Annotated in this window: 44 protein-coding genes; 30 read left to right on the plus strand and 14 right to left on the minus strand. The window is 74.4% G+C overall.

Translation table 11 applies throughout. The features are described 5' to 3' along the window. Positions 1 to 1,103 (plus strand): helix-turn-helix domain-containing protein (locus ACZDWJ_RS16165; protein ID WP_463522529.1); only part of this gene is annotated, 1,103 nt, incomplete at its 5' end. 10 nt (positions 1,104 to 1,113) lie between these two features. Here the strand turns inward: ACZDWJ_RS16165 and ACZDWJ_RS16170 are convergent. Both ACZDWJ_RS16170 and ACZDWJ_RS16175 read right to left on the minus strand, forming a co-directional pair. Then, positions 1,114 to 1,890, minus strand: a complete 777-nt coding sequence (locus ACZDWJ_RS16170; RefSeq protein WP_463522531.1) for a response regulator — start codon at positions 1,888 to 1,890, stop codon at positions 1,114 to 1,116. Then, entirely contained in the window at positions 1,887 to 3,563 is a 1,677-nt protein-coding gene (locus tag ACZDWJ_RS16175) for a sensor histidine kinase (protein ID WP_463522533.1), read from the minus strand. The genes ACZDWJ_RS16170 and ACZDWJ_RS16175 overlap by 4 nt, the downstream gene beginning before the upstream one ends. 152 nt (positions 3,564 to 3,715) lie before the next feature. Between ACZDWJ_RS16175 and ACZDWJ_RS16180 the strand changes: the two genes are divergently transcribed. The 7 genes from ACZDWJ_RS16180 to ACZDWJ_RS16210 all read left to right on the plus strand — a co-directional run bounded on the left by ACZDWJ_RS16180 (position 3,716) and on the right by ACZDWJ_RS16210 (position 15,121). Continuing rightward, positions 3,716 to 4,741, plus strand: coding sequence for a Bug family tripartite tricarboxylate transporter substrate binding protein (locus ACZDWJ_RS16180; protein WP_463522535.1), 1,026 nt, complete (start codon positions 3,716 to 3,718; stop codon positions 4,739 to 4,741). Then, positions 4,738 to 5,268 carry a tripartite tricarboxylate transporter TctB family protein gene (locus ACZDWJ_RS16185; RefSeq protein WP_463522537.1) on the plus strand — a complete coding sequence of 177 codons (531 nt, stop codon included), beginning with the start codon at positions 4,738 to 4,740 and terminating at the stop codon, positions 5,266 to 5,268. The genes ACZDWJ_RS16180 and ACZDWJ_RS16185 overlap by 4 nt, the downstream gene beginning before the upstream one ends. Further along, on the plus strand, positions 5,268 to 6,848 hold the full coding sequence (locus ACZDWJ_RS16190; RefSeq protein WP_463522539.1) for a tripartite tricarboxylate transporter permease: 1,581 nt from the start codon (positions 5,268 to 5,270) through the stop codon (positions 6,846 to 6,848). Before ACZDWJ_RS16185 ends, ACZDWJ_RS16190 begins: the two co-directional genes overlap by 1 nt. After that, a complete protein-coding gene (locus tag ACZDWJ_RS16195; RefSeq protein ID WP_463522541.1) occupies positions 6,845 to 7,261 on the plus strand; it encodes a universal stress protein in 417 nt (138 codons plus the stop codon). Before ACZDWJ_RS16190 ends, ACZDWJ_RS16195 begins: the two co-directional genes overlap by 4 nt. A gap of 123 nt (positions 7,262 to 7,384) precedes the next feature. Further along, positions 7,385 to 8,806: a 30S ribosomal protein S12 methylthiotransferase RimO gene (gene rimO, locus ACZDWJ_RS16200; protein WP_463522615.1), complete on the plus strand. Its 1,422-nt coding sequence runs from the start codon at positions 7,385 to 7,387 to the stop codon at positions 8,804 to 8,806. Further along, positions 8,803 to 9,417, plus strand: a complete 615-nt coding sequence (pgsA, locus tag ACZDWJ_RS16205) for a CDP-diacylglycerol--glycerol-3-phosphate 3-phosphatidyltransferase (protein WP_463522543.1) — start codon at positions 8,803 to 8,805, stop codon at positions 9,415 to 9,417. The genes rimO and pgsA overlap by 4 nt, the downstream gene beginning before the upstream one ends. 421 nt (positions 9,418 to 9,838) lie before the next feature. After that, positions 9,839 to 15,121: an ExeM/NucH family extracellular endonuclease gene (locus tag ACZDWJ_RS16210; protein ID WP_463522545.1), complete on the plus strand. Its 5,283-nt coding sequence runs from the start codon at positions 9,839 to 9,841 to the stop codon at positions 15,119 to 15,121. Between the two features lie 86 nt (positions 15,122 to 15,207). On the opposite strand, the gene ACZDWJ_RS16215 is transcribed toward ACZDWJ_RS16210, so the two are convergent. Then, positions 15,208 to 16,983: a glycoside hydrolase family 15 protein gene (locus ACZDWJ_RS16215; RefSeq protein ID WP_463522547.1), complete on the minus strand. Its 1,776-nt coding sequence runs from the start codon at positions 16,981 to 16,983 to the stop codon at positions 15,208 to 15,210. 209 nt (positions 16,984 to 17,192) lie between these two features. On the opposite strand from ACZDWJ_RS16215, the gene ACZDWJ_RS16220 reads away from it, so the two are divergent. Next, positions 17,193 to 17,492, plus strand: coding sequence for a helix-turn-helix domain-containing protein (locus ACZDWJ_RS16220; RefSeq protein WP_463522549.1), 300 nt, complete (start codon positions 17,193 to 17,195; stop codon positions 17,490 to 17,492). 31 nt (positions 17,493 to 17,523) lie between these two features. Here ACZDWJ_RS16220 and ACZDWJ_RS16225 read toward each other — a convergent pair whose 3' ends face one another. Both ACZDWJ_RS16225 and ACZDWJ_RS16230 read right to left on the minus strand, forming a co-directional pair. Then, positions 17,524 to 18,321, minus strand: coding sequence for a DNA-formamidopyrimidine glycosylase family protein (locus ACZDWJ_RS16225; RefSeq protein WP_463522551.1), 798 nt, complete (start codon positions 18,319 to 18,321; stop codon positions 17,524 to 17,526). Continuing rightward, entirely contained in the window at positions 18,314 to 23,041 is a 4,728-nt protein-coding gene (locus ACZDWJ_RS16230) for an Lhr family helicase (RefSeq protein ID WP_463522553.1), read from the minus strand. Before ACZDWJ_RS16230 ends, ACZDWJ_RS16225 begins: the two co-directional genes overlap by 8 nt. A 138-nt stretch (positions 23,042 to 23,179) precedes the next feature. On the opposite strand from ACZDWJ_RS16230, the gene ACZDWJ_RS16235 reads away from it, so the two are divergent. The 4 genes from ACZDWJ_RS16235 (at position 23,180) to ACZDWJ_RS16250 (ending at position 25,928) form a co-directional block, all read left to right on the plus strand. Beyond that, entirely contained in the window at positions 23,180 to 23,749 is a 570-nt protein-coding gene (locus ACZDWJ_RS16235; protein ID WP_463522555.1) for a DinB family protein, read from the plus strand. A 44-nt stretch (positions 23,750 to 23,793) separates the two neighbouring features. Continuing rightward, positions 23,794 to 23,988 carry a DUF3046 domain-containing protein gene (locus ACZDWJ_RS16240; RefSeq protein ID WP_463522557.1) on the plus strand — a complete coding sequence of 65 codons (195 nt, stop codon included), beginning with the start codon at positions 23,794 to 23,796 and terminating at the stop codon, positions 23,986 to 23,988. A gap of 82 nt (positions 23,989 to 24,070) precedes the next feature. Continuing rightward, entirely contained in the window at positions 24,071 to 24,883 is an 813-nt protein-coding gene (locus ACZDWJ_RS16245) for an S-methyl-5'-thioadenosine phosphorylase (protein ID WP_463522559.1), read from the plus strand. 1 nt (position 24,884) lies between these two features. After that, a complete protein-coding gene (locus ACZDWJ_RS16250; RefSeq protein ID WP_463522561.1) occupies positions 24,885 to 25,928 on the plus strand; it encodes an NAD-dependent epimerase/dehydratase family protein in 1,044 nt (347 codons plus the stop codon). A gap of 18 nt (positions 25,929 to 25,946) precedes the next feature. Here the strand turns inward: ACZDWJ_RS16250 and ACZDWJ_RS16255 are convergent, their stop codons facing one another. Then, positions 25,947 to 27,278, minus strand: a complete 1,332-nt coding sequence (locus tag ACZDWJ_RS16255; RefSeq protein ID WP_463522563.1) for a hypothetical protein — start codon at positions 27,276 to 27,278, stop codon at positions 25,947 to 25,949. 114 nt (positions 27,279 to 27,392) lie between these two features. Between ACZDWJ_RS16255 and ACZDWJ_RS16260 the strand changes: the two genes are divergently transcribed. From ACZDWJ_RS16260 to ACZDWJ_RS16320, 13 genes are all read left to right on the plus strand, one after another. After that, the gene (locus tag ACZDWJ_RS16260) at positions 27,393 to 28,070 is read left to right on the plus strand and encodes a glycosyltransferase family 2 protein (protein WP_463522565.1); all 678 of its coding nucleotides are present in this window, start codon (positions 27,393 to 27,395) and stop codon (positions 28,068 to 28,070) included. Further along, complete coding sequence (locus ACZDWJ_RS16265; protein WP_463522567.1) at positions 28,067 to 28,753, plus strand: TIGR04282 family arsenosugar biosynthesis glycosyltransferase; 687 nt, start codon at positions 28,067 to 28,069, stop codon at positions 28,751 to 28,753. The genes ACZDWJ_RS16260 and ACZDWJ_RS16265 overlap by 4 nt, the downstream gene beginning before the upstream one ends. Beyond that, positions 28,750 to 29,391: a class I SAM-dependent methyltransferase gene (locus tag ACZDWJ_RS16270; RefSeq protein WP_463522569.1), complete on the plus strand. Its 642-nt coding sequence runs from the start codon at positions 28,750 to 28,752 to the stop codon at positions 29,389 to 29,391. The genes ACZDWJ_RS16265 and ACZDWJ_RS16270 overlap by 4 nt, the downstream gene beginning before the upstream one ends. After that, a complete protein-coding gene (locus ACZDWJ_RS16275; protein ID WP_463522571.1) occupies positions 29,388 to 30,548 on the plus strand; it encodes a molybdopterin-dependent oxidoreductase in 1,161 nt (386 codons plus the stop codon). Before ACZDWJ_RS16270 ends, ACZDWJ_RS16275 begins: the two co-directional genes overlap by 4 nt. Beyond that, positions 30,545 to 31,006, plus strand: coding sequence for a hypothetical protein (locus ACZDWJ_RS16280; RefSeq protein WP_463522573.1), 462 nt, complete (start codon positions 30,545 to 30,547; stop codon positions 31,004 to 31,006). The genes ACZDWJ_RS16275 and ACZDWJ_RS16280 overlap by 4 nt, the downstream gene beginning before the upstream one ends. After that, on the plus strand, positions 31,003 to 31,719 hold the full coding sequence (locus ACZDWJ_RS16285; protein WP_463522575.1) for a response regulator transcription factor: 717 nt from the start codon (positions 31,003 to 31,005) through the stop codon (positions 31,717 to 31,719). Before ACZDWJ_RS16280 ends, ACZDWJ_RS16285 begins: the two co-directional genes overlap by 4 nt. Continuing rightward, a complete protein-coding gene (locus ACZDWJ_RS16290; protein ID WP_463522577.1) occupies positions 31,716 to 32,849 on the plus strand; it encodes a sensor histidine kinase in 1,134 nt (377 codons plus the stop codon). Before ACZDWJ_RS16285 ends, ACZDWJ_RS16290 begins: the two co-directional genes overlap by 4 nt. Positions 32,850 to 32,871: 22 nt before the next feature. After that, positions 32,872 to 33,282, plus strand: coding sequence for a VOC family protein (locus ACZDWJ_RS16295; RefSeq protein ID WP_463522579.1), 411 nt, complete (start codon positions 32,872 to 32,874; stop codon positions 33,280 to 33,282). Positions 33,283 to 33,486: 204 nt separating this feature from the next. Beyond that, positions 33,487 to 34,542: a recombinase RecA gene (gene recA, locus ACZDWJ_RS16300; RefSeq protein ID WP_463522581.1), complete on the plus strand. Its 1,056-nt coding sequence runs from the start codon at positions 33,487 to 33,489 to the stop codon at positions 34,540 to 34,542. Between the two features lie 293 nt (positions 34,543 to 34,835). Then, on the plus strand, positions 34,836 to 35,315 hold the full coding sequence (locus tag ACZDWJ_RS16305; RefSeq protein WP_463522583.1) for a regulatory protein RecX: 480 nt from the start codon (positions 34,836 to 34,838) through the stop codon (positions 35,313 to 35,315). Between the two features lie 69 nt (positions 35,316 to 35,384). After that, complete coding sequence (locus ACZDWJ_RS16310; RefSeq protein WP_463522585.1) at positions 35,385 to 35,879, plus strand: phosphoribosyltransferase; 495 nt, start codon at positions 35,385 to 35,387, stop codon at positions 35,877 to 35,879. Continuing rightward, entirely contained in the window at positions 35,872 to 36,666 is a 795-nt protein-coding gene (locus ACZDWJ_RS16315; RefSeq protein ID WP_463522587.1) for a HipA family kinase, read from the plus strand. Before ACZDWJ_RS16310 ends, ACZDWJ_RS16315 begins: the two co-directional genes overlap by 8 nt. Beyond that, positions 36,663 to 37,043, plus strand: coding sequence for a DUF3037 domain-containing protein (locus tag ACZDWJ_RS16320; RefSeq protein WP_463522589.1), 381 nt, complete (start codon positions 36,663 to 36,665; stop codon positions 37,041 to 37,043). Before ACZDWJ_RS16315 ends, ACZDWJ_RS16320 begins: the two co-directional genes overlap by 4 nt. Positions 37,044 to 37,130: 87 nt before the next feature. On the opposite strand, the gene ACZDWJ_RS16325 is transcribed toward ACZDWJ_RS16320, so the two are convergent. The 4 genes from ACZDWJ_RS16325 to ACZDWJ_RS16340 are packed head-to-tail and all read right to left on the minus strand — an operon-like array spanning position 37,131 to position 40,583. Beyond that, on the minus strand, positions 37,131 to 37,874 hold the full coding sequence (locus ACZDWJ_RS16325) for a sirohydrochlorin chelatase (protein WP_463522591.1): 744 nt from the start codon (positions 37,872 to 37,874) through the stop codon (positions 37,131 to 37,133). Positions 37,875 to 37,921: 47 nt separating this feature from the next. Then, positions 37,922 to 38,665 carry a phosphoadenylyl-sulfate reductase gene (locus ACZDWJ_RS16330; RefSeq protein WP_463522593.1) on the minus strand — a complete coding sequence of 248 codons (744 nt, stop codon included), beginning with the start codon at positions 38,663 to 38,665 and terminating at the stop codon, positions 37,922 to 37,924. After that, complete coding sequence (locus tag ACZDWJ_RS16335) at positions 38,662 to 38,865, minus strand: hypothetical protein (RefSeq protein WP_463522595.1); 204 nt, start codon at positions 38,863 to 38,865, stop codon at positions 38,662 to 38,664. The genes ACZDWJ_RS16330 and ACZDWJ_RS16335 overlap by 4 nt, the downstream gene beginning before the upstream one ends. After that, positions 38,862 to 40,583 carry a nitrite/sulfite reductase gene (locus ACZDWJ_RS16340; protein WP_463522597.1) on the minus strand — a complete coding sequence of 574 codons (1,722 nt, stop codon included), beginning with the start codon at positions 40,581 to 40,583 and terminating at the stop codon, positions 38,862 to 38,864. Before ACZDWJ_RS16340 ends, ACZDWJ_RS16335 begins: the two co-directional genes overlap by 4 nt. A 398-nt stretch (positions 40,584 to 40,981) precedes the next feature. On the opposite strand from ACZDWJ_RS16340, the gene ACZDWJ_RS16345 reads away from it, so the two are divergent. After that, the gene (locus ACZDWJ_RS16345) at positions 40,982 to 42,424 is read left to right on the plus strand and encodes a glycine hydroxymethyltransferase (RefSeq protein ID WP_463522599.1); all 1,443 of its coding nucleotides are present in this window, start codon (positions 40,982 to 40,984) and stop codon (positions 42,422 to 42,424) included. An 88-nt stretch (positions 42,425 to 42,512) separates the two neighbouring features. Here ACZDWJ_RS16345 and ACZDWJ_RS16350 read toward each other — a convergent pair whose 3' ends face one another. Both ACZDWJ_RS16350 and ACZDWJ_RS16355 read right to left on the minus strand, forming a co-directional pair. Next, the gene (locus ACZDWJ_RS16350; RefSeq protein WP_463522601.1) at positions 42,513 to 43,226 is read right to left on the minus strand and encodes a response regulator; all 714 of its coding nucleotides are present in this window, start codon (positions 43,224 to 43,226) and stop codon (positions 42,513 to 42,515) included. Then, positions 43,223 to 44,890, minus strand: a complete 1,668-nt coding sequence (locus ACZDWJ_RS16355; protein WP_463522603.1) for a sensor histidine kinase — start codon at positions 44,888 to 44,890, stop codon at positions 43,223 to 43,225. The genes ACZDWJ_RS16350 and ACZDWJ_RS16355 overlap by 4 nt, the downstream gene beginning before the upstream one ends. A gap of 84 nt (positions 44,891 to 44,974) precedes the next feature. Here ACZDWJ_RS16355 and ACZDWJ_RS16360 point away from each other — a divergent pair, with 84 nt between their 5' ends. Continuing rightward, complete coding sequence (locus ACZDWJ_RS16360) at positions 44,975 to 46,333, plus strand: cation:dicarboxylate symporter family transporter (protein ID WP_463522605.1); 1,359 nt, start codon at positions 44,975 to 44,977, stop codon at positions 46,331 to 46,333. Positions 46,334 to 46,394: 61 nt separating this feature from the next. Here ACZDWJ_RS16360 and ACZDWJ_RS16365 read toward each other — a convergent pair whose 3' ends face one another. Beyond that, positions 46,395 to 48,113 (minus strand): acyl-CoA dehydrogenase family protein, encoded by a 1,719-nt coding sequence (locus tag ACZDWJ_RS16365; protein WP_463522607.1) that lies wholly within the window; start codon positions 48,111 to 48,113, stop codon positions 46,395 to 46,397. A gap of 18 nt (positions 48,114 to 48,131) precedes the next feature. Between ACZDWJ_RS16365 and ACZDWJ_RS16370 the strand changes: the two genes are divergently transcribed. Both ACZDWJ_RS16370 and ACZDWJ_RS16375 read left to right on the plus strand, forming a co-directional pair. After that, a complete protein-coding gene (locus tag ACZDWJ_RS16370; protein ID WP_463522609.1) occupies positions 48,132 to 49,151 on the plus strand; it encodes a YihY/virulence factor BrkB family protein in 1,020 nt (339 codons plus the stop codon). A 9-nt stretch (positions 49,152 to 49,160) separates the two neighbouring features. Then, positions 49,161 to 50,258: a potassium channel family protein gene (locus ACZDWJ_RS16375; RefSeq protein ID WP_463522611.1), complete on the plus strand. Its 1,098-nt coding sequence runs from the start codon at positions 49,161 to 49,163 to the stop codon at positions 50,256 to 50,258. A 3-nt stretch (positions 50,259 to 50,261) separates the two neighbouring features. On the opposite strand, the gene ACZDWJ_RS16380 is transcribed toward ACZDWJ_RS16375, so the two are convergent. Then, entirely contained in the window at positions 50,262 to 51,527 is a 1,266-nt protein-coding gene (locus ACZDWJ_RS16380) for a YibE/F family protein (protein ID WP_463522613.1), read from the minus strand. Between the last annotated feature and the right edge of the window lie 192 nt (positions 51,528 to 51,719).

A 51,719-nucleotide genomic window follows, 5' to 3' on the forward strand; every position in this document is an offset into this window, starting at 1 on the left:
TGCGGGAGGTCGTCGAGATCGAGGGCTTCGAGTACGTCGACGACGCCGAGTGGGCCACCGCGGTCGCCGAGCCGGTCGGTGAGGCGCACGCCGAGCCGGTCCTCGAGCAGCCCGCGGAGGACGAGGCCGTCGAGGCTGTCGAGGTCGCCGAGGAGCCCGCCGCCCGCGTCGCCAGCCCCACCCCCTCGCCGCTGCGCGAGCCGCTGGTGGCCGTGCGCGCGGAGATGGCCGGCACGGTCGCCCGCGGCCCCGTCGAGGCCACCGAGGTCGCCGAGGTCACCGAGGCCGCTGAGACCCCCGAGCCCGTCCTCGCCGCGCCCCGGGCGCTGCACCGCCCCGGCAGCGTCGATCTCGTCGAGGACACCGTCCTGTGGGGCGAGCGGGAGACTCCCGAGGAGGCGCCCGCACGCGTCCCCGTGATCGGGCCGCAGCTCCTCACCGCGCGCACGCGACTGGGCCTGACGGTCGACCAGCTGGCCGACCGCACCCGCATCCGCCCGCACGTCATCGAGTCCATCGAGGTCGACGACTTCGGTCCCTGCGGCGGCGACTTCTACGCCCGCGGTCACCTGCGCACCCTCGCCCGGGTGCTCGGCCTGGACTCCGCGCCGCTGGTGGCCGCCTACGACGACCGCTACGCCGACGCGCCCATCGACCCTCGCCGGGTCTTCGAGGCCGAGCTCGCCGGGGGCGCCATCCGCGGCACCCGCGGCGGTCCGAACTGGTCGGTCCTCACCGCCGCGGTGATGGCCGTCGTCCTCGCGTGGTCGATCGCGCGTCTGGTCACCGACCGGCCCGAGACCGAGGACCCGCGGGGCGCGATCACCCCGGCCGGCAGCACCGTGACCGGCGGCTCCGTGCCGGTCACGCTGACGGCCGCCGGCGGCGGAGCGCGCGTCGTCGTGCGCGACGGCCGCGACAAGGTCGTCTTCCAGGGCAGCCTCGTCTTCGGCCAGTCCAAGCAGCTGCGCTCGGTGAGCCAGCCCGTCCGGGTGCAGACCACCGACGGCTCGCTGGAGGTGCGGATCGGCTCGAAGGACCGGGGCGCGATCGGCACCACCGGCCGACCCGCCCAGGCCACCTATGTGAACTCGGCCGGGTGAGCGTCTACACTCATCTGTGACCGGTGTCTCCACCGGTCCCATGGACGCCCTGGGGAGGGCGAGACGGCGGGGGTCGTCCCTCGGCAGCGCGAAAGCGCCGCTCGGGACGGCCCCCGCCCCCATATCTCAGGCTCACCTCGAGCTCGCCGACCGCCGCGAAGTGCTCGAGGTAGCGCCGGGCGCTGACGCGGGAGATCCCGATCGCCTCGGCCGCCTCGCTCGCGGACAGCTCGCGCTCGGGGGCGTCGTCGACGGCGGCGCGCACGGCCGCGGCCGTCTCGGCCGAGAGGCCCTTGGGCAGCGGCGCACGCCGTGAGCCCACCGGCGCGAAGACCGCGTCGATGCTCGCCTGATCGGCCTCGGGCGCATCGCCCAGGGCCGCGCGCGCCTGACGCACCAGCTGGAGGCGCTCGGCCAGGTCGGCGGCCTCGAACGGCTTGACGAGGTAGTGCGCGGCGCCGGCCGCGGCCGCGGCCCGGACGGTGTCGGCCTCGCGGGCCGCGGTGACGACGAGCACGGCGGTGTCGTCGCCCTCGGCGCGCAGGGACCGCAGCAGCTCGATGCCGCTGCGATCGGGCAGGTGGACGTCGAGGAGCACGAGGTCGGGACGCAGTCGCTCGATCTCCGCGCGAGCGGTGGCTGCGGTGGCGGCCGTGCCGACGACCTCGAAGCCGGGCACCTGGGAGACGAACCGGGTGTGGATCGAGGCGACGAGGAAGTCGTCGTCGACGACGAGCACCCGCAGCGGGGCGTCGAGGTGGTCCGGGCGGTCGGGGCCGGCGATCATCGGGCTCCTTCGGCGAGCGGCAGGCGGGCGGTGAAGACGGCTCCCGGACCGGAGCGCACCGAGACCGAGCCGCCCCGACGCTCGCAGACCAGCTGCACGAGCGCCAGTCCGACGCCGCGGCCGCTGGCGTCGCTCGGCTTGGTCGACCAGCCCCGGCGGAACAGGTCGGCGACGTCCTCGGCGGCGACGCCGGGACCGGTGTCGCCGACCTGCACCACCAGGGCCCGCTCGGGGCCGTCGCCGTCGCCGTCGCCGTCGAGCAGCATGCGCACCGTGACGCGCCCGCGCGCCGTCGGGTCGGCTCCGGCGGCGGCGTCGAGGGCGTTGTCGAGCAGGTTGCCGAGCACCGTGCCGGCGTCGGCGGCGAGGTCGGCGTCCAGCCGCGGGACGCCGGACTCCTCGTCGAGCACGAGGTCGACGCGGCGCTCGTCGGCCTGGGAGGTCTTGGCCACCAGCAGCGCGGCCAGGGAGGGGTCCTCGACGCGGGAGCGGACGGCGTCGCTGATGGCGGCCTGGCGGCGGGTGAGGGTGCCGATGAGCCGAGCGGCCTCGTCGGGCTCGCCGAGCTGCAGCAGGCCCGAGAGCGTGTGCAGCTGGTTGGCGAACTCGTGGGTCTGCGCGCGCAGCGTGTCGGTGAGGCTCTCGCGCGCCGAGAGGCGGCTCTGGAGGGCGCTGAGCTCGGTGCGGTCGCGCAGCGTCGTGACGCTGCCGCCGCTGCTCACCGGCGCGCGGTTGAGCACCAGCAGACGACCTCCGACGACGACCGGCGCGTCGACGACCTCCCCGCCGGAGGTGACCAGGTCGACGACGCGCTCGGGCAGCCCGAGCTCGCGCACGGGGCGGCCGCCGCTCACCGCGGGGAGCCCGAGGAGCGACTGCGCGGACTCGTTGACCAGCACCACCCGCTCCTCGGCGTCCAGTGCGAGCAGACCCTCGCGCAGGGAGGTCAGCAGGGCCTCGCGCTGGTCGGCCAGGGCGGCGATCTCGGCGGGCTCCAGGCCGCGGGTGCGGCGACGGATCAGTCGGGAGAGCAGGATCGACCCGGCCACCCCGAGCCCGAGGCCGAGGCCGAGGAAGACGACGAGGTCGCCGAGCGCGCCCGCGAGCCGCTCGCGCCAGGGCGGGAAGTCCTCGACCACGACGACCGCGCCGACCACCGAGCCGGCCGGGGCCGGCTCGCCGGTGCCCGGGGCCGCGGCGTCGTCCTCGCCGGGGGCGTTGTCGGAGAGCACCGGCACGGTGGCGGCCAGTGCCGCGGAGCCACGGTCGCGGACGTCGCCGGTCCAGCGGCGTCCCTCGAGCGCGTCGCCGGGCCCGAGGTCGGCCTCCTGACCCTCGCGGGTCGGGTCGGTGCTGATGAGCACCCGCCCGTCGCGTCCGACGAGGTGCACGACGCTGGCGCCGACGTCATCGGCCCGCTGCTGGGCGTAGAAGACCAGCGCGGCGCGGCGCAGGTCGGGGGAGTCCAGGCCGTCCTGCACCGCGGGCGTGCCCGCGAGGGCCTCCGCCGCGGCGGTCAGCCGCTGGGCGCGGCTGTCACGGAACTCGGCGTCGGCCTGCCGCAGGGAGACGACGCTGCTCACCGCCAGCACCACCAGGAGCACGCCCACCTGGAGCAGCAGCACCTGGGCGGCCAGGCCGGGGGCCCGACGTCGCGTCCAGCGTGACCACAAGGTCCACAACCTCCTCTAGTTGCCCAAGCGTGACGGCGGCCACATCGACTGGGCACAGTCAACCCCGCGGCGCCCGCAGGGGCGAGTCCGCACCCGAACCCGAGGCCCGAACGAGGCCCGAACGAGTGCCTGAACGAGTGGGAGTGTGCACGATGCGCGAGACGAGTCCGAGCGGCCGCCGACGACGCCGACCCGGCGCCGTCGCGGTCGCCGCCGCGATGGCCGTCGCCGTGGTCCTCGCGGCCAGCGGCTGCGGGCTGACCCGTCGCGACGACGACCGCGATCTGGCGATGTGGATCCCGAACAGCCCCGGCGGCGGATACGACCAGACCGGTCGTGCGGCGGTCGGCGTGCTCGAGAGCGAGGACATCACCGGCGGCTCGCTGCAGGTCACCAACATCCTCGGCGCCAGCGGCTCGGTCGCGCTGACCCGCCTGATGAGCCAGAAGGGCGACGAGCACCTGCTCATGACCGTCGGCCTCGGCGTCGTCGGCGCGTCCTACTCCTTCGCCCAGCGCTACCAGGTGGCCGACGCGACCCCGATCGCGCAGCTCATCGAGGACCAGGAGGCCGTGCTCGTGCCGGCCGACTCGCCGTACCGGACGTTCGCGGACTTCGCGAAGGCATGGAAGGCCGATCCCTCCGGCATGGTCGTCGGCGGCGGCTCGAGCCCCGGCGGCCCCGACCACCTCTTCCCGATGCAGCTGGCCGACGAGCTGGGCATCGACCCGCGCGTGGTGCAGCGTCGCTACGTCGCCTACGACGGCGGCGGTCCGCTGACCAGCGCCCTGCTCGGCGGCAAGATCGACGCCGGCTTCTCCGGCCTCGGCGAGTTCGAGGGCCAGATCGAGTCCGGCGACCTGCGGGCGCTGGCGGTCTCCGGCGAGGAGCGCCTCGACGGCGACGTCCTCGGGAAGGTGCCGACCCTGACCGAGTCCGACGTCGACCTGATCTTCACCAACTGGCGCGGCCTGGTGGCCCCGCCGGGCATCTCGCAGGAGCGCCGCGACGAGCTGATCGCCTACGTCGAGCGCATGCACGACACCGCGGCCTGGCGCCGGGTGCTGGCCCGCAACGGCTGGATCGACGAGCTCAAGACCGGTGACGACTTCGGGGCCTTCCTGCGCGAGCAGGACGCCCGGGTCGCCGACACCCTGAAGGAGGTGGGTCTGCTGTGACGACCCCCGACGTGACACCCGACCTGACGTCCCACCCGCACGATCGCGCGCCGCGCGACCTCGCCCAGCTCGGCCTCGCCGCCGTCCTGGTGCTCGTGGGCGCGGTGACCCTGCTGGACGCCTCCCGGCTCGACGTCGGGTTCGCCGACCCCGTCGGCCCCCGCGTCTTCCCGACCGTCATCGGCGTCGGCACCGTGGTGCTCGGCGTGCTCCTGGCCGCCTCGGCGCTGCGCGGCGGCCGCGGCGAGGTCGAGGGCGGCGAGGACGTCGACCTCTCCCAGGGCTCGGACTGGCTGACGGTCGCGCGGCTGGTGGGCGTCCTGGTGCTGACCGTGCTCACCGTCGGCTGGCTCGGCTGGGCGATCACCGGCGCGCTGCTGTTCGCCGGCGCGGCGTGGTCGCTCGGGTCGCGGACGCTGGTGCGCGACGTGCTCGTCGGCGCCGTGCTCTCGGTCGGCAGCTGGTACGCCTTCTACGCCGGGCTCGGCATCCCGCTGAGCCCCGGCCTCCTGGACGGGATCCTCTGATGGGCGAGCTCTCCCTGCTCTGGGGCGGTCTGCAGGCCGCGGCGAGCCCCGAGAACCTGGCCTACGCCGCGATCGGCGTCCTGCTCGGCACGTTCGTGGGCGTCCTGCCCGGCATCGGCCCCGCGATGGCGGTGGCGCTGCTGCTGCCGGTGACCTTCGGCCTCGAGCCGACCTCGGCGTTCATCATGTTCGCCGGCATCTACTACGGCGGCATGTACGGCGGCTCGACCACCTCGATCCTGCTCAACACGCCGGGGGAGTCCGCGTCGGTCATGACCGCGCTGGAGGGCAACGCGATGGCCAAGCGCGGCCGCGGCGCCCAGGCGCTCGCGACCGCCGCCATCGGCTCGTTCGTCGCCGGCACGATCGGCACGCTGCTCGTGGCGTTCTTCGCCCCGGCGCTGGCCGGCGTCGCCGTCGACATCGGCGCGCCCTCGTACACCGCGCTGATGGTGCTGGCGCTGCTGATGACCAGCGCGGTGCTCGGCTCCAGCCGGGTGCGCGGCCTCGCTGCGCTGGCGCTGGGCCTGACCATCGGCCTGGTGGGCCTCGACCTCAACACCGGCCAGCCGCGCCTGTCCTTCGGCGTGCCGCAGCTGGTCGACCGCATCGACGTGGTCGTCGTCGCGGTGGGCATCTTCGCCCTCGGCGAGGCGCTGTGGGTCGCGGCGCACCTGCGTCGTCGGCCGCTGCCGGTGACGCCGGTCGGTCGCCCGTGGATGGGCCGCTCGGACTGGCGTCGCTCGTGGGCGCCGTGGCTGCGCGGCACCGCCTTCGGCTTCCCGTTCGGCGCGCTGCCGGCCGGCGGCGCCGAGATCCCGACGTTCCTCTCCTACGCCACCGAGCGCCGCCTCGCCGACCGTCGCGGCAGCCGCGCCGCGGTCGAGGGCCGGGGCGAGGGCGAGCGCTTCGGCGAGGGCGCCATCGAGGGGGTCGCGGGCCCCGAGGCCGCCAACAACGCCTCGGCCGCGGGCATGTTCGTCCCGATGCTGGCCCTGGGCCTGCCGGTGACGGCCACCGCGTCGGTCATGCTCTCCGCGCTGCAGGGCTACGGCATCCAGCCCGGCCCGCAGCTGCTCGCCGAGCAGTCGGACCTGGTGTGGACGCTGCTGGCCAGCCTCCTCATCGGCAACACCCTGCTGCTGGTGCTCAACCTGCCGCTGGCGCCGCTGTGGGCGCGGCTGCTGCGCATCCCGCGGCCCCAGCTCTACGCCGGCATCCTGTTCTTCGCCTGCCTGGGCGCCTACGCCACCAACCAGGACCCCTTCGACGTCGGCCTGCTCGTCGTCTTCGGCCTCCTGGGCCTGGCGATGCGCCGCTTCGGCCTGCCGGTGCTGCCGCTGATCCTGGGCGTCATCCTCGGACCGATCCTCGAGGGCAAGCTGCGCGAGGCTATGGCCATCTCCGGGGGAGACGTCTCCGGGCTGTGGTCCGAGCCGCTGGCCGTGGTGATCTACGCGATCGCGGTGCTGGCCCTGATCGTGCCGCCGCTGCTGCGGCGCCGCCTGGAGCGCCAGGTCGCGGTCGTCGACGCTCCCTCGTCCCCGTCCGCCCCCGAGCGCGAGGAGGCGCTGCGATGAGCACGATCGTGGTCGGATGGGCGCCCGACGCCCACGGCGAGGCCGCCGTGCGGCACGCCGTCGCGGAGGTCGCGCTCACCGGCGCGGGCCTGGTGCTGGTCAACGCCACCCGCGGCGACGCCACCGTCGACGAGCGGTTCGCCCCCGAGGCGCTGCGGGAGGCCGCGAAGCGCGTGCGCGCGGCCGGCGTCGCGGTCGAGGTGCGCTCGCCGATGGCCCTCGACGTCGGCGACGCCGTGGTGGCGGTGGCCGTCGAGGTCGGCGCCGAGCTGATCGTGCTGGGCCTGCGACGCCGCTCGCCGGTCGGCAAGCTGCTGCTGGGCAGCGTCGCCCAGCGGGTGCTGCTGGAGGCGCCGTGCCCGGTGCTGGCCGTCAAGGCCGACAGCGCGGTGCGCACCCCCGCAGGCGGCTGAGCGGGCCCGTCCGGGGCCGGGACGCCGGGGATCGCGCGCGATCGCCGACCGCGAGGGTTTCGACGCGGTCGGCGATCGGCGGCATACTCGAGGGCGATCATGACGACCGAATCCCGCACGCCCCTGTCCGTGGCCATGGTGACCCTGGGCTGTGCCCGCAACGAGGTCGACTCCGAGGAGCTGGCCGGGCGACTCGAGGCCGGCGGCTTCACCCTCGTCGCGGACCCCTCCGAGGCCGACACCGTCGTGGTCAACACCTGCGGCTTCGTCGAGGCCGCGAAGAAGGACTCCATCGACTCCCTGCTCCAGGCCGCCGACCTCAAGACCGAGCACGGCGGCAAGGCGCAGGCCGTCGTCGCGGTGGGCTGCCTGGCCGAGCGGTACGGCCACGAGCTGGCCGAGTCGCTGCCCGAGGCCGACGCCGTCCTCGGCTTCGACGACTACCCCGACATCGCCGCGCGCCTGCAGGCCATCGTCGCGGGGGAGCGGCCCGCCGCCCACACCCCGCAGGACCGACGCCTGCTGCTCCCGATCACCCCGGTCGAGCGCTCGCTCTCCGACGCCGCCGTGCCCGGCCACGCCTCCGGGCCGGCCTCGGTGCGCCGCCGCCTCGACTCCGGCCCGACCGCCGCGCTGAAGCTGGCCAGCGGCTGCGACCGTCGCTGCACCTTCTGCGCCATCCCGAGCTTCCGCGGCGCCTTCGTCAGCCGTCGGCCCTCCGACGTGCTCGCCGAGGGGCGCTGGCTGGCCGAGCAGGGTGCCAAGGAGCTGTTCCTCGTCAGCGAGAACTCCACCTCCTACGGCAAGGACCTCGGCGACCTGCGCCTGCTCGAGACCCTGCTGCCCGAGCTCGCCGCCATCGACGGCGTCGAGCGGGTGCGGGTCTCCTACCTGCAGCCCGCCGAGACGCGTCCCGGCCTGCTCGAGGCCATCGCCACGACGCCGGGCGTCGTGCCGTACTTCGACCTCTCCTTCCAGCACGCCAGCGCCACGGTGCTGCGTCGCATGCGCCGCTTCGGCGACCCCGAGTCGTTCCTCGGGCTCCTCGAGCGCGTCCGGGAGCTCGCGCCCACCGCGGGCGTGCGCTCCAACGTCATCGTCGGCTTCCCCGGCGAGACCGAGGAGGAGCTCCAGACCCTGTGCGACTTCCTCGTGGCCGCGCGCATGGACGTCACCGGCGTCTTCGGCTACTCCGACGAGGACGGCACCGAGGCGGCCGGCTTCGACGACAAGCTCGACGAGGACGAGATCCGCGCCCGCACCGAGCACGTCACGGCGCTGGTCGAGGAGCTCAACGCCCAGCGGGCCGAGGAGCGGATCGGCGAGCGGGTCGAGGTGCTCGTGGAGTCCCTCGAGGACGGTGTCCTCGGCCGGGCCGCCCACCAGGGTCCCGAGGTCGACGGCACCACCGCCCTCGTCGGCGACCCCGCGCTGCTGGCCACCCTGCGCGTCGGCGACCTGGTCACGGCGGTCGTCGACGACACCGATGGCGTCGACCTGATCGCCCGTCCCGAGCCCGCCGCGTCGCAGGAGGCCCCCCGATGACCGACGCCCCCGCGACCAAGCCGTCGAACCTCAACGTCCCGAACGCGCTGACGACGCTGCGCATCGTCCTGGTGCCGTTCTTCGGCTGGGCGCTGCTCGTCGACGGCGGCGAGTCCGCGGTGTGGCGCACCGTCGCGTACGTGATCTTCGCCGTCGCGATGATCACCGACAAGATCGACGGCGACCTCGCCCGCAAGCACGGCCTGGTCACCGACTTCGGCAAGATCGCCGACCCCATCGCCGACAAGGCGATCACCGGCATGGCGCTGATCGGCCTCTCGATCGTCGGCGACATCTGGTGGTGGGTCACCATCGTCGTGCTGGTGCGCGAGTGGAGCGTCACGCTGCTGCGCCTCTCGATCCTCCAGCACATCGTCATCGCCGCGAAGGACCTCGGCAAGCTCAAGACCACCGTCCAGGCCCTCGCCCTCGGCGGCCTGACCCTGCCCGGGCGCGACCCCGACCTGCCGGGCTGGCTCGACGTGCCGGGCGAGGTGCTCTTCTACCTCTCCCAGGCGCTCCTCGTGGTGGCCGTCGCCCTGACCCTGTGGTCGGGCGCGGAGTTCTACCGCGACGTCTGGCGTCAGCGGCACTCCCTGCGCAAGGCCTGAGGCCCCCGAGGCCCCCGAGACCGGATCGAGACCTTCCGCAGGCGGTTTCGTTGCGTCGGTGGTCTAGACGGACGGCCGCTCGGCGGGGCATCGTGCTCCCAGCCCCGGCTCCCGGGGCTGCGTCAGGAAGGTCAGACCTCAGTGCTCTCACGATCTCGGGTGAGGACCGGCGGGGGGACGTCGTCCCCCTCCGGCTCCGGACTCCACTCCGTCCGTCACGACCACGCGCCCGCGAGGTCCTCGCGCGCGTGCGGGCGTCCTCGACCCCTGTCCTGACGATCCCGCGGGCGGCGTGACGGGATCTCCCGTCTCGACCGGCCGCGGACACGGCGCGTTCACCCGAGCACACCTCGCGGGTCACCACCCCGCGCTCGGATGAGGCGCTCTCGTCCCACCCCTTCGCACCCTCGGAGCGTCATCCATGCGTTCAACCGACCGGCGGCGTCTCGCCGGCCTCGTGTCCCTGGGCGTCGCGGTGGGCGGTCTCGCACCGCTCGTCGCCTCTCCCGCCCACGCCAGTCCCGACGGCTCGGGCCTCGTCATCAGCGAGGTCTACGGAGGCGGCGGCAACGCCGGCGCCCCGTACACCCACGACTTCGTCGAGATCCTCAACCCCACCAGCGCCGCCATCGACCTGACCGGCCTCTCGGTGCAGTACCGCAGCAGCGGCGGCTCCGGCGCCGCGTCGGGCGTCACGGCGCTCAGCGGCTCGCTCGCCGCGGGCGCCAGCCTGCTGGTGCAGGAGGGCACCAACGGCGCCGTCGGCTCGGCCCTGCCGACCCCCGACGTCACCGGCACCATCAACCTCAGCGCGACCAACGGCACCGTGTTCATCGCGAAGAGCACCACCGCGATCACGCCCGCCGTCCCGTTCAAGGGCAGCGCGGACGTCGTCGACCTCGTCGGCTACGGCACCTCGAACACCTTCGAGACCAAGGCCGCCCCGGCGGGAACGAACACGACCTCGCTCGCGCGCAGCGGGGCCGGCAAGGACACCGACGACAACTCGACCGACCTCACGGCCGGCGGTCCCACCCCGAAGGGGACCGGCGGCTCGGGCGGCGGCACGGGCGGCGACGTCCCGCCGGCGCCCGACCTGACGGCCATCGCCGCCATCCAGGGCACCGGCACCACGACGCCGCTCTCCGGCCAGACCGTGCGCACGCAGGGCGTCGTCACGGCGTCCTACCCCGCGGGCGGCCTCAAGGGCTTCTACCTGCAGACCGCCGGCACCGGCGGCGACGACGCCACGCCGGGCGCCTCCGACGCGATCTTCGTCTACGCGCCCTCGCTGACCTCCCTGCCCGCCGTGGGCGACTCCGTCGAGGTCACCGGCAAGGCCGGCGAGTTCGGCGGCCTCACCCAGATCACGGTCGCGGCCGCCGGCGACATCACCGCGGTGACCCCCGCGCTCGCCGCGGTCACCCCGCGTCGCACCGCCTGGTACACCACCGACGCCGACCGCGAGGCGCACGAGGGCGAGCTGCTCCAGCTCACCGACGACCTCACCGTCACCAACTCCTACAACGCCTCGCAGTACGGCGAGATCGGCCTGGCCACCGGCACGACGCCGCTGATCCAGCCCACCGAGGTGCGCGACTTCCAGACCGGCTCGCCCGAGCAGATCACCGCGCAGAACGCCCAGCGCCTGGTCACCCTCGACGACGGCAAGTCGGAGAGCTTCTACGGGGCCGCCAGTGGCACGCCGTCCTCGTACGTCGACGCCACCCACCCGGTGCGGGTCGGCGCGACCGCCACGCTCAAGGGCGCCTTCGTCCTCGACTACCGCAACAGCCTGTGGAAGCTGCAGCCGCGCACGCCCGTCACCGGTCTCGGTGACGACGTCGCGACCTTCGCCGACACCCGCACCGCGGCGCCCGAGGCCGTCGGGGGCGACGTGCACATCGCCACCTTCAACGTCCTGAACTTCTTCCCGACCACCGGCGCCGACATCGTCGCCGCGGGCGGCACCTGCTCGTTCTACGACGACCGCGCCGGCAACCACGTCACCGTGAACACCTGCACCACCGCCAGCGGCGGCCAGGGTCCGCGTGGCGCAGCCGACGCCGCCAACCACGCCCGGCAGCGCGCGAAGATCGTCTCGGCGATCAATGCTCTCGGCGCCGGCATCGTCTCGCTGGAGGAGCTGGAGAACTCCGCGAAGTTCGGCCCCGACCGCGACGCCGCCATCAAGTCCCTCGTGGCCTCGCTCAACGCCGACGCCGGCTCCACCGTGTGGGCCTACGTGCCCTCGCCGGCGACCCGCCCGGCGCTGGCCGACGAGGACGTCATCCGCACCGGCTTCATCTACAAGCCGGCCCTGGTGAGCCCCGTGGGCGCCTCGCTGATCCTCGACGACCAGACCAACTTCGACAACGCCCGCGAGCCGCTCGCCCAGGCCTTCAAGAAGACCGGCGACCCCGACTCCCGCGCGTTCGCGGTGATCGTCAACCACCTCAAGTCCAAGGGCGCCAGCGGCGCCACCGGCGACAACGCCGACCAGGGCCAGGGCGCCTGGAACGCCGACCGCATCGGTCAGGCCAAGGCGGTCGCCGCCTTCGCCGAGACCGTGAAGCAGGCGCGCAGCCTCTCGGCGGTCTTCCTCGTGGGCGACTTCAACTCCTACTCCATGGAGGACCCGATCCAGGCGCTGGAGGACGCCGGCTACGAGCTCGTCGAGTCCGACACCCCCGGCGAGGAGACCTACTCCTTCAGCGGCCTGTCCGGCTCGCTCGACCACGTCCTCGGCAACGCCGCTGCGATGTCGCTCGTCACGGGTGCGGACATCTGGAACATCAACTCCGTCGAGACGGTGGGCTTCCAGTACAGCCGCTACAACAACAACGTCACCGACCTGTATCGGCCCAACCCCTACGGCGCCTCCGACCACGACCCCGAGGTCGTCGGCCTCACCTTCCCGAAGGCACCCGCGGACACCGCGTCGATCAACCTGCTGAACATCAATGACTTCCACGGTCGCATCGACGCCAACACCACGAGGTTCGCCACCACCATCGAGCAGCTGCGTGACGCCGCCGGCGCCGACAACACGCTGTTCCTCTCGGCCGGCGACAACATCGGCGCCTCGCTGTTCGCCTCGGCGGTGCAGAAGGACGAGCCGACCCTCGACGTCCTCGACGCCCTCGGGCTGAGGACCTCGGCGGTGGGCAACCACGAGTTCGACCGCGGCTTCGCCGACCTGCAGGGCCGCGTCAGCGACCGTGCGGACTTCGACTACCTCGGCGCGAACGTCTACAAGAAGGGCACCACGACGCCGGCGCTGCCGGAGTACGCCACCTTCCAGGCCGACGGCCTGACCGTCGGCGTCATCGGCACGGTCACCCAGGAGACCCCGACGCTCGTCTCGCCCGACGGCGTGGCCGACCTCGACTTCGGCGACCCGGTCGCGGCCACGAACCGCGTCGCGGCCCAGCTCTCCGACGGCGACCCGTCCAACGGCGAGGCCGACGTCATCGTCGCGGAGTACCACGAGGGCGCCGGTGACGGCACGCCCGAGGGCGCGACCCTCGAGCAGGAGGTCGCCGCCGGCGGCGCCTTCGCCGACATCGTCACCAAGACCTCGGCCAAGGTCGACGTCATCTTCACCGGCCACACCCACAAGCAGTACGCGTGGGACGGCCCGATCCCCGGGGTCCAGGGCAAGACCCGCCCGATCCTGCAGACCGGCTCCTACGGCGAGAACATCGGCCAGGTCCGCCTGACCGTCGACCGCGCCACCGACGAGGTCACCGCCTACACCCAGCGCAACGTGGCCCGGGTGGCCGCCGAGGACCTCTCCTACCCGCGGGTGGCGAAGGTCAAGGAGATCACCGACGCCGCGCTGGCCAAGGCCGCCCAGGTCGGCAACCAGCCGGTCGGGTCCATCACCGCGGACATCACCACCGCCTACGCCGGTGGCGCCCGCGACGACCGGTCGCGTGAGTCCACGCTCGGCGGCCTCGTGGCCGACGCGCTCAAGGAGGGCATCAAGAGCCAGGCCGACGTCGACCTCGGCATCACCAACCCCGGCGGTCTGCGCGCGGAGCTGCTCTACAAGGGCGACACCACCTCCAACCCGGCCAACACCGACGGCGTGGTCACCTACGCCGAGGCCAACGCGGTGCTGCCGTTCAACAACACCGTCGCCGTCGTCAGCCTCACCGGTGCGCAGCTCAAGGACGTCCTCGAGCAGCAGTGGCAGACCAACCCCGACGGCACCGTCCCGTCGCGGCCCTACCTGCAGCTCGGCCTGAGCCGCAACGTCGCCGTCACCGCCGACCCGACCAAGCCGGCCGGGAGCCGGATCACCTCGGTGCGCATCGACGGCACGGCGCTGGACCCGAAGAAGACCTACAAGGTCTCGACGCTGACCTTCCTGGCCGCCGGAGGCGACAACTTCCGCGCGTTCAAGGCCGGCACCACCGTCGACACCGGTCTGCTCGACGCCCAGCTGTGGCGCGACTACCTCGCGGCGCAGGCGCCGGTGAAGCCCGACTACGCCCGTCGTCAGGTCTTCTCCACCGACCTGCCGGCGAGCCTGCAGGCGGGCGTGGCCTCCACGTTCACCCTCGGCGTCGGCGCCACCACGGCCCCGACGTACCCGCTGAACCCGAAGACGCTCGACCTCACCTCGCTCGGCGCCCCGGCCAACACCTCGGTGACGGCCACCCTGCGCCACGCGGACGGCACCACCGAGCAGGTCGGCCAGCCCTTCGCCGTCGCCGACGGCCTGGCGAAGATCGACCTCACGCTGCCGGCGTCGGTGAAGACCGGCGACGTCGTCGAGCTGAAGGCGTCCCCGTCGGGCACGACCGTCACGATCCCGGCCGAGCCGGCCGCCGCGCCGACCGAGTCGTCGATCACGGCCACGGCCGACGACGTCGCCTCCGGCCAGGACACCGTCGTCAAGGCCACGGTGGCCCCGGCCACCGCCACGGGCACCGTCGAGGTCCGCGAGGGCGACACCCTCCTGGGCACCGGCACCCTGGCCGACGGCAGCGTCACGATCACGGTGAAGGCCGGCACCCTGTCGGCCGGCAGCCACACGCTGACCGTCCGCTACCTCGGCGACGACGCCACCGCGCCGTCCTCGACGACCCTCACCACGACGGTCGGGAAGCAGGCCAGCGTCGTCACCGTGACGCCGCCGGCGAGCAACCCGGTGGTCCGCGGCTCGCGGACGCCGCTCAAGGTCGAGGTCACCGCCGGCGGCGAGCCCGTCGCCGACGGCGTCGTCGCGGCGTTCGTCGACGGCACCGAGGTCGACCGCGCCACGCTGCGCTCGGGCAAGGCCACGCTCCTGGTGGGCCCGTTCGCGACGGCCGGTCGCGAGCAGGTGCAGGTGCGCTACCTCGGCACCGACGAGGTGGCCGCCTCGAGCCGCTCGATCAGCCTGGTCGTGCGCAAGGCGGCGGCGTTCGTCTCGGTGAGCCACACCCCCGACCGGGTCGTGGCGGGCACCACCAAGGTGTTCCTCCGCATCGCCGTCGACGCGCAGTACTCCTCGCTGGTGCCCCGGGGCCGGGTCACCATCACGGCCGACGGCCGCACCACGACGGCCTGGCTCGGCGAGGACGGTCGCGTCCTGGTCCGGCTCGCGCCGTTCGCCAAGGCCGGTCCGCACACCGTCGTCGTCCGCTACGCGGGCAGCGGCGACGTGAACGGCGGCTCGGCCCGCGAGGGGATCTACGTCAGCTCGCGCTGATCGCTCCCCCGCACACCGCACGACGACGGGGCCCGTCCGAGCACTGCTCGGGCGGGCCCTGCCGCGTCCGCGTGGGTCGCGCGGACTCAGCCGACGACGTCGTAGGCGGCCTTGACCAGCGCGAGGTGGCTGAAGGCCTGCGGGAAGTTGCCGATCGCGCGACCGGTCGTGGGGTCGTGCTCCTCGGCGAGCAGCCCGACGTCGTTGGTGAGGCCGACGAGCCGATCGAGCAGCGCGCGGGCGTCGTCGCGCCGGCCGGCGCCGGCGTAGGCGCTCACCAGCCAGAACGAGCACGCGAGGAACGGGTGCTCCTCGCCCTCGAGCCCGTCGACGCCGGAGTCGGTGCGGTAGCGCAGCACCAGGCCGTCGCGCAGCAGCTCGCGCTCGACGGCCTCGATCGTGCCGAGCATCCGCGGGTCGTCGGGCTCGATCAGCCCGTGCCAGGAGAGCATCAGCACCGAGGCGTCGAGGTCGTGGCCCTCGAAGTGCTGGACGAAGGTGTTGCGCTCGGCGTCGAAGCCGCGGGTGAGCACCTGCTCGCGCACCTCGTCGCGGATCGCGCGCCAGCGCTCGACCGAGGCGGGGGCGGCCGGCAGGTCGTAGCGCTCGACGGCGCTGACCGCCCGGTCGAAGGCCACCCAGATCATCGCCTTGGAGTGGGTGAAGTGCCGCGGCTCGCCCCGGATCTCCCAGATGCCGCGATCGGGCTCCTGCCAGTGCCGGGCGAGCTCGTCGACGAGCGTGCGCTGCAGCGCCCACGCGTTGCCGTCGGGGTCCTCGCCCCGCTCGCGCAGCTGCGCCATGGCCTCCATGACCTCGCCGAGCACGTCGTGCTGCAGCTGGGTGACCGCGCCGTTGCCGATGCGCACCGGGCGCGAGCCCTCGTAGCCGGGGAGGTGGTCGAGCTCGTGCTCGGGGAGTCGCCGCGCGCCGTCGACGCCGTAGAGCACCTGGAGGTCCTCGGGGTCGCCGGCGACGGCGCGCAGCAGCCAGTCGCGCCACAGCCGCGCCTCCTCGGCGTAGCCCGCCTGCAGCAGCGCGCCGATGGTGAGGGCGGCGTCGCGCAGCCAGCAGTAGCGGTAGTCCCAGTTGCGCGAGCCGCCGATCAGCTCGGGCAGCGAGGTGGTCGGCGCGGCGACGATGCCGCCGGTCTCCTCGTGGGTCATCAGGCGCAGGGTGAGCAGCGAGCGTCGGACGGCCTCCGCGTGCGGCACCTCGTCGCAGCCGTGCCGCAGCCACGCCTCGTCGTCGGCGCGGGTCTCCTCGATGAGATGCTCGAGCGGGCCGAGGTCCTGCAGGGGCTCGTGGGAGGGCATCCACACGGTGGCGAAGACGAGGTCGTCGCCGGCCGCGACCTCGAACCGGTCGGTGTGGGTGTGGTCGGTGGCCCTCGGCAGCCGCGGACCCCGCAGCACGAGGCGGTCGGGGCCCCCGATGGCGGTGATGACGTGCTCCTCGCCCAGACGCTGGCGGCGCACCCAGGGCCGCACCGAGCCGTAGTCGAGCCGGACCCGCCACTCGTGGCGCATCTCCACGACCCCGCGCACGCCCTCCAGGCGCCGCACGACGTCGGCGCGCCCGTCCCCGCGGGGCATCAGGTCGGTGAGCCGGACCTCGCCCTCGGAGGTCGTGAAGGTCGTCTCCAGGACGCCGGAGTCGCCGACGTAGCGCCGGCTCACCTCGTAGGCGCCGATCGGCTCGAGCTGCCAGTGACCGTGGTCGTCGCTGCCGAGGAGCCCGGCGAAGCACGCGGGGGAGTCGAAGCGGGGCAGGCACAGCCAGTCGATCGAGCCGTTCGTGCCCACCAGGGCCGCGGTGCGCCGATCGCCGATGAGCGCGTAGTCCTCGATCCGCAGGGGCATGCGGGCGAGCGTACGGCCGGGCCCGTCGCAGCGGGCCGCCGAAGGGGTGCCGAGCGGTCTCGTTCGGACGCACGGGGCGCCGATGGCTGCGGCCGGACGCCGGGCCGGACGGCGGATCGGCCACGATCGTGCGTCAGATCACCCCACCTGCGGCGGGAAGATCCACCGCTCCGGTAGCGTTGGCACCACCACAGGAAGGGAGGTCTCCCATGGTGCTGTTCCGTCGACTCCTCGGCGACGTGCTCCGCGACCAGCGGATGCAGCGTGGCATGACCCTGCGCGAGGTCTCCGCCGAGGCGCGTGTGAGCCTCGGCTACATCTCCGAGATCGAGCGCGGCCAGAAGGAGGCGTCCTCCGAGCTGCTCGCCTCGCTGTGCTCGGCGCTCGACCTCCCGCTCTCGGTCGTCCTGCGGTCGGTCTCCGACGCCGTCGCGCTGGAGGAGTCCGCCCTCGCGCCGACTCCGATCCCCGTGCGCGCCGACGCCGAGGTCGTGCCCTCCGCCGCCTGACGGCCCGCGCCGGCCGGTCGGGTCCCGGACCTCACCCGAGAGGCTGGCAGGTCGGGCAGAAGTAGACCGTGCGCTCCTGCCCCTGCGGACCCTGCTGCTCGACGCGGATCCGCCCCCCGCAGCGGCGGCACGGGGCGTGGTCGCGCCGATAGACCCAGTGCCGCTCGCGCTCGCGCAGGTCGCCGGTGGTCGTCTGGATCGGACGCTCCTTGTTCACCTCGAGCATCTGTCGACCGCGCCGGATCATCCGCGGGAGCCGGTCGGCGATCTCGCCGACCGGACGCAGCGGGTGCACGCCGGACACGAAGAGCAGCTCGGCGACGTACATGTTGCCGAGCCCGGCCAGGTTGCGCTGGTCGCGCAGCGCCTCGCCGGCCGGACGCTCCGGGTCGGCGAGCAGGCGGCGCAGCGCCTCGTCGGCGTCGAAGTCGCCGAGCAGGTCCGGGCCGAGGTAGGCCACCAGTCCGGCCTCCTCGCTGCGCGGCACCAGCTCGACGACGCCGAGGGAGAAGCCGACCGCCACCACGCCCTCGGCGCGCAGCACCACGCGGGCCTGGTGCTCGGGGCGCGACCACGGCTGGCCCGGGCGGAACAGCCGCCAGGAGCCCTCCATGCGCAGGTGGGTGTGGAGCGTCCAACCCGGTCCGTCGTCGGGGTCGAGACGGGTCAGCAGGTGCTTGCCGTAGGACGCGGTGCCGCTGACGAGCGCGCCGGCGAGCTCGACCGTGGCCAGGGACGGGACGCGGAAGTCGCTGCGGGTCAGCCGTCGGCCTGCCAGCCCACGGTCGAGCAGCCGGGCGGCCCGGTAGACGGTGTCGCCCTCAGGCACGGGCGCCCCCGCGCGCCTCGGCGCGACCGTCGAGCCGCAGTCCGCGCGGGGTCGCGACGAACCCGGCGGTCTCGAGCGCCGAGCGCAGCGGCGAGGAGCCGGCGCCCAGGAGCGGCGCGCCGTCGGCCCGCTCGACGGTGAGACGCCCGAGCGCGCCACGCCCGGCCGCCTCGGCGAGCGCGGTGGCGGCCGGCACGAGCAGCGCCTCGTCGTCGGTCCAGCTCAGCAGCGTGCGGCCACCGCGCTCGACGTAGAGAGCGAGGGCGCCGTCGACGAGCACGACGAGCGCACCGGCCTTGCGCCCCGGGCGGTGCCCCTCGGCGTCGCCGGGCCGCTCGGGCCATCCGAGCGCGGCGCCGTAGGGATTGGCGGGGTCGGTGGCGGCCAGCGCGAGCGCGACGGGCTTCTCGTCGGGGCCGACCTCGCTGAAGGTGCGCAGCCGATCGACGGCGCCCGCGGTGCCGAACTGCGCGGCGCCGAGCCCGGCGACGAAGTACCCGCGACGGCAGCGGCCGGACTCCTCGAAGGCCGAGAGCACCTTGTAGACCGCCGAGAAGCCGCCCTCGACCCGCTCGCTGACCGCCGCGCCACGCACGACGACGCCGTGACGCTCGAGCATCCGCTCGGCCGTGGCGTGGGCGCGCCGCGTGGGGTCGGCGTCGACCTCCGGCAGCAGGGCCCAGCGGCCGGCGGTCTCGGGCGGCCCGGTGCGCACCGTGCGCACCGGGCGGCGTCCGCCGCCGGTGGTGGTGGAGGCCAGCCGGGGCCGCGGCGGCGGTCGCTTCGAGCGATGCGACGGGGTGCCTCCGCGCACCAGCGCGCGCAGCGGCACGAGCGTGTCGTTGCCGACGTGGCCGGCCCACACGAGCTCCCAGAGCGCGGCCGACAGCTCGGCGTCGGAGGCGCGGTGTCCGGCTGCGCCCACCTGGTCGGCGAGCTGGCGGAAGAACCAGGCGCCGCCGCCTGCGAGGGCCTCGAGCAGCGCCTGCGCGAGCTCGGAGACCGGCTGGGCGTCGGGGATCGGCAGCGTCAGCGGAGCCTGGTCGGCGAGGTGGAGGGAGACCCAGCCGTCGGCTCCGGCGAGCGTGCCGTGCCCGGCCCACAGCACCTCGCCGGTGGCGGTGAGCTCGTCGAGGAAGGCCGGCTCGTAGTCGCGCACCCGGGAGGCGAGGATCAGCGGCTCGAGCGCGCTGGCGGGCACCGCGCAGCCGGCCAGCTGATCGACCGCGGCGAGGACGCCGTCGACGCCCCACCAGCCGCGGCGCCGCGGGCCGCCGCTGGGCGCGGTCACCTGCTGCCAGGCCGGCAGGAAGCGGGCCAGCGCCTCGGGATCGACCGGCTCGACCTCCTGGCGCAGCCGGGCCAGGGAGCGGCGCCGCAGGCGGCGCAGCACCTCGGCGTCGCACCACTCGCTGCCGCTGCCGGCGGGGCGGAACTCGCCCTCGAGCACGCGGCCCTGGGAGGCCAGGCGCTGGAGGGTCATCCGCACGACGGCCGAGCCGAGGCCCAGACGGCGGGCGACGTCGGCGTCGGTGAAGGGGCCGTGGGTGCGTGCGAACCGTCCGACGAGGTCGCCGAGAGGATCCTCGACGGGATCGCTGAACGCCTCGGGCGTGCCCGGCGGCACCGGGACGCCGAGGCCGTCGCGCAGGCGGCCGACGTCCTCGACGGCAGCCCAGCGCTCCTCGCCGGCCACCCGGACCTCGACGGCTCGGCGGCTGCCGGCCAGGGCCTGGAGCCAGCCGGCGACGTCGGCGTCGGGGACGCTGCGCTCGCGCACCTCCTCGGTGCTCAGCGGGCCCAGCAGGCGCAGGAGGTCGGCGACCCCCTCGGCGTCGCGGACCCGGCGGTCGGCGGCGGTGCGCTGCAGCTCGGCCTCGAGCTCGGCGAGGACGTCGGGGTCGAGCAGCTCGCGCAGCTCGGCGCGTCCGAGCAGCTCGGCGAGCAGGCCCTGGTCGAGGGAGAGCGCGGCCGCGCGGCGCTCGGCGAGCGGGGAGTCGCCCTCGTAGACGAACTGCGCGACGTAGCCGAAGAGCAGGGTGCGGGCGAACGGCGAGGGGCTGGGCGTGGCGATGTCGGCCACCTGCACCTCGCGCCGCTCGACGCGACGCATGAGGTCGACGAGGGCGGGGAGGTCGTAGACGTCCTGGAGGCACTCGCGCACCGCCTCGAGCACGATCGGGAACGACGGGTACTTCGAGGCGACCTCGAGGAGGGCCGCCGCACGCTGCCGCTGCTGCCACAGGGGAGATCGACGGCCCGGGTCGCGGCGGGGCAGCAGCAGGGCGCGGGCCGCGCACTCGCGGAAGCGTGCGGCGAACAGCGCCGACCCGCCGACCTCCTGGGTGACGAGCTGGTCGATCTCCTCGGGGTCGAAGACGACGAGGTCGGCGCCCGGCGGCTCGGCGTCGGAGTCGGGGATGCGGATGACGATGCCGTCGTCGGAGGCCATCGCCTGACCGTCGACGCCGAGCCGCTCGCGCAGGCGGGCGTTGATGGCCAGCGCCCACGGCGCGTGCACCGGCGTGCCGTAGGGGGAGTGCAGCACCAGGCGCCAGTCGCCGAGCTCGTCGCGGAAGCGCTCGAGCAGCAGGGTGGTGTCGCCGGGCAGCACGCGCGTGGCCTCGACCTGCTCGTGCAGGTAGGTGACGAGGTTGCCGGCCGCGAACTCGTCGAGCCCGCCCTCGCGAGCGCGCGTCTCGGCCTGGCCGCGGGGGAGCGCGGCGAGCTCGCGCATGAAGGAGCCGATCGCGGCGCCGAGCTCGGCGGGACGGCCCGGCGCGTCGCCCTTCCAGAACGGCAGCCGGCCCGGGACGCCCGGCGCCGGGGTGACCAGGACGCGGTCGTGGGTGATGTCCTGGATGCGCCAGCTGGTGGCGCCGAGCGCGAAGACATCGCCGACGCGCGACTCGTAGACCATCTCCTCGTCGAGCTCGCCGACGCGCTTGCCCGGCCCCTCGGCGCCGGCGAGGAAGACGCCGAAGAGCCCGCGGTCGGGGATGGTGCCGCCGCTGGTGACGGCCAGGCGCTGGGCGCCGGGGCGCCCGGTGAGGGTGCCGGTGACGCGGTCCCAGACGATGCGCGGGCGCAGCTCGGAGAACTCGTCGGAGGGATAGCGGCCGGCGAGGAGGTCGAGCGTGGCCTCGTAGGCGGCGCGGGGCAGCCCGGAGAAGGAGGCGCAGCGGCGCACGAGGTCGAAGAGCTCGTCGACGTCCCACGACTCCAGGGCGCAGGCCGCCACCACCTGCTGGGCCAGGACGTCGAGGGGGTTGGTGGGCACCCGCAGGGACTCGATGGCGCCCGTGCGCATGCGCTGCACCGCGACGGCGGTCTGGGCGAGGTCGCCGCGGTGCTTGGGGAACAGGACGCCGCGCGAGACCTCGCCGACCTGGTGGCCGGCGCGTCCGACGCGCTGCAGCGCGCTCGCGACGCTCGGCGGCGACTCGATCTGGACGACGAGGTCGACGGCGCCCATGTCGATGCCCAGCTCGAGGCTGGAGGTCGCCACGACGGCCGGCAGCCGGCCGCGCTTGAGGTCGTCCTCGATGAGCGCGCGCTGCTCCTTGGAGACCGAGCCGTGGTGGGCCTTGGCGATGACCACCTCGTTCTCGGGGGCCGGCTCGTCGCCGCGCGGGGAGTCGGTGAGGCCGCTCTGGGCCATCTTCGCCGCGGGCGGCGCGCCGACCGGCGTGCCCCCGGCGCGGCGGGTGGCGATCTCGTTGAGGCGCGCGGTGAGCCGCTCGGAGAGGCGGCGGGAGTTGGCGAAGACGAGGGTGGAGCGGTGCTGCTCGATGAGATCGACGACGCGCTCCTCGACGTGCGGCCACAGCGACGCCGCGCGGCTGGGCTCCTCCGACGGACCGGCGTCGAAGGGGTCGAAGAGGTCGTCGGGGAGGTCGCCCGGGAGGTCGGGATCGGCGGGGGGCTCCTCGACGGCGCCCGACCGCGGCGGCGGCAGCGTCTCGGGCGCGGGCGGCGGGGAGGTCATGTCCTCGACCGGGACGACCACGCGGAGGTCCCACTGCTTGCTGGAGGCGGGGGAGACGACGTCGACCGGCGCGGTGCCGCCGAGGTAGCGGGCGACCTCCTCGAGGGGGCGGACGGTGGCGGAGAGCCCGATGCGCTGGGCGGGCCGCTCGAGCAGCGCGTCGAGCCGCTCGAGGGTGAGCGCGAGGTGCGCGCCGCGCTTGGTGCCCGCGACCGCGTGGACCTCGTCGACGATCACGGTCTCGACGCCCTGCAGCGACTCGCGCGCGGCGGAGGTGAGCATGAGGAACAGCGACTCGGGCGTGGTGATGAGGATGTCGGGGGGCCGGGTGCTGAGGCGTCGCCGGTCGGCGGCGGCGGTGTCGCCGGAGCGGACCCCGACCTCGACGTCGTTGACCTTCGTGCCGAGCCGGTCGGCGGTGTGCCGGATGCCGGCGAGCGGGGCCCGCAGGTTGCGCTCGACGTCGACGGCCAGCGCCTTGAGCGGGGAGACGTAGAGGACCCGACACCGCTGCGTGCGCTCCTCGGGGCGCGGCGCGGTGAGGAGGCGGTCGAGGGACCACAGGAACGCGCTGAGGGTCTTGCCCGAGCCGGTGGGCGCCACGACCAGCGCGTGGCGTCCGGCGCCGATCGCCTCCCAGGCCCCCTGCTGGGCGGGGGTGGGCTCGGCGAAGGCCGCGGCGAACCACGTGCGCGTGGGGTCGCTGAAGCGCTCGAGGGCCGGATGGGTCACGCCGTCATCTTGACGCACGCCGCCGACAGTCCCGCTCGCCCGTGGGGTGGGCCGGCGTCCCCGGCACGGCGTCATCCCGACCGGAGACGGCAGGATCGCGGCGGCGTCGTCGGGGTCCGGGCCAGGAGAATCGACGCCGTGAGCGCCTCGAACGAGCCCGAGCAGCCCGAGCCCGACACCGCCGACTGGACCTGGGTGCTCGACCGTCCCTGTCCCGACTGCGGCTACGACTCCTCGAGCCTGACGGCGAGGGCCGTGGCCGACCGGATCCGCGAGGACGCCGCGGCCTGGGCCCGCGTGGCCCTGTCGCCCGGCGCCGAGGTGCGGCCGGCGCCGCGGGTGTGGTCGCCCCTGGAGTACGCCTGCCACGTGCGCGACGTCCACCAGGTCTTCGCCGGGCGGGTCCGGCTGATGCTGGCGCAGGACGACCCCGCCTTCCCGAGCTGGGACCAGGACGCCACCGCGCTCGAGCGCGACTACCCCGCGACGCCGCCCGCGACCCTCGTCGAGGAGCTGCAGGCGGCGGCCGACGACGTCGCCGGCCTCTACGACGCCGTGGCCGCGGGGCCCGCGTCGGCGTGGGAGCGCACCGGGCGTCGCAGCGACGGCAGCGTCTTCACCCTGGACTCCCTGGCGCGCTACCACCTGCACGACGTCGTCCACCACCGCTGGGACGTCGAGGGACGTCGGGGGATGACGGAGGGCTGAGCCCCGCGCGGTGCGCGGCTCGCGGGGCCCGGCATCATGGGCCCATGCGGCACACGGAGTTCTGGAGCAGGCTGGAGGCCGCGCTGCCCGCGGGCTACGCTGCCACGTGGGCGCGGATGTACGTCATGAGCGAGCTCGGCGGCCGCACCGCCCAGCAGGCCCTCGATGCCGGCGTCGCGCCGAAGGAGGTCTGGGCCGCCGTCTGGCGGGCGCTGGACCTGCCGGCCACCCAGCGCTGAGCTCACCGGATCGACCCCCGCGGCCGCACCGGTCGGGTGGGCGGCGACGGGTCGACGGGTCCGGACTGGCAGGCTGACGGCCATGAGCGACCTGCGTGCGGACGTCGCCGTCATCGGCGGCACGGGCTTCTACTCCTTCCTCGACGACTACGAGGAGGTCGAGGTCGAGACGCCCTACGGCCCGCCGTCGGCGCCGATCGCGGTCGGCGAGGTCGCCGGCCGCTCGGTGGCCTTCCTCCCGCGTCACGGCCGCCACCACGACCACCCGCCGCACGCGGTGCCCTACCGCGCCAACGCGTGGGCGCTGCGCTCGCTGGGCGTGCGCCAGGTGCTCGCGCCGTGCGCCGTCGGCGGCCTGCGGGCCGAGGTGGAGCCGGGCGACGTCGTCGTCCCCGACCAGCTCGTCGATCGCACGCACCGGCGGGTCTCCAGCTTCGTCGAGACCGGCGCCGTGCACCTGCCCTTCGCCGACCCCTACTGCGCCGGCGTCGGGGGAGCGGTGCTGGCCGCCGACGCCGCGGTCGGTGGCGGCGCGAAGGCCGGCGGCACCATGGTGATCATCGAGGGCCCGCGGTTCTCCACCCGCGCGGAGTCGCGGTCCTACGCCCGGGAGGGCTGGACCCTCATCAACATGACCGGCCACCCCGAGGCGCCCCTGGCCCGCGAGATGCGGCAGTGCTACGCCGCCATCGCGCTGGTCACCGACATGGACGCCGGGGCCGAGAGCGGCGACGGCGTGGGGCAGGAGGAGGTCTTCGCCCGGTTCCGCGCGAACCTGGAGCGCCTCACGGGTCTGCTCACCGGCGCGATCGAGCGCCTCCCCGACCCCGACGGCTGCGCCTGCTCGTCGTGGGCCGAGGGCCTCGAGCTCACCTACGAGATCCCGGGGGCCTGACGTGCGGGTGCTCCTCACCGGCGCTGCCGGGTTCATCGGCGGCGCGATCGCCCGCCTCCTCGAGGCCGAGGGGCACGACGTCGTCGGCGTCGACCTCATGCTCGCGCAGGCCCACGGCTCGAGCCGGCCGCCCGAGGGCGTCCACCGGGTCGACCTGCGCGACCCCGAGCCGTGGCCAGCGCTGCTCGAGGGCGTCGACGTCGTGTGCCACCAGGCGGCGATGGTCGGAGCCGGCGTCACGCCCGCCGACCTCCCGCTCTACGCCGGCCACAACGACCTCGGCACCGCCGTCCTGCTCGCGGCGATGCACGCCGCCGGCGCGAGCCGGCTGGTGCAGGCCTCCTCGATGGTGGTCTACGGCGAGGGCCGCTACGTCTGTCCCGAGCACGGCGTCCAGGTGCCCGGCCCGCGGGCGGTCGCCGCTCTCGACGCCGGCGACTTCGAGAACCACTGCGGCGTCTGCGGCGCCGTCCTCGGGTGGGAGCTGGTCGACGAGGACGCGCGCCTGGACCCCCGCTCGTCCTACGCCGCCAGCAAGCTGGCCCAGGAGCACTACGCGAGCGCCTGGGCGCGGCAGGCCGACGCCGCGGCCATCAGCCTGCGCTACCACAACGTCTACGGCCCGGGCATGCCGCGCGACACCCCGTACTCCGGCGTCGCGGCGATGTTCCGCTCCTCCCTGGAGCGCGGCGAGCGGCCGCGGGTGTTCGAGGACGGCGCGCAGATGCGCGACTTCGTGCACGTCGACGACGTCGCCCGCGCCAACCTCGCGGCGATCGACGCGGTGCTGGCCGCCGACGGCGGGCACGTCGCGGCCTACAACGTCGCCAGCGGGAGCCCGGTGCGGATCCTCGACGTCGCCACCGCGGTGGCGGCCGGCACGGGCGCCGACCTCGAGCCCGAGGTCACCGGCGGCTATCGGCTCGGCGACGTCCGGCACATCGTCGCGTCGCCGCAGCGGGCGCGCGAGGAGCTCGGGTTCACCGCGCAGGTGCTGCCGCAGGACGGCCTGGCCGCGTTCGCGACCGCCCCGCTGCGCGCCTGAGCAGCCGGCGCGGGTCCGTCACCAGCTGGTGTAGAGCAGCTGCTGGACGCCCAGCGCCCAGACGACCTGGCCGACGAGCGCCGCCAGCCGCCAGCGAGGGTCCAGACCCGCGAGCCCGAGGGTCAGCCAGGGCATGAACGGCAGCCAGATGCGCTCGACCTCGGCCTTGCTCATCCGGGAGACGTCGGCCAGCGCGATCGCCAGGGCCGCGGCGCCGACCAGCAGCAGCACGGCGCGCTCGGTCGCCCGCGGACGGGCGGCGACCTGGGCGAGACCGGCCGCGACGAACGGCCCCGCGCTGATCAGCAGCGCGGCGAGGTTGCCCCACATCCAGTAGGACGCCGGGCGGATCGAGGCGATGCCGTCCCAGTAGCGGTCGTGCAGCACCGGGTACGCCTCCCACCAGGAGAACCCGGCGACGGCGAAGCCGAGCACCACGGCGAGGGCCGCCAGCGCCGCCACGGGCAGCGGACGCCAGGCCCGCCCCGCCAGCAGGACGGCGAGCGCGAGCAGGCCCAGCAGCGGCAGCCCGTAGCTCATCATCACCGCGGCGCCGAGCAGGAGCCCGGCGGGCACGGCCCAGAGCAGCCGCCGTCCGCCGCGGGTGGCCAGGGCCAGGCAGGCCAGACCCCAGGCGGCCACGGCCGCGAAGAGCCCGTCGGCCGAGACGGCCATGAACACCACGGCCGGCGTGAGCGCCAGGAACGGCGCCGCACGGCGTCCCCAGCCCTCGGCGCCGAGGGCGCGCAACGTCACCAGGACGGCCGGAACCACGGTGCATGCGAGCACGGTGACGACGACGCCCGCGGCGAGGTCTCCGCCGAGCCCGATCCGCACGAGCCCGACGAAGAACAGCGTCGCGAGCGGCGGATGGCCGGCCACGTGCGTGGGCCAGTTGTGGGCGGCGTCGATCGGGATCCGCTCCACGAAGCCGGTGAGGAAGGCGTGGACGTCGTCGATGGACCGTGCCGTGCCGAGGTACTCCCCGGACGAGCCCAGCACGCGGGAGAGGCCCTCGGTGCCGTCGACCAGGGCGAGGGAGAGCGCCCAGCCCAGGCAGATCGCGTAGGTCGCCACCAGCAGCCGCGGGAACGACGTGGTCTCGCTGCGACGCCACAGCCAGGTGCCGCCCAGCAGGGCGATCAGCACCGCCGGGACGGTGCCCGGGCCCAGCAGCTTCGGCTCCCACATGCCGTGCAGCGGGGGGATGGCCCGCTCGGGCAGCGAGCTCGCGCTGCGCGCCCACACCTGCCAGTCAGTCAGCGGCGGCACCGCGAAGGCGAGGACGATGAGCACCAGCGCCCCGGCCAGCCCGAGGAGCGGTGCGGTCGGGGAGAGGCGGCGTCGCATGACCCTCACCGTAGGGCGCCGCACCCCGCGGACCGCCCACCCGGGGGAGCGCGTCACCGAACCGTAAGGGCGAGACACGTGGCAGCGGCGCCGATGTTCCCTACGGTTGCCTGCGTGACACTCCCCGGCCACCCGACCCCCACATGCGACCTGGTGCTGCCCTGCCGTGACGAGGGCCCTGCGTTGCGGGACCTGCTGCCGCGGATCCCGCACGACTTCTCGGTGATCGTCGTCGACAACGGCTCGACCGACGACACCGCCGCGGTGGCCACCGCCCTCGGGGCCCAGGTCGTCAGGGAGTCGCGGCCCGGCTACGGCGCCGCCGTGCACGCGGGCGTCGAGGCGGCCACCGCCTCCTACCTGGCGGTGATGGACGGCGACGGCTCGTTCGACCCCGACGACCTCCTCCGCCTGCTCGCCGACGTCGTCGCCGGGCGCGCCGACATGGCCGTCGGTCGTCGTCGTCCGGTCTCCCGCGGCGTGTGGCCGTGGCACGCGCGGCTGGGCAACGCACTGGTCGTCGGCTGGCTGCGACGCCGCATCGACCTCCCGGCCCACGACATCGCCCCGATGCGGGTGTGCCGGCGCGAGGACCTCCTGGCCCTCGGCGTCGAGGACCGGCGCTTCGGCTACCCCGTCGAGCTGCTGCAGCGCGCGACGCTCGCCGGCTGGCGCGTCGTCGAGCACGACGTCGCCTACCATCCCCGCGCGGCCGGCACCCGCTCGAAGGTCTCCGGCTCGGTGCGCGGCACCGTGCGGGCGGCCCGCGACTTCGCCCGGGTGCTGGCATGAGCGCGGCGGACCTGCGCGTCCTGGTCGTCGCCAAGGCGCCCGTCGCGGGTCGGGTCAAGACCCGCCTCGGCGCCGACGTGGGCCTCGAGACCGCCGCCGGGCTGGCCGCGGCGGCCCTCGCCGACACGCTCGCGGCCGCGGCTGCCCTCGTCGGCCCGACGCGCTGCCACCTCAGCCTCGAGGGCGACCTCGCGGGCGCCGACGTCGTCGACGGCGCCGAGCTGCGCGCCCTGGCCGAGGGCTGGACGATCACGGCCCAGCGCGGCGAGCTGCTCGGCGAGCGGCTCGCCCACGCCCACGCCGCCTGCGGTGCCGGCCCGATCGTCCAGGTCGGCATGGACACCCCCCAGGTCACCCCGGGGCTCCTGGCGGCCGTCGCCGACGGGCTCGCGGACGCCGACGCGGTGCTCGCCCCCGCCGCCGACGGCGGCTGGTGGGCCCTGGCCCTGCGCGATCCCGCGCAGGCCGCCTCGCTGGTCGACGTCCCGATGTCGACCCCCACCACGGGCGCCGACACCGCAGCCGCGCTGCGAGCGGCCGGTCTGCAGGTGGCCGACGGCCCCGAGCTGGCCGACGTCGACACCGTCGTCGAGGCCGCCGAGGTGGCCGCGCTCGCTCCTGACACGCGCTTCGCCTCCGCCTGGCGCGCCTGCTCCTCCGAGACCGAGGCGATGATGCGATGACCGTCCAGCGCGAGACCTCCTTCACCGACGTCTTCTCCGCCGCGCTGCGCGGCGTCCCGTGCGACGTCGTCGGCCTGCCGTCGGGCGTCGAGGCCCTGCCGGTCCAGGAGTGGGTGCGCGAGCCCGACGCCGTCGACCTCGCGTTGCTGCGCCGCTGCGTCGGCTCGACCCTCGACGTCGGCTGCGGCCCGGGCCGGCTGGCCGCGACGCTCGCCGCCGAGGGACGCGCCGTGCTCGGCGTCGACGTCGTGCACGAGGCCGTGGAGCAGACGCGTCGACGCGGCGCCGAGGCCCTGCTCGGCGACGTCTTCGCCGCGATCCCCGGCGAGGGCACCTGGGACACCGTGCTGCTCGCCGACGGCAACATCGGCATCGGCGGCGATCCGGTTGCGCTGCTGACCCGCGCCGCGGAGCTGGCGAGCCCGGACGGCCGGATCGTCGTCGAGCTCGCGCCGCGCGGGGTGAAGGCCCACACCACCTGGGCCCACCTCGTCGGCGACGACATGCGCAGCCGCCCGTTCCGCTGGGCGGTGCTGGGGCTCGACGACATCGCCGCCGTGGCCGAGGAGGCCGGGCTGCAGGTGCGGGAGCGGGTGGCCCTGGGCGGTCGCTGGGCCGCTGTGCTGGTGCGGCGATGAGGCCGCGCCCGCCCGCCCCGGAGGACTTCGACTCGCGGCTGCGCGGCCTGGCCGTCACCGCCCGCGTCGGCACCTGGCTGGGCGTCTGCTTCCTGCTCGCCTTCGTCACCGGCGTCGTCAGCCACTGGGCGCAGGAGCCGCGGCCGCCGATCCCGTTCCCGACCCAGCCGTCCTGGGGCTACCGCCTCAACCAGGGCGTCCACGTCGTCTCCGGCACGGCGGCCGTCCCGCTGCTGCTGGTCAAGCTCTGGTCGGTCTACCCGCAGCTGTTCCGGCGCCCGGCCCGTGGCTGGCGGGCGCTGGCTCTCGACGTCGCCGAGCGCGGCTCGATCGCGGTGCTGGTCTCGGCCGCGATCTTCCAGCTGGTCACCGGTCTGCAGAACGTCACCCACTGGTACCCCTGGTCCTTCTCCTTCCGCCCCGTGCACGACGCCGTCGGCTGGCTGGCGATCGGCGCCCTCGTGCTGCACGTCGCCGTGAAGCTGCCGCTGATCCGCGCGGCTCTCGGCGCCGACGTCGACGCCGCGCACGGCGACGAGCCCGGCCCGCCCACCGGACGCGAGCCGCTGTCGCGCCGCGGCCTGCTGCGCGTCACCTGGGTCGCCACGAGCGTCGCGGTCCTCGCCACGGCGGGTGGCACGATCCCGTGGCTGCGCCGCGTCTCGGTGCTCGCGCCGCGCTCGGGGGAGGGACCGCAGGGCCTGCCGGTCAACCGCTCGGCCCGCGCGGCGGGCGTCACGGCTGCGGCGGTCACGGGCGCCTGGACGCTCACCGTGCGCCACGCCGGTCGCGAGACCGTGCTCACCCGCGACGACCTCCTCGCCCTGCCGCAGCGCACCGAGCGGCTGCCGATCGCCTGCGTCGAGGGCTGGAGCGCCCAGGCCACCTGGACCGGCGTCCGCGTCCGCGACCTGCTCGACCTCGTCGAGGCGCCCCGCGGCCGGGAGGTCGTCGTCGACTCCCTCCAGACGCGCGGCGCCTTCGCCACCACCCTCCTGCCCGGCCAGTTCGCCGACGACGACCGCACACTGCTGGCCCTGAGGCTCGACGGCGAGACCCTCGCGCTCGACCACGGCTATCCGGCGCGCCTGATCGCCCCGAACCGACCGGGCGTCCTGCAGACCAAGTGGGTCCGCAGCCTGGAGGTGCGCGCATGAGGCCCGATCCGCTCCGTCTCCTGCTCGGCGCGCTCGGCGTCGCCGGCATCGCCTGGGGCGCCTGGCTGCTGCTCGACGGGCAGGACCTCGAGGTCCTGATCCGGGTGGCGCTGTGGCTCGCCGGCGGCGTCGTGCTGCACGACGCCGTCCTCGCGCCGCTCGTCGTCGTCCTCGGCGCCGGCGCGGTGCGGGTGCCGCGCGCGGTGCGCGGGGTCGGCGCGCGGGTGCTGGTGGTGCTCGGCTCGGTGACGCTGCTGGCGATCCCGGTGCTGCTCTCGCGCGGGGAGTCCTACGACGTCGCGAACCGGACGGTCCTCGACCGCCCCTACGGCCAGGGCTGGCTCATCGTCGCGGCCCTCGTGGTCCTCGGCGCGGTGCTGGCCGAGGTGGTAGGCCGGCGTCGCGCGCTCGTCGCCGGGGAGCCCGACGCCGGGGTCGGGCCCGAGCCCGCGTCGTGACCGGCGCGCGGGTGCTGGTCGTCGACGACGACGTCACGGTGCGGGAGGTCGTCGTCTCCTACCTGCGCGCGCACGGTCACGACGTCCTGGAGGCCGGCGACGGCCACGGCGCCCTGGCCGGGGTCCGCGACCACCGGCCCGACCTCGTCGTCCTCGACCTCATGCTGCCCGACGTCGACGGCCTCGAGGTGCTCCGCCGGCTGCGCGCCGAGGGGAGCCCCGTCGCGGTCGTGCTGCTCACCGCCCTGGGCTCCGAGCCCGACCGCGTCGCCGGCCTCGAGGTCGGCGCCGACGACTACGTCACCAAGCCGTTCAGCCCGCGCGAGCTCGCGCTGCGCGTCGACTCCGTGCTGCGCCGCACCGGCGTCGGTCCGGCCGTCTCGGAGGGACCGCTGGTCGACGGCGACCTCGTGCTCGACCCCGCCGCGCGCACCGTCGTGCTCGGCGGCCGCGAGCTCGGCCTCACCCAGCGCGAGTTCGAGCTCCTGCGCCACCTGATGGCCCACCCCGACGTCGCCTACGGCCGCGACGACCTGCTGCGCGAGGTGTGGGGCTGGTCGGTCGGCGACCACTCCACCGTCACCGTCCACGTCCGCCGGCTGCGGGAGAAGGTCGAGGTCGATCCTCGACGCCCGCGACGGCTGCTCACGGTCTGGGGCGTCGGCTACCGCTGGCATCCCTCCGCCGCGCAGGTGCCGGAGCGGGCCCGATGACGCCCGACGAGGTGCAGATCGTCGGCGTCGCGGCCGGCGCCGCGCTGGCCGTCGGCGTGCTGGGCCTGCTCGTGGCGCGCCTGCTGCGGCGGCGGTCCCTGCGCTGGCAGCTCGCCCTGGTGGCGGTCGTCGCGGTCGGCGGCGTGCTCGCCGGCGTGCTGGCGATCGCGCGCCTGATGTTCCTCTCCTCCCACGACCTCCACGTCGTCACCACGGTCGCGCTGGTCGGCGGCGTCGTCGCGGTCGTCGTCGCGATCCTGCTGGGCCTCACCACGACCCGCCGCTCCGAGGCGCTGCGCGAGGACGTCCGCCGCGTCGGCCTCGGGCTCGCGCCGCGACCGTCGGTCTCCGACGACGCCCCGGCGGAGCTGCGCGCCCTCTCCACGGAGCTCGAGCTGGCCCGCGCCCGCCTGGACGAGGCCCGCGAGCGCGAGCGGCGCCTGGAGGACGCGCGACGGGAGGTCGTCGCGTGGGTCTCCCACGACCTCCGCACCCCGCTGGCGGGGATCCGGGCGATGGCCGAGGCCATCGACGACGGCCTCGCGCCCGATCCCACCCGCTACCGCCGGCAGATCGTCGCGGAGGTCGACCGCGTCGTGATGATGGTCGACGACCTCTTCGAGCTCTCCCGGATCCACGCCGGGACCTGGCGCCCGCGGCCCGAGCACCTCGACCTCGCCGACCTCGTCAGCGACGCCCTGGCGACGGCCGAGGCCGCGGCCTCGGCGCGGGGCGTGCGGCTGAGCGGCGCGGTGCCCGATGGCACGGAGGTCGCGGCCGACGCCGCGGGACTGGCCCGGGTGCTCGACAACCTCGTCGCCAACGCCGTGCGCCACTGCGAGCCGGGAGGCACGGTGGAGGTGCGGGCCCGCGAGGAGGGCGACGACGTCCACCTCGACGTGCTCGACGCCTGCGGCGGCATCCCCGACGACGAGCTGGCGCGGGTCTTCGAGCCCGGCTGGCGCGGCGCCCAGGCCCGGCCGGCGGGGGAGGCCGGCACCGCCGGCGCGGGGCTCGGTCTCGCGATCGTGCAGGGCATCGTCGAGGCCCACCGCGGCAGCGTGGCCCTGGTCAACCGCGGACCCGGCTGCCAGGTCACCGTCCGGCTTCCCCTCGTCCCGACGTCCTGACCGGACGGGCTAGCCTCGGCCGATGACCTCGGGACAGACCACCTTCGCCCGCCTCCATCACGTGCAGCTGGCCATCCCGGCCGGCGGTGAGGACGAGTGCCGCGCCTTCTGGGGCGGGCTGCTCGGCTTCGAGGAGCTTCCGAAGCCGCCGGTGCTCGCGGCGCGGGGCGGATGCTGGTTCCGCGCCGGCGGCGTCGAGGTGCACCTCGGCGTCGAGGCGGACTTCGCGCCCGCCCGCAAGGCGCATCCCGGCATCGAGGTCCGCGGCCTCGACGCGCTCGCCGCGCGGCTGGCCGAGGCCGGCCGGCCCGTGGTGCCCGACGGCGAGCTGCCGGGTCATCGGCGCTTCTACGTCGACGACCCGTTCGGCAACCGGCTGGAGCTCCTGGAGCCGCTCGAGACGCCTCAGCCGCTGGAGACCGGGGCCGTCTGAGCCCTCTCGGCGTGTCGGCGTGTCCTGCCTCGCTTCGAACGGGTGTTCGGGCTAGATTCTGTCCACAGGCGACGTGCCGACGCCCTCCTCCCCAGATCCGATCCGGGGGCTCGGAGACTGTCGGCGGTCTGACCTAGCGTCCTTCACGACGACACGACAGACCCCGACGGGCGGCACCGCCCGACACATCGACGAGGAGACACCATGGCAGGCGGAGATCGCGAGAAGGCCCTCGAGGCGGCGCTCGCTGGCATCGAGAAGCAGTTCGGCAAGGGCTCGATCATGCGGCTGGGCGACGACACCCGCGCCCCGCTGGAGATCATCCCCACCGGGGCCATCTCGCTCGACATCGCGCTCGGCATCGGCGGCCTGCCCCGCGGCCGCGTCGTCGAGATCTACGGCCCGGAGTCCTCCGGAAAGACCACCGTCGCGCTGCACGCCGTCGCCAGCGCCCAGCGCGCCGGCGGCCTGGTGGCCTTCATCGACGCCGAGCACGCGCTCGACCCCGAGTACGCCAAGGCGCTCGGCGTCGACACCGACTCGCTGCTGGTCTCCCAGCCCGACTCCGGCGAGCAGGCGCTCGAGATCGCCGACATGCTGATCCGCTCCGGCGCGCTCTCGCTCATCGTCATCGACTCCGTGGCCGCCCTGGTGCCCCGCGCCGAGATCGAGGGCGAGATGGGCGACAGCCACGTCGGCCTCCAGGCCCGTCTCATGAGCCAGGCGCTGCGCAAGATGACCGGTGCCCTCAACAACTCCGGCACCACCGCGATCTTCATCAACCAGCTGCGCGAGAAGATCGGCGTCATGTTCGGCTCGCCCGAGACCACCACCGGTGGTCGCGCGCTGAAGTTCTACTCCTCGGTCCGCCTCGACGTGCGCCGCATCGAGACGCTCAAGGACGGCACCGACATGGTCGGCAACCGCACCCGCGTCAAGGTCGTGAAGAACAAGGTCGCCCCGCCGTTCAAGCAGGCCGAGTTCGACATCATGTACGGCAAGGGCATCAGCCGCGAGGGCGGCCTCATCGACGTCGGCGTCGAGGCGGGCATCGTCCGCAAGGCCGGCGCCTGGTACACCTACGACGGCGACCAGCTCGGCCAGGGCAAGGAGAACGCGCGCAACTTCCTGCGCGACAACCCCGACCTCGCCAACGAGCTGGAGAAGAAGATCCTCGAGAAGCTCGGCATCGGGGCCACCGTCGACAACGACGAGTTCGCGGGCCTGCCCGACGAGCCCATCGGCGTCGGCGACTTCTGAGGGTCGCGCCTGTGAGCAGTGCCGGCCGTCGCGACGCCTGGCAGGACGAGCGCCCCGCGCCGTCCTGGCTGGGTGACGTGGCGGCCGGCGTCGAGGCCTGGACGCAGGGCCGCGCCGCGCAGACGCCATCCCCGGACACGCACGACGAGTCCCAGGAGGCTCCGCGTCCTGCGCGGCGATCGTCGCGAGCGTCCGGCTCCCGTCGGGGGTCCGGCAGGTCCGCGTCCGGCTCTCGCCGGTCGGCGCCGCCGGAGGACGCCGCGGCCCTCGGCCCCGACGCCGACCCGGAGTCGGTGGCTCGCACCATCCTGCTCGACCAGCTCACCGGCCGCGCCCGCAGCCGCAAGGAGCTCGCCGAGAAGCTCGCCGCGAAGCTCGTGCCCGACGACGTCGCCACCCGTCTCCTCGATCGCTTCGAGGAGGTCGGTCTCATCGACGACGAGGCCTTCGCCCGGCTGTGGGTCTCCTCCCGCGGAGCCGGCAGCAGCCGGGGCCTGGCCGGCCGCGCGCTGAGCCAGGAGCTGCGACGCAAGGGCGTCGACGACCAGGTCGTCCGCGAGGTGCTCGACGACGTCGAGCCCGACGCCGAGCGCGAGGCGGCGCGGGCGCTCGCCGAGCGCAGGCTGCGCTCGCTGAGCCGCGTCGACGACCTCACCGCCACCCGGCGGCTGGTCGGCATGCTGGCGCGCAAGGGCTATCCCGCGGGCATGTGCCACCAGGTCGTGCGCGAGGTCCTCGCCGCGGCCGACCGCGAGGCCCCCGACGAGCTGTGATCGTGCGCTGAGCCCGCGTCGGCAGGACCCGGGTCGACGCGGTCCCTCGCCTCCGGGAAGAATGCCCCCGTGGCCGACGAGCGCGAGATCCTCACCTACGAGCTGTTCGGGACGGCGGTGCGCGACCTCGCGCAGCAGGTCGTCGCCTCCGGGTACGAGCCGGACATGGTCCTGGCGATCGCCCGGGGCGGACTGGGCCTGGCCATGGGCCTGGGCTACGCGCTCGACGTCAAGAACCTCTCGGCGGTCAACGTCGAGTTCTACACCGGCGTCGACCAGCGCCTCGACGTCCCGATCATGCTGCCTCCGACGCCGGCCGCGGTGGACCTCTCCGGTCTGAAGGTGCTGGTGGCCGATGACGTCGCCGACTCCGGCCGCACCCTCGAGATCGTCCAGCAGTTCTGCAGCGGCCACGTCGCCGAGGCCCGCACCGCGGTCATCTACGAGAAGCCGTGGTCGGTCGTGAAGCCCGACTACGCCTGGCGCCGCACCGATCGCTGGATCAACTTCCCGTGGTCCACCGAGCCGCCGCTGGTGAGCCGGTCCAGCGTCGTCGATGCCTGAGGTCGTGCTCGAGCCGCTGACGCAGGTCGGCGTCACCCGCTATGTGACGCCGCTGCGCGAGGGCGGCAGCCTGCCCGGGATCGTCGAGGCCGACGACCTCGGCACCTACGTCTGCAAGTTCCGCGGGGCGGGCCAGGGCGTGCGGGTCCTGGTCGCCGAGGTCATCGTCAGCGGTCTGGCCGAGGTGCTGGGCCTGCGCACGCCGCGCCTGGCCGTGCTCGACCTCGAGGCCGACATCGCCCGCTACGAGGCCGACGAGGAGGTCCAGGACCTGCTGACCGCGAGCCTCGGGCTCAACCTCGGCATCGACTTCCTGCCCGGCGCCTTCGGCTACGACGGCCTGCACGACGCCGACGCCGGTGCGCTGCCCGAGGCGGCCACGGTGCTCTGGCTCGACGCGCTCACCGCGAACGTCGATCGGTCGTGGCGCAACCCCAACCTGCTGGTCTGGCACGGCGACCTCTGGGTCATCGACCACGGCGCCAGCCTGTACTTCCACCACGGCTGGTCCGGCGGCGTGGGCGATCTGGCCCGGTTCGCCGCCCAGCGGTGGAGCGCCGAGGACCACGTGCTCGGCCGCGCGATCCCCGCGCTGGCCGAGGCCGACGCTCGGCTCACCCCGCTCCTCGACGACGCCGCCCTGCGCGCGATCGTCGCGCGCGTCCCCGACGCCTGGCTCGTGCCGGTGCCGGGCGCGGAGAGCGCCGAGGCGCTGCGAGAGGCCTACGTCGCCTTCCTCACCGCCCGGCTCGGCACCCGGCAGTGGCTGCCCGGCGGCGCCGCATGACGCGTCACGCCTACCAGTACGTCGTCCTCCGCTGCGTCCCGCGGGTCGACCGCGAGGAGTTCGTGAACGTCGGCGTCGTGGTGTTCTGCCATGCCACCGATCTGCTCGAGGTCGGCTGGCACGTCGACCGCACGCGCCTCGCGGCGCTGTGGCCCTCCCTCGACCTCGACCGGGTCTGTGCCGCGATGGACGTCATCGAGGCGGTCTGCGCGGGCGACGCGCGCGCCGGGCTCGCGGCCTCGGAGACCCTCAGCCGCCGCTTCGGGTTCCTCAAGGCGCCGCGCAGCACGGTGCTTCAGCCGGGGCCGGTGCACGGCGGCGTCAGCACCGCGCCGGAGCGCGAGGCCGCCCGCCTGCTCGATCTCCTCGTGCGCTGAGAGCAGCCCGGCCAGGGCCCCGACGCAGCCCCGATGCAGCGAGGCCCGCGGATCCGCGGGCCTCGTGTCGTCAGGCAGGTGCGCCGGTCAGACCGGGACGAGCTCGACCGCGCCCACGGCGTAGCGGGCGAGGATGGTGCGGGCCACCACGGGGTGGGCGCCCATCGGCTCGGCCACCGCGATGGCGCCGGCCTCGAGGGCCAGCTCGGCGGCTCGGTCCGGCAGGAAGCCCGGGGCCAGGAAGAGGGAGGCGACCGCGATGTGGCGGCGTCCCTCGCCCCGGAACGCGCGCACGGCCTCGCCGGCGGCCGGCGGGGCGGCCGAGGCGAACGCGGCGGTGACGGGCAGCTTGTGGTGCGAGCCCCACACGCGGGCCAGGCGGGCGACGGCCTGGTTGGCGAGCGGGTCGCTGGAGCCGGCGGCGGTGAGCACGAGGGCGTCGAGCTCGCGCACCCGGGAGGCGCTGAGCGCCTCGCGCATGCGGACGTCGAGCACCTCGAGGAACGCGGTCTCGAGGCCGAGGATGCTCGCGGCGCGGATCTGCAGCTGCGGGTGCTTCTCCGAGGCGGCGGCGATGGCCTGCGGCACGTCGACCTTGGCGTGGTAGGCCTCGGTGAGCAGCAGCGGCACGACGACGATCTCGTCGTGGCCGGCGCGCACCAGGCGGTCGACGACGGTCTGGAACGACGGCTTGGAGAGGTCGAGGAAGGCCTGCTCGATGCGCAGGTCCGGGCGCAGCGTCCGGGCCTCGGCTACCAGGGCGGTGATGGTCGCTGCGGAGCGGGGGTCGCGACTGCCGTGGGCCAGGGCCACGAGGGCGGGTGCTGCCATGGGGCGTGGATCCTCTCTGGAGGGAGGGCGGGATCAGGAGCCGAGGCTCATGCGTGGATCCCGCACTCGGTCTTGGTGGTGCCAGCCCAGCGGCCGCTGCGCGGGTCGTCGCCGGGGGCGACGCGACGCGTGCAGGGGGCACAGCCGATGGACGGGTAGCCGTCGTAGACGAGCGGGTTGACCAGGACGCCGTTGTCCGCGATGTACCGCTCGACCTGCTCATCGGTCCAGCGGGCGATGGGGGAGACCTTGACCTTCTGCTTCTTGGCGTCCCAGCCGATGACCGGGGCGATGACGCGGTTCTGGGTCTCGGATCGACGCAGGCCCGTGGCCCAGGCGTCGTAGCCGTCGAGCGAGTGCGCGAGCGGCTCGACCTTGCGCAGCTTGCAGCACAGGTCGGGATCGGTGCGGAAGAGCTCCGGTCCGTGCTCGGCGTCCTGCTCGGCGACGCTCTGCACGGGGGTGATGGTGATCAGGTTGACCGGGAGCGTCGCCTCGACGGCGTCGCGGGTGCCGATGGTCTCGATGAAGTGGTAGCCGGTGTCGAGGAAGACCACGTCGATGCCGGGCACGACGCTGGCGGCCAGGTGGGACAGCACGGCGTCGCCCATCGAGGAGGTGACGCAGAAGCGCTCGCCGAAGGTGGCGGCGGCCCACTCGATGATGGTCTCGGCGGGGGCCAGCTCGAGCTCGGCGCCCCAGTGGCTGACGAGGTCGCGCAGCTCCTCGGGCGAGCGGCCCTCGGTCTCCGTGCCGCGGTACTCGCGGGCGGCTGCGGTGGTGCTGATCATCGGGGTGCTCCCTCCGTCGCGGTGACGCCGCCGGGCCGCAGCAGGCCGAGCAGCTTGAGGGAGAAGGCCCGCAGGCAGGCCCGGCATTCCCACGAGCCGTGGGGTGAGGAGACCTCGCCGTCGGCGGAGACGACCTCGTGCGGACGCAGGTCCTCCTCGCCGCAGAACGGGCAGTGGAAGGGCACGGCGCGGCCGCTCATGCGCGCGCTCCGGCGGTGGCGGCCTCGCCGCGCAGGAGCGACTCGTCGGCGCGGTGCACCCAGGCGCTGAAGGTCTCGTCCTCGGCGCGGTCGGCGAGGTAGTGGTTCACGAGGCTGGTGACGTAGTCGTCGAGACCGGCGCTGGTGACCTTGTGGGCGCGCAGCTTGCGGCCGAAGTTCGCGGTGAGGCCGGTGGCGCCGCCCAGGTGCACCTGGAAGCCCTCCACCTGGCGGTCGCCGTCCATCACCAGCTGGCCCTTGAGGCCGATGTCGGCGATCTGGGTGCGAGCGCAGGCGTTGGGGCAGCCGTTGACGTTGACGGTGATGGGGGTGTCGAGGTCGGGGAAGCGGCGCTCGAGCTCGGTGACGAGGTCGCGGGCCCGGTTCTTGGTGTCGACGATGGCCAGCTTGCAGAACTCGATGCCGGTGCAGGCCATCGTGTTGCGGCGCCAGGCCGAGGGGCGCGCGGAGAGGCCGATGCGGTCGAGCTCGGCGAGCAGGGAGTCGACCTGCTCGGGGGCGACGCCGATGAGCACGATCTTCTGGTACGGCGTCAGGCGGGCACCGGCGACGCCGTGCGCCTCCATGACGTCGGCCAGGTCGATCAGCAGGCTGCCCGAGACGCGGCCGACGACGGGGGCGACGCCGACGTAGCGCAGGCCGTCCTTCTGCTCGTGGACGCCGATGTGGTCGCGGTGGCCCACCGGCGAGGCGGGGGAGTCGAGGGAGACCAGCGCGCGGCCGAGGTGCTCCTTCTCGAGCACCTCGCGGAACTTCTCCACGCCCCAGTCGGCGACGAGGAACTTCAGGCGGGCGCGCGAGCGCAGGCGCCGGTAGCCGTAGTCGCGGAAGATCGAGGCCACGCCCTCCCAGACGTCGGGGACGTCGGCGAGCGGGATCCAGACGCCCATCTTCTGGGCGAGCATCGGGTTGGTCGACAGGCCGCCGCCGACCCAGAGGTCGAAGCCGGGGCCGTGCTCGGGGTGGACCGTGCCGACGAAGGAGATGTCGTTGGTCTCCGGCGAGACGTCGTGGCTGGGGTGGCCGGTCAGCGCGGTCTTGAACTTGCGAGGGAAGTTCGCGAAGTCGGGGTCGCCGAGGTAGCGGCGGGCGATCTCGTCGAGCGCCGAGGTGCCGTCGATGATCTCGTCGGCGGCGACGCCGGCGACCGGCGAGCCGAGGAAGGGACGCGGGGAGTCGCCACAGGCCTCCATGGTCGACAGGCCGGCGTCCTCGAGCCGCTCCCAGATGGTGGGGACGTCCTCGACGCGGATCCAGTGGTACTGGATGTTCTCGCGGTCGGTGACGTCCGCGGTGTCGCGGGCGAAGTCGCGGCCGATCTCGCCGAGGGCGCGCACCGTGCGCGGCGCCAGCAGGCGGCCGTCGGAGCGCACGCGCATCATGAAGAACTCGGCGTCGAGCTCCTCCTCGGGCACGGTGGCGGTCTTGCCGCCGTCGAAGCCCTCGGCGCGCTGGGTGTAGAGACCCATCCACCGGAAGCGCCCGCGCAGGTCGGCGGGGTCGATGGAGGCGAAGCCGCGCTTGGAGTAGATGTGCAGGATGCGATCGCGGACGTTGAGCGGGGAGTCGTCCTTCTTGGACTGCTCGTTCTTGTTCAGCGGCTCGGTGTAGCCCAGCGCCCACTGGCCCTCGCCGCGCTTGGGGCGGGGGATCTCGGTGTGCTCGGCTCGCTTGGCGGTGTAGCGGAGGTCGCTCATCGTCTGCTCTGGCTGCTTCCTGGCGCGGCCGGGGGATCGGCCTGGGTCGGATGGTCTGACTAGGAAGCGCGACACATCATGCTGCGGGTGCGTCCGAGGTCGACGTGGCGTCGAACCACGAGGAAGACCTGGGTCGCAGCGCTGATCACGTCCCTGAGTCTCACGACGTGGACGGGCCCCTCACAAGATGAAATCCCGTGATGTGAGACGAAAGTCCGCGATCTGGGACGACCATCGTGTTTCGCCCGCGTGAACGGCAGGTGCGTGAGTCCCACGTCACACGGCCGGACCGGACCACCGGGCGGCGGATCGGAGCGTCGCGAGCGTGCGCAGCGGGCCGGTGTCCGCGCCTGCGCGCTGCTTTCAGCATCGTCGCCGACCCTCACTACTCTGGTGCCATGGCCGACATCGACGCCCTCACCAGCAGCGCCTACGCCCACGCTCTCGAGGTCATCGCCTCGGTGGAGCCCCGCATCGCCGATGCCACCCGCGCCGAGCTCGCCGACCAGCGCAGCTCCCTGAAGCTGATCGCCAGCGAGAACTACGCCTCGCCGGCCGTGCTCCTGACGATGGGCACCTGGTTCAGCGACAAGTACGCCGAGGGCACCGTCGGCCACCGCTTCTACGCCGGCTGCCAGAACGTCGACACCGTCGAGACCCTGGCCGCCGAGCACGCCCGCGAGCTCTTCGGCGCCGAGTACGCCTACGTGCAGCCGCACTCGGGCATCGACGCCAACCTCGTCGCCTTCTGGTCGATCCTCGCCCACCGCGTCGAGGGCCCCTGGCTGGAGAAGGCCCAGGCCAAGAACGTCAACGACCTCACCGAGGCCGACTGGGAGTCGCTGCGCAAGGAGCTGGGCAACCAGCGCCTGCTCGGCATGAGCCTGGACGCCGGCGGTCACCTCACCCACGGCTTCCGCCCGAACATCAGCGGCAAGATGTTCCACCAGCAGCAGTACGGCACCGACCCCACCACCGGGCTGGTCGACTACGACGCCATCGCCGCGAAGGCCCGCGAGTTCAAGCCGCTGATCCTGGTGGCCGGCTACTCCGCCTACCCGCGCCGCATCGACTTCGCGAAGATGCGCGAGATCGCCGACGAGGTCGGCGCCACGCTCATGGTCGACATGGCGCACTTCTCCGGCCTGGTGGCCGGCAAGGTCTTCCGCGGCGACGAGGACCCGGTCCCGCACGCCCACATCGTCACCTCCACCACGCACAAGTCGCTGCGCGGCCCGCGCGGCGGTCTGGTCCTCGCGCAGGAGGAGCTCGCGCCGTCGGTCGACCGCGGCTGCCCCATGGTGCTCGGCGGCCCGCTCTCGCACGTGATGGCCGCCAAGGCCGTCGCCTTCGCCGAGGCCCGTCAGCCGGAGTTCCAGGGCTACGCCCAGCGCGTGGCCGACAACGCGAAGTCGCTGGCCGAGGGCTTCCTCAAGCGCGGCGCGAACCTGGTCACCGGGGGCACCGACAACCACCTGGTGCTGCTCGACGTCCGCTCCTTCGGCCTCACCGGCCGCCAGGCGGAGTCCGCGCTCATCGACGCCGGCGTCGTCACGAACCGCAACTCGGTGCCCGCCGACCCCAACGGCGCCTGGTACACCTCCGGCGTCCGCCTGGGCACCCCGGCGCTCACCACCCGCGGCTTCGGCCACGACGAGTTCGACAAGGTCGCCGAGCTCATGGTCGAGGTCCTCTCGAACACCACCCCCGGCACGACGAAGGCCGGCGGCCCGTCGAAGGCGTCCTACGTGCTCGCCGACGGGGTCGCCGACCGCGTGCGCGCGGCCTCGGCCGAGATGCTCGACAAGCACCCGCTCTACCCGGGCATCGACCTCAGCTGAGGTCTCGGCTCCCGGCCTGACGGCGGGCGGCGCGCTCCGGCGCACCGCCCGCCGTCGTGCGTGCGAGGGGTGCGCGGCCCCGAGCCGATCAGCGCCAGCGGTACTCCAGCTCGGGACGTCCGGCGCTGCCGTAGCGCGGACGCCGCTCGGCCTGACCGGCGTCGGCCAGGTGCTCGAGGTAGCGGCGCGCGGTGACCCGTGAGGTCCCGACGCGCTCGGCGACCTCCGAGGCCGACAGTGCGGCCCCAGCGGCGCGCAGCGACTCCACCACCTGGCTCAGGGTCTCCGGCGACATGCCCTTCGGGACCGCGGCGCGCTCCTCGGCGCGGCCAGGACGCAGAGCGCCGAGCAGGGCGTCGACGTCGCCCTGCGCGACCTCGCCGGAGCCGGTGCGCTGCCAGCCGGCGCGGTAGGCGGCGTACTGCTCGAGCTTGGCGCGGAAGGTCGCGAAGGTGAAGGGCTTGAGGAGGTAGAGCGCGACCCCCTGGGCCACCGCGTGTCGCACGACGTCGGCGTCGCGGGCCGAGGTGACCGCGATGACGTCGCAGAGGTGCCCCGCGGCGCGCGCCCGCTGCAGGAGGACCAGGCCGTGGCCGTCGGGGAGGTGGAGGTCGAGGAGCAGCAGGTCGACGGGCTCGCCGGCGGCTCGGGCGGCGTCGAGGGCGCGCAGCGCCTCGCCGGCCGAGCGGACCAGCCCGACGGCGGCGAAGCCGGGCAGGCGGTCGACGTAGGCGACGTGCGCCTCGCCCGCGAGGTCCTCGTCCTCGACGACGAGCACGCGCACGTCCGCGGCGTCGCTCACGATCGCTCCTCCGGCCAGGCCACGGCCAGCTCGGCGCCGCCGAGGGGGCTGCGGCCGACCTCGAGCCGAGCGTCGTGGCGCCGGGCCACCTGGGTCACCAGGGCCAGGCCGACGCCGCGCCCCGTGGCGTCGTCGGCAGCGACCTTGGTGGTCCACCCGGCCTCGACGATGCGGTCGACGTCCTCGTCGGGCAGGCCGGGGCCGCTGTCGCCGACCGCGAGGCGGTCGGGCGCCAGGTCGACGCGCACCCGCCGCCGGCCCACCGGGAGGTCGGCGACGGCGTCGAAGGCGTTGTCGACCAGGTTGCCGAGCACGGTGACGAGGTCGCGGTGGGGCAGGCGGCTCGACGCCGGGAGGGCGCCGTCGATCTCCAGCTCGATGCCGCGCTCGGCGGCGTCGGCGGTCTTCCCGAGCAGCAGGGCCGCGACGACGGGGTCGTCGACGGCGGCCACCAGGCGGTCGGTGAGCAGCTGGGCGACCTGGAGCTCCTCGACGGCGAAGTCGACCGCCTCCTCGGGGCGACCCATCTCGATCAGCGACACCACGGTGTGCAGGCGGTTGGCGGACTCGTGGTTCTGCGCGCGCAGCGACTCGGTGAGCCGCCGCACGGCCGCGAGCTCGCCGGTGACGCCGCGCAGCTCGGTGTGGTCGCGCAGGGTGACGACGGCGCCGACGGTGCGACCGTCCCAGTCGGCCGGCGCCGAGCTGACCAGCAGCATCCGCTCGCCGGCCAGGTAGAGCTCGTCGTCGGCGGGCGCTCCGCCCCGCGCGGCGGCGACGAGGCCGGGGGCCAGTCCGAGCTCGCCGAGCTCGCGGCCGAGCACGGCGGCGTCCTCGGGGAGCGAGAGCAGCCGGCGGGCCTCGTCGTTGACCAGCTGCACGCGGCCCTCGGCGTCGACGAGGAGGAGCCCCTCGCGCACGGCATGGAGCACCGCGGAGTAGTACTCGTACATCCGGGTCAGCTCGCGCTCGCCGAGCCCGTGGGTCTGGCGGCGCAGCCGGCGCGCCACCAGCGCGGCCCCGAGCACGCCCGCGGCGAGCACCGCCAGGGCGGCGAGGCCGATGGGCAGGAGGTCGTCGACGAGCTGGCGATCGATGCGGTCGATCGTGATGCCGACGGCCACGAGGGCCACGACACGGCCGGCGGCGTCCTGCACCGGGACGACCGCGCGCATCGAGGGACCGAGCGTGCCGGCGTACTCCTGGGTGAACACCCGGCCCTCGGGGGCGCCGCCGACGTCGCCGATGAATCGACGTCCGATGTTGGCCGGGTCGGGGTGGCTGTAGCGGATGCGGTCCGGTGACATCACGGTCACGAAGTCGACGGCGGCGTCGCGACGCACCTTCTCGGCCATCGGCTGGATCTCGACGCTGGGCTGCGGCTCGTCGAGGGCGCTCAGCAGCGCGGGGGAGTCGGCCAGCGTGCGGGCCACCGCGAGGGCCCGCTCGGTGGCGGTGGCCCGGGCGTCGCGCCGCGCGTCGACGGCGGCCAGCGCGAGGGAGGCCAGCACCAGCACGAGCACGACGACGGCCTGCAGCACCAGCACCTGGAGGGCGACCGACCAGCCCGAGGCCCGGCCACGCAGCCAGGAGGATCGCGAGGTCCGCAGCGCCTCCGGCGCCCCTGGCGCCCGTGGCAGAGCGGAGGCGGGCGGGGGCGGCATGGGCCCATCCTGGCCCACGGCCGTGAGCGCGACCACAACGACCACAAGCGTGACGCGCGTCACCTCACGTCGGAGGGTGCTCCCATGAGCACCCCGCAGACGGCCGCGCCGCGCAGCCGCACCCACTACCTCTACCTGGCCGTGATCGCGGCCGTCGCGCTCGGCATCGTGGTCGGCCTGGCCGCGCCGGACGTCGCGGTCGAGCTGAAGCCGCTCGGCACGGCGTTCGTCGCCCTCATCAAGATGATGATCCAGCCGGTCATCTTCTGCACGATCGTCATCGGCGTCGGCTCGGTGGCCAGCGCCGCCAAGGTCGGCAAGGTCGGCGGCCTCGCCCTGGCCTACTTCCTGGCCTTCTCCACCATCGCGCTGGGCATCGGCCTCGTCGTCGGCAACCTGCTGCACCCCGGTGACGGCCTGCGCATCACCGACGCGCTCGCCGGCGCCGGCCAGGAGCAGGCCAAGGCCGGGCACGGGAGCACCACCGAGTTCCTCCTCGGCATCATCCCGACCTCGATGGTGTCCTCGCTGACCTCCGGCGAGGTGCTGCAGACGCTGCTCGTCGCGCTGCTCATCGGCTTCGCGCTGCAGCAGATGGGCCCGGCCGGCGCCACGGTGCTGCGCGGCGTCACCTCGATCCAGCGCGTGGTCTTCCGGGTGCTCTCGATGATCATGTGGGCCGCCCCCATCGGCGCCTTCGGCGCGATCGCGGCCGTCGTCGGCGAGACCGGCGTCGACGCCCTGCGCAGCCTCGCGGTGCTGATGATCGGCTTCTACATCACCTGCGCGCTGTTCGTGTTCGTCGTCCTCGGCCTGATGCTGCGGGTCACCACCGGCGTCAACGTCTTCTCGCTGCTGCGCTACCTCGGACGTGAGTTCCTGCTGATCCTCTCGACGTCGTCCTCGGAGTCCGCGCTGCCGCGGCTCATCGCGAAGATGGAGCACGCCGGCGTCGACAAGGCCACCGTCGGCGTCGTGGTGCCGACCGGCTACTCCTTCAACCTCGACGGCACCGCCATCTACCTGACCATGGCCTCGCTGTTCATCGCCGAGGCGCTGGGCGACCCGCTGTCGATCGGCGAGCAGGTCTCGCTGCTGCTGTTCATGATGATCGCCTCCAAGGGCGCCGCGGGCGTCACCGGCGCCGGCATGGCGACGCTGGCCGGCGGCCTGTCCTCCCACCGGCCCGAGCTGGTCGACGGCGTCGGCCTCATCGTCGGCATCGACCGGTTCATGTCCGAGGCGCGTGCGCTGACCAACTTCGCCGGCAACGCCATCGCCACCGTCGTGATCGGCCAGTGGACCGGCACGATCGACCGCGAGCGCCTCGACCGGGTGCTCGCCGGTCAGGAGCCCTTCGACGAGGCCACGATGATCGACGACGGGCACGGCGCCCCGGCACCGGCGGTGCCGCCCAGCCAGCCGGACGCGGTCCTGCGCTGAGCGCAGGCACGGCGCACACCGGCGGTCGGGACCCTGGTCCCGGCCGCCGGCGTCGTCGTGCTCACAGGCGCGGCGTCGTGCGCTCCACCACGGCACGCAGGTCGGCGGGATCGGCGTCGAGCGCGCCGTACGTGGCGTCGTAGGCCGGGGAGAGCCGCGAGCCGCAGAACAGGTCGGCGACCTCGGGCGGTGCGAACCGCACCAGCAGGGATCCCTGCAGCACCGAGGCCATCCGTCCGGCGAGGCGGCGTGCCGAGCGCTCCATCGCCGACGGGTCGCCCATCAGCACGCCCAGGAGCGCCAGGACGTCGTCGATGGCGGCGTCGAGACGGCGGTCGGCGCCGCGGGCCAGGCCGACCTCGGTGATCCAGGCGTCCAGGGCCTCGGGCTCGCGCCCCAGCGCGCGCAGGACGTCGAGGGCGTTGACGTTGCCCGAGCCCTCCCACACCGAGTTCAGCGGCGCCTCCCGATAGAGCAGCGGCATGCCCGACTCCTCGACGTAGCCGTTGCCGCCCAGGCACTCCAGCGCCTCGGCGACCATCGCCGGCGTGCGCTTGCACACCCAGAACTTCGCCAGCGGCAGCGCGAGGCGACGCAGCGCGGCCTCGTGCGCGTCGTGCGGACGGTCGACGGCCGCTGCCAGGCGCATCGCCAGCGCGGTGGCGGCCTCGCTCTCGACGGCGAGGTCGGCGACGACGTTCTGCATCAGGGGCTTGTCGGCCAGCACCGAGCCGAAGGCGGAGCGATGCGCGACGTGCCACGAGGCCTCGGACACCGCCTTGCGCATGAGCGCGGCCGAGCCCAGGACGCAGTCGAGGCGGGTGGCGGCGACCATCTCGATGATGGTGCGCACGCCGCGGCCCTCGTCGCCGAGGCGCTGGGCCCAGGTGCCGTCGAGCTCGAGCTCGGAGGAGGCGTTCGACCGGTTGCCGAGCTTGTCCTTGAGGCGCACGACGTCGAGCTGGTTGCGGGTGCCGTCCTCGAGCACGCGCGGCACGACGAAGCAGGTGACGCCGCCCTCGGCCTGGGCGAGCACGAGGAAGACGTCGTTCATCGGGGCCGAGGTGAACCACTTGTGTCCGTAGAGGCGGTAGCCGTCGCCGTCCGGCACGGCGCGGGTGACGTTGGCGCGGACGTCGGAGCCGCCCTGCTTCTCGGTCATGCCCATGCCGGCGAGGGCGCCGAGCTTGTGCTCGCGAGCGCGGACGCCGGGGTCGTAGACGCGCGAGGAGAGCAGTGGCGACCACTCCTTGGCGATCGCGTCGTCGGCGCGCAGCGCGGGGATCGAGGCGTAGGTCATCGACACCGGGCATCCGTGCCCGGGCTCGGTGTGGCCCCAGGCCATGAAGCCCGCCGCGCGCCGCACGTGGGCGTGCGGATCGCCGTCGGCCTGGTCCTGCCAGGCGCTGGCGCCGAGGCCGTGCCCGATGGAGCGCTCCATGAGCCAGTGCCAGGCCGGGTGGAACTCCACCTCGTCGACGCGGTTGCCGAACCGGTCGAACGGGGTGAGGACGGGGTGGTGCTCGTTGGCGAGCCGCCCCTGCTCGCGGGCCTCCTCCGAGCCGGCCTCGGCGCCCAGCGGCACCAGCGCGTCGACGACCTCCGGGGCGCCGTGCCGGGCGACGGCCTCGGTGAGCGCGAGGTCGGCGAGCACGACGTTGTGGCCCACCAGCGGTGGGGCCTGGTTCGTCGAGCGGCGCAGCTCGGCGCGCGAGGGTCGGGACGCGGTGTCGGACTCGGGACCGGACGCGGGCCGGGCTCCCGGATCAAGGGCACTCATGCGGTTACCGTACGACGCATGGCGGACTCCGAGACGGTGGGCGACGCCTCCCGGATGTCCCGCACGACCCGTCTCCTCGACGGCGCCGTCCGCACCGGGACCTGGGTCAGGCCGCGTGCGGCGCGGGCCCGACACCAGACGTGGCGGCTGGTCGTCTCCACCGTGGAGTCCTGCCTGCGCTACCGCGTCACCGGTCTCGCGGCCGAGGCCGCGTTCTTCGCCGTGCTGTCGGTGCCGCCGCTGATCTTCGCCCTGGCCGGCGCGATCGGCTACGTCACCAGCCGGTTCTCCCCGGAGCAGGTCGAGCAGATCCGCACCTCGATCCTCGACCTCGCCTCCCGCCTGCTCACCGACTCCGCGGTGCAGGACGTCATCGCGCCCACCATCGACGACGTGCTGCGCGGCGGGCGCTTCGACGTCATCTCGGTCGGCTTCGTGCTGGCGCTGTGGTCGGGCTCGCGGGCGCTCAACGTCTTCGTCGACACCATCACGATCATGCATGGCCTCGGCGGGCGGCGAGGGATCCTGCGGGCCCGGGCGCTCTCGTTCGTGCTCTACCTGCTGGCCATCGTCACCGGCGTGGTGACGATCCCGCTCGTCGTGGCGGGGCCCTCGCTGGTCTCGCGGTGGCTGCCGGACCGCGCCGACGTGCTCATGACCTTCTACTGGCCGGTGGTCGTGGTGCTGTGCGTGTGCTTCCTGGCCACGCTCTACCACGTGTCGATCCCGGTGCCGACGGCGTGGCGCTACATGGTGCCCGGCGCGGTCTTCTCCCTCGTGGCGTGGCTGGTCGGCTCGTCGTGGCTGCGCTACGTCCTCACCGTCACCGCCTCGGACTCCCGCTCGGTCTACGGTCCGCTCGCCGCCCCGATCGCGGTGCTGATCTGGCTCTACCTGCTGGCCATCGCGGTGCTCATCGGCGCGGCGGTCAACGCCTCGGTCGAGCGCATCTGGCCGCGCGCGGCGCGGGCCCGGGCCGCCGTCGACCCCACCGCCGATGTCACCGCCGATCCGGCCGCGCCGTCGACGATGGCCTAGATTGCCCGCGTGGCCCTCGACCCCGCTCCGCTGCCCTCGGTCGGCAACCGTGGCCGGGTCTCCCTCCCGGCGCGCACCCGCTCGCCGTGGTGGCAGCTGGGACGACGGGTGCTGCTGGCCACCGCCATCCTCGTCGGCACCGTGCTGCTGGTCTGGTTCGACCGCGCGGCCTACCGCGACAACAACGACCCGTCCGGGCACGTCGACCTGGTCGACGCGATCTACTACACGACCGTCACGCTGAGCACGACCGGCTACGGCGACATCGCCCCGGTCGCGCCGCACGCCCGGATGCTGAACGCCTTCATCATCACCCCCGCCCGCATCGCCTTCCTGGTGCTCCTCATCGGCACGACGCTGGAGGTGCTGGCCTCCCAGGGCCGCGAGATGGTCCGAGTCGCCCGCTGGAGGAAGCGCATGAGCGAGCACGTCGTCGTCATCGGCTACGGCACGAAGGGTCGCAGCGCCGTCGAGACGCTGCTCAACAACGGACTCGAGCGCGAGGCGATCGTCGTCGTCGACCCCAGCGGGGTGGCCCTGGAGGACGCCCACGCCGACGGCTTCGTCGTCGTCACCGGCGACGCCACGCGGCGCGACGTGCTCACCCGCGCCGGGGTGGCCGCGGCGTCCCAGGTCATCATCACCACCGACCGCGACGACTCCAACGTGCTCGCCACCCTCACCGTGCGGCAGCTCAACCCGGACGCCTGGATCGTGGCGGCGGTGCGCGAGCAGGAGAACGTGCCGCTGATGAAGCAGTCGGGCGCCAACTCCGTCATCACCAGCTCCGACGCCGTCGGGCGTCTGCTCGGCCTCTCCTCGATGTCGCCGGCCCTCGGGTCGGTCATGGAGGACCTGCTCACCTACGGCGACGGGCTGGAGGTCGCCGAGCGCGACCTGCTCGTCTCCGAGGTCGGACGTCAGCCGCAGACCCTGCCCGACCAGGTCATCGCGGTCGTGCGCGACGAGAAGGTCTACCGCTACTTCGACCCCGTCGTCACCCAGCTCGCGCGCGGCGACCGGCTCGTCGTCGTCCGGCCGGCCCGCGAGCTGCCCTGGGCCCCGCGCCCGGGCACCCACGGCGAGGAGCTCGCCGACGGGGACTGATCCTCAGGCGGCAGACCTCGGCTGCTCGGCGATCTCGGACCCCGTGCCGCGAGGTCCGGGCACGGTCAGGACGGCCACGAGCGTCGTCAGCGGCACGGCCAGCACCAGCCCGACGCTGCTCACGAGCGTCCGCACGATCTCCTGGGCGATCTCCTCGGTGGTCAGCAGCTCGGCCAGCGGCGGGGAGTAGAGCTGGATGACCAGCAGCACCGTGAGCGCCGCGCCCGCGTAGGCGAAGGCGATCGTGTAGATCGTCGAGGCGATGTGGTCGCGCCCGATGCGCATGCCGCTGCGGAACAGCGCGGTGCGGCTCATCGACGCCGAGGCCCCGCGCAGCTCCCACACCGCCGAGGCCTGGGTGATGGTGACGTCGTTGAGCACGCCGAGGCCGGCGACGATCATCGCGCAGGCCAGCAGGCCCTGGAAGCTGAGGTCGCCGGCGTAGGAGGCCAGGACGCCACCGCTCTCGTCGCTGATGCCGGTGAGGTGCGTGGCGCCGATCGCGACGACGGCGAGGGCCGCGGTCGCACCGAGCCCGGCGAGGGTGCCGGCCAGGGCCGCGCTGGAGCGCATCGAGACGCCGTGGGTGCTGTAGAGCACGACGAGCATGATCGCCGCGGAGCCGGTGAGGCCCACCAGGACGCCCGACTCGCCGACGAGCAGCGCCGGCAGCATGAACCACCAGATGACCGCACCGCCGAGCGCGAGACCGCCGATCGCCAGCAGGCCGCGCCACCGTGCGACGCCGATCACCACCACGGCGAACAGCGCGATGAGCAGCCACAGCGTCGAGCCGCGCTCGGTGCCGAAGTAGGAGAACCGGTCGGGCTGCCCGTCCTGGCCCGGCGTCGCGATGAGGCGCACGGAGTCGCCGCGGGAGAGGCCGGAGCGCGCCACCTCCGGCGGGACGTCGACGCTGACGACCGTGCCGGCATCGGGGCCGTCGACCACCCGCACCCGCAGGGCGTCCTTCGAGGTCGACTCGACCTCGCCGGAGGGGTAGGTGACGCCGGGCGCGGCGAAGGAGGTCTGGCTGCGGATCTCGCGGACGCGATCGCCGTCGGGCCACAGCGTGACGAGGCCGACCAGCGTGGCGATCAGGGCGAGCGCGAGGACGCCCAGCAGCACGCGACGCGGTCCCGGGGCGACGTCGAACCCGGCATCGGGACGCCGCGCGCGGCGTCCTCCTCGGCGGCTCGCGGAGGGGGGACGTCGGTGCGCGGCGTGCGCCGGATCGATGTCGTGACCGTGCCCGTGCCCTGCGCCCATGGCACCAGTCTGGGGGCAGGCCGGTCAGTCGCCGACGCCGGTGGCGATCAGGCCGCCGCAGAGGAAGTCGCCGGGGGAGACCTGGGCGAAGCGACCCCCACGCAGTCGCAGGATCTTCACGCAGCCGCTGGTGCGCTTGGTGCCGACGTGCATCGGCGCGTGGACGCCCTGGCCGGTCCAGTCGTCGACGCG

It is taken from the genome of Nocardioides sp. B129/18 (assembly GCF_055282735.1).

Excerpts from the sequence above, each read along its gene's own strand:
- ACZDWJ_RS16170 (WP_463522531.1), bottom strand. The coding sequence starts at position 1,890 with ATGATCGCCGGCCCCGACCGCCCGGACCACCTCGACGCCCCGCTGCGG.
- ACZDWJ_RS16180 (WP_463522535.1), top strand. The coding sequence starts at position 3,716 with ATGCGCGAGACGAGTCCGAGCGGCCGCCGACGACGCCGACCCGGCGCC.
- ACZDWJ_RS16190 (WP_463522539.1), top strand. The coding sequence starts at position 5,268 with ATGGGCGAGCTCTCCCTGCTCTGGGGCGGTCTGCAGGCCGCGGCGAGC.
- ACZDWJ_RS16195 (WP_463522541.1), top strand. The coding sequence starts at position 6,845 with ATGAGCACGATCGTGGTCGGATGGGCGCCCGACGCCCACGGCGAGGCC.
- pgsA (WP_463522543.1), top strand. The coding sequence starts at position 8,803 with ATGACCGACGCCCCCGCGACCAAGCCGTCGAACCTCAACGTCCCGAAC.
- ACZDWJ_RS16210 (WP_463522545.1), top strand. The coding sequence starts at position 9,839 with ATGCGTTCAACCGACCGGCGGCGTCTCGCCGGCCTCGTGTCCCTGGGC.
- ACZDWJ_RS16215 (WP_463522547.1), bottom strand. The coding sequence starts at position 16,983 with ATGCCCCTGCGGATCGAGGACTACGCGCTCATCGGCGATCGGCGCACC.
- ACZDWJ_RS16220 (WP_463522549.1), top strand. The coding sequence starts at position 17,193 with ATGGTGCTGTTCCGTCGACTCCTCGGCGACGTGCTCCGCGACCAGCGG.
- ACZDWJ_RS16240 (WP_463522557.1), top strand. The coding sequence starts at position 23,794 with ATGCGGCACACGGAGTTCTGGAGCAGGCTGGAGGCCGCGCTGCCCGCG.
- ACZDWJ_RS16245 (WP_463522559.1), top strand. The coding sequence starts at position 24,071 with ATGAGCGACCTGCGTGCGGACGTCGCCGTCATCGGCGGCACGGGCTTC.
- ACZDWJ_RS16255 (WP_463522563.1), bottom strand. The coding sequence starts at position 27,278 with ATGCGACGCCGCCTCTCCCCGACCGCACCGCTCCTCGGGCTGGCCGGG.
- ACZDWJ_RS16265 (WP_463522567.1), top strand. The coding sequence starts at position 28,067 with ATGAGCGCGGCGGACCTGCGCGTCCTGGTCGTCGCCAAGGCGCCCGTC.
- ACZDWJ_RS16270 (WP_463522569.1), top strand. The coding sequence starts at position 28,750 with ATGACCGTCCAGCGCGAGACCTCCTTCACCGACGTCTTCTCCGCCGCG.
- ACZDWJ_RS16275 (WP_463522571.1), top strand. The coding sequence starts at position 29,388 with ATGAGGCCGCGCCCGCCCGCCCCGGAGGACTTCGACTCGCGGCTGCGC.
- ACZDWJ_RS16280 (WP_463522573.1), top strand. The coding sequence starts at position 30,545 with ATGAGGCCCGATCCGCTCCGTCTCCTGCTCGGCGCGCTCGGCGTCGCC.
- ACZDWJ_RS16290 (WP_463522577.1), top strand. The coding sequence starts at position 31,716 with ATGACGCCCGACGAGGTGCAGATCGTCGGCGTCGCGGCCGGCGCCGCG.
- ACZDWJ_RS16295 (WP_463522579.1), top strand. The coding sequence starts at position 32,872 with ATGACCTCGGGACAGACCACCTTCGCCCGCCTCCATCACGTGCAGCTG.
- recA (WP_463522581.1), top strand. The coding sequence starts at position 33,487 with ATGGCAGGCGGAGATCGCGAGAAGGCCCTCGAGGCGGCGCTCGCTGGC.
- ACZDWJ_RS16315 (WP_463522587.1), top strand. The coding sequence starts at position 35,872 with ATGCCTGAGGTCGTGCTCGAGCCGCTGACGCAGGTCGGCGTCACCCGC.
- ACZDWJ_RS16320 (WP_463522589.1), top strand. The coding sequence starts at position 36,663 with ATGACGCGTCACGCCTACCAGTACGTCGTCCTCCGCTGCGTCCCGCGG.
- ACZDWJ_RS16325 (WP_463522591.1), bottom strand. The coding sequence starts at position 37,874 with ATGGCAGCACCCGCCCTCGTGGCCCTGGCCCACGGCAGTCGCGACCCC.
- ACZDWJ_RS16330 (WP_463522593.1), bottom strand. The coding sequence starts at position 38,665 with ATGATCAGCACCACCGCAGCCGCCCGCGAGTACCGCGGCACGGAGACC.
- ACZDWJ_RS16335 (WP_463522595.1), bottom strand. The coding sequence starts at position 38,865 with ATGAGCGGCCGCGCCGTGCCCTTCCACTGCCCGTTCTGCGGCGAGGAG.
- ACZDWJ_RS16340 (WP_463522597.1), bottom strand. The coding sequence starts at position 40,583 with ATGAGCGACCTCCGCTACACCGCCAAGCGAGCCGAGCACACCGAGATC.
- ACZDWJ_RS16345 (WP_463522599.1), top strand. The coding sequence starts at position 40,982 with ATGGCCGACATCGACGCCCTCACCAGCAGCGCCTACGCCCACGCTCTC.
- ACZDWJ_RS16355 (WP_463522603.1), bottom strand. The coding sequence starts at position 44,890 with ATGCCGCCCCCGCCCGCCTCCGCTCTGCCACGGGCGCCAGGGGCGCCG.
- ACZDWJ_RS16360 (WP_463522605.1), top strand. The coding sequence starts at position 44,975 with ATGAGCACCCCGCAGACGGCCGCGCCGCGCAGCCGCACCCACTACCTC.
- ACZDWJ_RS16365 (WP_463522607.1), bottom strand. The coding sequence starts at position 48,113 with ATGAGTGCCCTTGATCCGGGAGCCCGGCCCGCGTCCGGTCCCGAGTCC.
- ACZDWJ_RS16370 (WP_463522609.1), top strand. The coding sequence starts at position 48,132 with ATGGCGGACTCCGAGACGGTGGGCGACGCCTCCCGGATGTCCCGCACG.
- ACZDWJ_RS16380 (WP_463522613.1), bottom strand. The coding sequence starts at position 51,527 with ATGGGCGCAGGGCACGGGCACGGTCACGACATCGATCCGGCGCACGCC.